47 protein-coding genes and 6 pseudogenes (1 of these 53 running past the window's edge) are annotated in these 57,493 nt (G+C 70.6%); 19 read left to right on the top strand and 34 right to left on the bottom strand.

The genetic code is table 11. From position 1 onward, the window contains the following. Positions 1-646, bottom strand: the 5' portion of a protein-coding gene (locus AB0J21_RS15185) for a DUF5753 domain-containing protein (RefSeq protein ID WP_363146725.1). It extends 5 nt beyond the left edge of the window; the window shows 646 of its 651 coding nt (coding positions 1-646); its start codon is at positions 644-646; the stop codon falls past the left edge of the window. A 15-nt stretch (positions 647-661) separates the two neighbouring features. After that, positions 662-757: pseudogene (locus AB0J21_RS15180) on the bottom strand (helix-turn-helix transcriptional regulator); the annotation flags it as partial. Between the two features lie 747 nt (positions 758-1,504). On the opposite strand from AB0J21_RS15180, the gene AB0J21_RS15175 reads away from it, so the two are divergent. The 3 genes and pseudogenes from AB0J21_RS15175 to dmpG form a co-directional block, all read left to right on the top strand. Continuing rightward, positions 1,505-3,628, top strand: coding sequence for a hypothetical protein (locus AB0J21_RS15175; protein ID WP_363146388.1), 2,124 nt, complete (start codon positions 1,505-1,507; stop codon positions 3,626-3,628). Positions 3,629-3,883: 255 nt separating this feature from the next. Next, positions 3,884-4,192, top strand: coding sequence for a DUF262 domain-containing protein (locus AB0J21_RS15170; RefSeq protein ID WP_363146387.1), 309 nt, complete (start codon positions 3,884-3,886; stop codon positions 4,190-4,192). Between the two features lie 179 nt (positions 4,193-4,371). Beyond that, a pseudogene (dmpG, locus tag AB0J21_RS15165) lies at positions 4,372-5,060 on the top strand (4-hydroxy-2-oxovalerate aldolase); the annotation flags it as partial. Positions 5,061-5,293: 233 nt separating this feature from the next. Here dmpG and AB0J21_RS15160 read toward each other — a convergent pair. Next, positions 5,294-5,419 (bottom strand): annotated as a pseudogene (locus AB0J21_RS15160) (toxin); the annotation flags it as partial. A 50-nt stretch (positions 5,420-5,469) separates the two neighbouring features. Here AB0J21_RS15160 and AB0J21_RS15155 point away from each other — a divergent pair. Next, a pseudogene (locus AB0J21_RS15155) lies at positions 5,470-5,613 on the top strand (IS256 family transposase); the annotation flags it as partial. 114 nt (positions 5,614-5,727) lie between these two features. Here the strand turns inward: AB0J21_RS15155 and ectB are convergent. From ectB to ectA, 6 genes are all read right to left on the bottom strand, one after another. Then, positions 5,728-6,996 (bottom strand): diaminobutyrate--2-oxoglutarate transaminase, encoded by a 1,269-nt coding sequence (gene ectB / locus AB0J21_RS15150; RefSeq protein ID WP_363146385.1) that lies wholly within the window; start codon positions 6,994-6,996, stop codon positions 5,728-5,730. A 612-nt stretch (positions 6,997-7,608) separates the two neighbouring features. Continuing rightward, positions 7,609-8,649 carry a ketoacyl-ACP synthase III family protein gene (locus AB0J21_RS15145; RefSeq protein WP_363146383.1) on the bottom strand — a complete coding sequence of 347 codons (1,041 nt, stop codon included), beginning with the start codon at positions 8,647-8,649 and terminating at the stop codon, positions 7,609-7,611. After that, entirely contained in the window at positions 8,646-9,938 is a 1,293-nt protein-coding gene (locus AB0J21_RS15140) for a PLP-dependent transferase (protein ID WP_363146724.1), read from the bottom strand. The genes AB0J21_RS15145 and AB0J21_RS15140 overlap by 4 nt, the downstream gene beginning before the upstream one ends. A gap of 2 nt (positions 9,939-9,940) precedes the next feature. Continuing rightward, the gene (locus AB0J21_RS15135) at positions 9,941-11,293 is read right to left on the bottom strand and encodes a SidA/IucD/PvdA family monooxygenase (RefSeq protein ID WP_363146382.1); all 1,353 of its coding nucleotides are present in this window, start codon (positions 11,291-11,293) and stop codon (positions 9,941-9,943) included. A gap of 201 nt (positions 11,294-11,494) precedes the next feature. Then, on the bottom strand, positions 11,495-12,760 hold the full coding sequence (locus AB0J21_RS15130; protein ID WP_363146381.1) for an MFS transporter: 1,266 nt from the start codon (positions 12,758-12,760) through the stop codon (positions 11,495-11,497). Between the two features lie 237 nt (positions 12,761-12,997). Beyond that, positions 12,998-13,477: a diaminobutyrate acetyltransferase gene (ectA, locus tag AB0J21_RS15125; protein WP_363146723.1), complete on the bottom strand. Its 480-nt coding sequence runs from the start codon at positions 13,475-13,477 to the stop codon at positions 12,998-13,000. Between the two features lie 1,076 nt (positions 13,478-14,553). Between ectA and AB0J21_RS15120 the strand changes: the two genes are divergently transcribed. Both AB0J21_RS15120 and AB0J21_RS15115 read left to right on the top strand, forming a co-directional pair. Beyond that, positions 14,554-15,882 carry an IS1380 family transposase gene (locus AB0J21_RS15120; RefSeq protein ID WP_363146722.1) on the top strand — a complete coding sequence of 443 codons (1,329 nt, stop codon included), beginning with the start codon at positions 14,554-14,556 and terminating at the stop codon, positions 15,880-15,882. Between the two features lie 151 nt (positions 15,883-16,033). After that, a pseudogene (locus AB0J21_RS15115) lies at positions 16,034-16,132 on the top strand (RNA-directed DNA polymerase); the annotation flags it as partial. Here the strand turns inward: AB0J21_RS15115 and AB0J21_RS15110 are convergent. Beyond that, positions 16,091-16,534 (bottom strand): hypothetical protein, encoded by a 444-nt coding sequence (locus AB0J21_RS15110; RefSeq protein ID WP_363146742.1) that lies wholly within the window; start codon positions 16,532-16,534, stop codon positions 16,091-16,093. The pseudogene AB0J21_RS15115 and the gene AB0J21_RS15110 overlap by 42 nt on opposite strands. Before the next feature lie 796 nt (positions 16,535-17,330). Continuing rightward, a complete protein-coding gene (locus tag AB0J21_RS15105; RefSeq protein WP_363146380.1) occupies positions 17,331-18,134 on the bottom strand; it encodes a helix-turn-helix transcriptional regulator in 804 nt (267 codons plus the stop codon). A 120-nt stretch (positions 18,135-18,254) separates the two neighbouring features. Here AB0J21_RS15105 and AB0J21_RS15100 point away from each other — a divergent pair, with 120 nt between their 5' ends. The 5 genes and pseudogenes from AB0J21_RS15100 to AB0J21_RS15080 all read left to right on the top strand — a co-directional run bounded on the left by AB0J21_RS15100 (position 18,255) and on the right by AB0J21_RS15080 (position 23,674). Further along, positions 18,255-18,677 (top strand): hypothetical protein, encoded by a 423-nt coding sequence (locus AB0J21_RS15100; protein ID WP_363146379.1) that lies wholly within the window; start codon positions 18,255-18,257, stop codon positions 18,675-18,677. Continuing rightward, positions 18,674-19,714: an NAD(P)-dependent alcohol dehydrogenase gene (locus AB0J21_RS15095; RefSeq protein WP_363146378.1), complete on the top strand. Its 1,041-nt coding sequence runs from the start codon at positions 18,674-18,676 to the stop codon at positions 19,712-19,714. The genes AB0J21_RS15100 and AB0J21_RS15095 overlap by 4 nt, the downstream gene beginning before the upstream one ends. A 791-nt stretch (positions 19,715-20,505) precedes the next feature. Then, a pseudogene (locus AB0J21_RS15090) lies at positions 20,506-20,873 on the top strand (VOC family protein). A 218-nt stretch (positions 20,874-21,091) separates the two neighbouring features. After that, positions 21,092-21,757 (top strand): anthrone oxygenase family protein, encoded by a 666-nt coding sequence (locus tag AB0J21_RS15085; protein WP_363146377.1) that lies wholly within the window; start codon positions 21,092-21,094, stop codon positions 21,755-21,757. 825 nt (positions 21,758-22,582) lie between these two features. Beyond that, positions 22,583-23,674 carry a hypothetical protein gene (locus AB0J21_RS15080; RefSeq protein ID WP_363146376.1) on the top strand — a complete coding sequence of 364 codons (1,092 nt, stop codon included), beginning with the start codon at positions 22,583-22,585 and terminating at the stop codon, positions 23,672-23,674. Positions 23,675-23,982: 308 nt separating this feature from the next. Here the strand turns inward: AB0J21_RS15080 and AB0J21_RS15075 are convergent, their stop codons facing one another. The 4 genes from AB0J21_RS15075 to AB0J21_RS15060 form a co-directional block, all read right to left on the bottom strand. Further along, complete coding sequence (locus tag AB0J21_RS15075) at positions 23,983-24,375, bottom strand: type II toxin-antitoxin system death-on-curing family toxin (RefSeq protein ID WP_363146375.1); 393 nt, start codon at positions 24,373-24,375, stop codon at positions 23,983-23,985. Further along, positions 24,372-24,566, bottom strand: a complete 195-nt coding sequence (locus AB0J21_RS15070) for a ribbon-helix-helix protein, CopG family (protein WP_275491664.1) — start codon at positions 24,564-24,566, stop codon at positions 24,372-24,374. The genes AB0J21_RS15075 and AB0J21_RS15070 overlap by 4 nt, the downstream gene beginning before the upstream one ends. A 391-nt stretch (positions 24,567-24,957) precedes the next feature. Further along, positions 24,958-26,301 carry a class I SAM-dependent RNA methyltransferase gene (locus AB0J21_RS15065; RefSeq protein ID WP_363146374.1) on the bottom strand — a complete coding sequence of 448 codons (1,344 nt, stop codon included), beginning with the start codon at positions 26,299-26,301 and terminating at the stop codon, positions 24,958-24,960. 188 nt (positions 26,302-26,489) lie between these two features. Then, positions 26,490-28,565, bottom strand: coding sequence for an APC family permease (locus AB0J21_RS15060; protein WP_363146373.1), 2,076 nt, complete (start codon positions 28,563-28,565; stop codon positions 26,490-26,492). Positions 28,566-28,790: 225 nt separating this feature from the next. Here AB0J21_RS15060 and AB0J21_RS15055 point away from each other — a divergent pair, with 225 nt between their 5' ends. Then, positions 28,791-29,459 (top strand): TrkA family potassium uptake protein, encoded by a 669-nt coding sequence (locus AB0J21_RS15055; protein ID WP_363146372.1) that lies wholly within the window; start codon positions 28,791-28,793, stop codon positions 29,457-29,459. Then, the gene (locus AB0J21_RS15050) at positions 29,459-30,154 is read left to right on the top strand and encodes a TrkA family potassium uptake protein (RefSeq protein WP_363146371.1); all 696 of its coding nucleotides are present in this window, start codon (positions 29,459-29,461) and stop codon (positions 30,152-30,154) included. Before AB0J21_RS15055 ends, AB0J21_RS15050 begins: the two co-directional genes overlap by 1 nt. 104 nt (positions 30,155-30,258) lie before the next feature. On the opposite strand, the gene AB0J21_RS15045 is transcribed toward AB0J21_RS15050, so the two are convergent. The 7 genes from AB0J21_RS15045 to dut all read right to left on the bottom strand — a co-directional run bounded on the left by AB0J21_RS15045 (position 30,259) and on the right by dut (position 36,648). Further along, positions 30,259-31,068: a DUF3159 domain-containing protein gene (locus AB0J21_RS15045; protein ID WP_363146370.1), complete on the bottom strand. Its 810-nt coding sequence runs from the start codon at positions 31,066-31,068 to the stop codon at positions 30,259-30,261. Between the two features lie 4 nt (positions 31,069-31,072). Next, positions 31,073-31,474 carry an OB-fold nucleic acid binding domain-containing protein gene (locus AB0J21_RS15040; RefSeq protein WP_363146369.1) on the bottom strand — a complete coding sequence of 134 codons (402 nt, stop codon included), beginning with the start codon at positions 31,472-31,474 and terminating at the stop codon, positions 31,073-31,075. A gap of 121 nt (positions 31,475-31,595) precedes the next feature. Beyond that, positions 31,596-32,279, bottom strand: a complete 684-nt coding sequence (locus AB0J21_RS15035; RefSeq protein WP_363146368.1) for a response regulator — start codon at positions 32,277-32,279, stop codon at positions 31,596-31,598. After that, complete coding sequence (locus AB0J21_RS15030) at positions 32,276-34,864, bottom strand: sensor histidine kinase KdpD (RefSeq protein WP_363146367.1); 2,589 nt, start codon at positions 34,862-34,864, stop codon at positions 32,276-32,278. Before AB0J21_RS15030 ends, AB0J21_RS15035 begins: the two co-directional genes overlap by 4 nt. Before the next feature lie 184 nt (positions 34,865-35,048). Next, positions 35,049-35,318, bottom strand: coding sequence for an SDR family oxidoreductase (locus AB0J21_RS15025; RefSeq protein ID WP_363146366.1), 270 nt, complete (start codon positions 35,316-35,318; stop codon positions 35,049-35,051). A 48-nt stretch (positions 35,319-35,366) separates the two neighbouring features. Then, positions 35,367-36,131 (bottom strand): DUF3710 domain-containing protein, encoded by a 765-nt coding sequence (locus AB0J21_RS15020; RefSeq protein ID WP_363146365.1) that lies wholly within the window; start codon positions 36,129-36,131, stop codon positions 35,367-35,369. A gap of 1 nt (position 36,132) precedes the next feature. Then, positions 36,133-36,648 (bottom strand): dUTP diphosphatase, encoded by a 516-nt coding sequence (gene dut, locus AB0J21_RS15015; RefSeq protein ID WP_363146364.1) that lies wholly within the window; start codon positions 36,646-36,648, stop codon positions 36,133-36,135. A gap of 108 nt (positions 36,649-36,756) precedes the next feature. Between dut and AB0J21_RS15010 the strand changes: the two genes are divergently transcribed. Then, positions 36,757-37,215, top strand: a complete 459-nt coding sequence (locus AB0J21_RS15010; protein ID WP_363146363.1) for a DUF3093 domain-containing protein — start codon at positions 36,757-36,759, stop codon at positions 37,213-37,215. A 20-nt stretch (positions 37,216-37,235) separates the two neighbouring features. Here AB0J21_RS15010 and AB0J21_RS15005 read toward each other — a convergent pair whose 3' ends face one another. The 4 genes from AB0J21_RS15005 to AB0J21_RS14990 all read right to left on the bottom strand — a co-directional run bounded on the left by AB0J21_RS15005 (position 37,236) and on the right by AB0J21_RS14990 (position 40,784). Next, positions 37,236-38,153 (bottom strand): hypothetical protein, encoded by a 918-nt coding sequence (locus AB0J21_RS15005; protein ID WP_363146362.1) that lies wholly within the window; start codon positions 38,151-38,153, stop codon positions 37,236-37,238. Between the two features lie 12 nt (positions 38,154-38,165). Beyond that, positions 38,166-38,462, bottom strand: a complete 297-nt coding sequence (locus AB0J21_RS15000; RefSeq protein WP_077970787.1) for a DUF4193 domain-containing protein — start codon at positions 38,460-38,462, stop codon at positions 38,166-38,168. A 394-nt stretch (positions 38,463-38,856) separates the two neighbouring features. After that, a complete protein-coding gene (locus tag AB0J21_RS14995) occupies positions 38,857-40,128 on the bottom strand; it encodes a HAMP domain-containing sensor histidine kinase (RefSeq protein ID WP_363146361.1) in 1,272 nt (423 codons plus the stop codon). A 2-nt stretch (positions 40,129-40,130) separates the two neighbouring features. Further along, entirely contained in the window at positions 40,131-40,784 is a 654-nt protein-coding gene (locus AB0J21_RS14990; protein ID WP_363146360.1) for a response regulator transcription factor, read from the bottom strand. 411 nt (positions 40,785-41,195) lie between these two features. Here AB0J21_RS14990 and AB0J21_RS14985 point away from each other — a divergent pair, with 411 nt between their 5' ends. After that, positions 41,196-41,393 carry a hypothetical protein gene (locus AB0J21_RS14985; RefSeq protein WP_363146359.1) on the top strand — a complete coding sequence of 66 codons (198 nt, stop codon included), beginning with the start codon at positions 41,196-41,198 and terminating at the stop codon, positions 41,391-41,393. A gap of 146 nt (positions 41,394-41,539) precedes the next feature. Here the strand turns inward: AB0J21_RS14985 and AB0J21_RS14980 are convergent, their stop codons facing one another. Further along, the gene (locus AB0J21_RS14980; RefSeq protein ID WP_363146358.1) at positions 41,540-42,340 is read right to left on the bottom strand and encodes an inositol monophosphatase family protein; all 801 of its coding nucleotides are present in this window, start codon (positions 42,338-42,340) and stop codon (positions 41,540-41,542) included. Between the two features lie 68 nt (positions 42,341-42,408). Next, entirely contained in the window at positions 42,409-43,521 is a 1,113-nt protein-coding gene (locus tag AB0J21_RS14975) for a ferrochelatase (RefSeq protein ID WP_363146357.1), read from the bottom strand. Positions 43,522-43,841: 320 nt separating this feature from the next. Here AB0J21_RS14975 and AB0J21_RS14970 point away from each other — a divergent pair, with 320 nt between their 5' ends. Both AB0J21_RS14970 and AB0J21_RS14965 read left to right on the top strand, forming a co-directional pair. Further along, complete coding sequence (locus AB0J21_RS14970) at positions 43,842-45,140, top strand: MFS transporter (RefSeq protein ID WP_363146355.1); 1,299 nt, start codon at positions 43,842-43,844, stop codon at positions 45,138-45,140. Next, entirely contained in the window at positions 45,043-46,419 is a 1,377-nt protein-coding gene (locus AB0J21_RS14965) for a D-arabinono-1,4-lactone oxidase (protein ID WP_363146354.1), read from the top strand. Before AB0J21_RS14970 ends, AB0J21_RS14965 begins: the two co-directional genes overlap by 98 nt. A 101-nt stretch (positions 46,420-46,520) precedes the next feature. Here AB0J21_RS14965 and AB0J21_RS14960 read toward each other — a convergent pair whose 3' ends face one another. After that, positions 46,521-47,873 carry a hypothetical protein gene (locus AB0J21_RS14960; RefSeq protein WP_363146353.1) on the bottom strand — a complete coding sequence of 451 codons (1,353 nt, stop codon included), beginning with the start codon at positions 47,871-47,873 and terminating at the stop codon, positions 46,521-46,523. A 480-nt stretch (positions 47,874-48,353) separates the two neighbouring features. Here AB0J21_RS14960 and sepH point away from each other — a divergent pair, with 480 nt between their 5' ends. Continuing rightward, positions 48,354-49,421: a septation protein SepH gene (gene sepH, locus AB0J21_RS14955; RefSeq protein WP_363146352.1), complete on the top strand. Its 1,068-nt coding sequence runs from the start codon at positions 48,354-48,356 to the stop codon at positions 49,419-49,421. Positions 49,422-49,794: 373 nt separating this feature from the next. Here the strand turns inward: sepH and AB0J21_RS14950 are convergent, their stop codons facing one another. Then, entirely contained in the window at positions 49,795-50,622 is an 828-nt protein-coding gene (locus AB0J21_RS14950; protein WP_363146351.1) for a sulfurtransferase, read from the bottom strand. Positions 50,623-51,001: 379 nt separating this feature from the next. Here AB0J21_RS14950 and AB0J21_RS14945 point away from each other — a divergent pair, with 379 nt between their 5' ends. Beyond that, positions 51,002-51,721, top strand: a complete 720-nt coding sequence (locus AB0J21_RS14945) for a VOC family protein (protein ID WP_363146721.1) — start codon at positions 51,002-51,004, stop codon at positions 51,719-51,721. A 47-nt stretch (positions 51,722-51,768) separates the two neighbouring features. On the opposite strand, the gene AB0J21_RS14940 is transcribed toward AB0J21_RS14945, so the two are convergent. The 4 genes from AB0J21_RS14940 to AB0J21_RS14925 form a co-directional block, all read right to left on the bottom strand. Continuing rightward, positions 51,769-52,419 (bottom strand): thymidine kinase, encoded by a 651-nt coding sequence (locus AB0J21_RS14940; protein WP_363146350.1) that lies wholly within the window; start codon positions 52,417-52,419, stop codon positions 51,769-51,771. A gap of 112 nt (positions 52,420-52,531) precedes the next feature. Further along, a complete protein-coding gene (locus AB0J21_RS14935) occupies positions 52,532-53,725 on the bottom strand; it encodes a nucleotide pyrophosphatase/phosphodiesterase family protein (RefSeq protein WP_363146349.1) in 1,194 nt (397 codons plus the stop codon). Then, positions 53,725-54,351 (bottom strand): DUF5998 family protein, encoded by a 627-nt coding sequence (locus AB0J21_RS14930; RefSeq protein WP_363146348.1) that lies wholly within the window; start codon positions 54,349-54,351, stop codon positions 53,725-53,727. Before AB0J21_RS14930 ends, AB0J21_RS14935 begins: the two co-directional genes overlap by 1 nt. 71 nt (positions 54,352-54,422) lie before the next feature. After that, on the bottom strand, positions 54,423-57,323 hold the full coding sequence (locus tag AB0J21_RS14925) for a GNAT family N-acetyltransferase (RefSeq protein ID WP_363146347.1): 2,901 nt from the start codon (positions 57,321-57,323) through the stop codon (positions 54,423-54,425). Between the last annotated feature and the right edge of the window lie 170 nt (positions 57,324-57,493).

Raw genomic sequence — 57,493 nt, 5'->3', positions numbered from 1 at the left:
CATCTCCCAGCAGCTTTTCGATGAGGGCCAGCGTCCCGCGCGGAGTGAGCGCCTGAGCCCTGAGGATGCCGTACTGCTCCTCAAGCTCTCGGACCGACTTCCGCTCTGTGTACAGACGACTGTCCTTATATCCCTCCACGTAGGCGACCCTCCGCCCGTCTCGCGTTTCGATCAAGGTGAAAGGGCCTTCGAGTCCAGCGTGCTCCTCCACCTCGGTCGGCATCACCTGGATTTCGACATTGCGTCGCTGTCCGCAGAGGAGGAGCTGCTCCAACTGGCCGCGCATAACAAGCCGCCCTCCGAACAGGCGGCGCCGCAGCGACTCCTCAATGACGAAGCTGATAGTGGGCAGCGGTGTTCGCGCGAAGATCGCCTGCCGGGCCAGGCGAGCCGTCACCCGCTGATCGGCAAAACCCTGAGACAGCGAAGGTCGCCACATGGCACAGACCGCCCGTGCGTAGTCCTCGGTCTGCAACAGCCCCGGAATGGCCTTCGGCGCATACACATGCAGCTCCACGGCCTCCTTCTCCAGCTTCGCCGCGCCCCGGAAGAACGCCGGGCACTGCGCCCGCGCGACCTCCTCCTTCATCTCCTTCAGGATGCCGCGCGCCCCGAGCAACTCATCCGCCTGGTCGATGAACTTCACCGGCGGGATCCGCCGCCCCTGTTCGAACGCCGCGATGGTCGACGCCGAGTACCCCGTCCTCGCCCCGAACTCCGGCCGTTCAAGCCCCGCCCACTCCCGGAACCGCTTCAACTACCGCCCGAACACCTGAAGGATGCCCGCCGCCCCCCGCTCGGCCCCGTACCCGGCTCCCACTTCCCGATCGTCCATGATCCGCGCCTCCCCAGCCCAACGCCCCGGCCGTCCCGCCGGTCACGCCCGCATCGCCGACATCCTCCGCACCGACGCATACAGCCCGCATCCGTCCGCGCGTCACTCCTGGTCAACGGTACTCACGCAACGCCACCGTTGTCGGCATGAAATCCACAACTCACCTCACCCAGTCCACACCCGAACTCCACGCCTCTGAACAGGAGTTCGACATGCGTTTCGCATCCACTCCACGCGGCGCACGGCTCGCCCGGCGTCTCGTCTCGCATCGGATTCACGAGCGGGGTCACCCGTACACACGACCGTCAACGACACCGTCACCCTCATCGCAGCCGAACTCTCCGCGAACGCCGTGGGTCACGGCCACGTGCCCGGCCGGGACTTCCATCTCCGCCTCACCGCCGATGCGGACGCGGTGCCTACGCGGGCTCCACGACCATCCGTATCGAGGTCACCGACACCCGCACCGAGCGGGTTCCCGTCCTCGCCTCCCCCGCGCCGGACGCCGAAGCCGGCCGGGGCCTGTTCCTCGTGGCGGCCTTCGCCACCCGCTGGGGCACCACACCCCGCGTAGCCGCCCCCGGCAAGACCGCCTGGGCGCAACTCAGTGTCAGCGGACGAGTGCAGAATGTTAGCGAAGCCACCAACTGACCGAGAGGTTCTTCTGCCTTGGCCAAGAGCAAGCAGCGCAATACCGCCCGCTGGCGCGTCGGGTACCTCTTCGTGCACGGCATCGGCGACCAGAAGCCGGGCACGACCCTGGAGTGGGGCAGGACCACCTTCAACGCCCTCCGTGACGTGTACGGCGGGCAGGTCCTCTCATGGAAGGACCAGCCCCTGACGGCCTCGCCCGAGGACGCCGCGACTAGGCACGCCGAAGTCGTCGTCTCTCTCCGCGGAGGCGCGAGCCGTCGTCGCGCGCTGTTCGCCGAGGCGCTCTGGGCCAACACGCTCACCTCACTGGGCAGGCCCTCCGTCCGGCGGACGCTGACGTTCCTCATCGCGAGCCTTCCCCTCCTCTTCTGGGTGGTCGGTCCGGACCGACGCGACCTGCAGGTCCTCACCTCCCCCGATCGCGGCCCCCAGGCCCGTCAGGAAGCTGGGCTCGCCCAAATGAGGCTGGTGTGGCGACTTCTCACCTTGGCGGTGATCGCGACCGCACTCCTCTACGGAGTCCTGTTGGCGGCTCACAGCCTGCTGGCGTCGGCGCTCCTGCTCGGCCTGCTGGCCTGGTGTGCGCGTTCCCGCCGCAACCTCCTGTGGCACGTCCGGGTCGCCGCCGTCGACGACGAGCAAACGCGGCAGCTCCTCGCGCACCTCCACCGCAAGGTGGCCTGGATGGAACGCCACTGCGACGAGGTGGTGGTCGTCGCACACTCGCAAGGCGGCTATCTCATGCACCGTGTACTGTCCCCCACCGCCGACCGGCGCCACCCGAAGGTGCGGAGGTTCATCGGCGTCGGCTCCGGCCTCAAACCGATCAGCCTGCTCAAAACCTTCGACAACAGCGGCATCGGGCCCGGCCTGTGGGGCCTCGTAGCCATCGTCCCGGGGTGGCTGTGGGGGCTCGGCCCCTGGACGTGGCAGCTCTTCGGATGGCTGGGGCAGACCACCCTGCGGCTGCTGTATCTGGCCCTGCGGGTGACGGTGATGCCGTCAGCCGCCTTCGGCGATCCACACCTCGCGGAGCTTCAGCGCGACGCCGTTGCCGCAGAGCTGCACCGAGCCCTCACGGCCCTGCCCAACCTGCGTCTCGACCTCGCCCACGGGGCTGCTCTCGTCGTGTCCATCGCCACGGCCCTCCTGTTCGGGCGGCTGATCAATGCGGCCTTGCAAGCCCGACCTCCGTACCCCCTCGACCTCGACCACCACAGCCAGGACATCAAGTGGCGCGAGTACAGCAGCCCCCACGACATGGTCGGGCGGATGCTGGGCCCTGCCCTCCCCGACGGCGTGGAGCAGCCGTGGATCGCCCCGCTGGGCCAGCCCCTCGGCGACCACACCTTGTACTTCCACCGCACGGGCGTCCTGCCCCGCCGCTTGGCAGCCGACCTCCTCGGTGATCTCGGCCTGAAGGGGGAGGCAGCCGAATGGAGGCGGGCTGTCACCCAGCTCGACAAGGTACGGCGCCAGCAGGGAACACGTCGGCGCACCCTGCACGGGCTGCTGATCGGCACCGTCACCACGTTGCTCGCAGCACCCCGGCTCTTCGACAGACCGTCCGTACTGCTCGCCTACCTGCGCGCCTGGTTGCCGCTCGCGGCCCTGCTGCTGGTGCTCACCGTCCTCTTCAGCCTGCTGGCCCACCGGGCGGCGGGCAGGACGGCCCGCCGCTTCGCCGCTTCCCTGTCAGGAGACGCAGCCTCGATGCACACTCGGTGGCGCGTACGGATCGTGCCGCCCGGTACCCGCCTCCTGCCGACAATCGCCACCTCGACCGGGGGACTGATCGCCACGTACGGCACGGTCCGGTTCTTCCTGGCCGCCCGCGAGTACGGGGACAACCACGTCTGGCAGGGCTACCCGCTGCTCTTCCCCATGGGCGTCGGACTGCTGCTCGTCGCCTGCGCCTCGGCGGCCGGATATCCCGTGCGAGCGCGCTGGTACGGGGGAATCGCCGCCCTGGGATGCATGGCCCTTTCCTCACCTCCGGCGCCCGCCGCCATGGGCTCACCCTGGGAGCTGCGCCCTGAGGGAACACTGCTCGGCACCCTGGGCGTGTGCCTGGTCGTGGGACTGGCCGGCTCCCTCCAGGCCCGGTTGAGAGCAATCGATCTGACCGCACAGCTGTGAGGCGGAATCCATACGGGCCGGCAGGAAGCCACTCCTCCGAGAGAACTGACACAAAGACGTGCCACCGGAGGACAGCGGGGGCTTCCTGGTGGAGATCGGGGCCGGCGGTCGTAGCACCGATGTCGAGCTGAAGCAGCCCGACGAGGAGCCGGAGATCGCGGATGAGCGGATCACAGCACCGTACGACCCGTCAAGATAGAGATCCAGACCTTCAACCCGACGATTAACCTGCTGATCTCCCTGCTGGTCAACGGGATGATCGACCTCGCCCCGGACTTCCAACGCAAGGCGGGCATCTGGTCGGACGAGCAGCAGAGCCGTCTGATCGAGTCCCTGCTCCAGCACATCCCCATCCCCTCCCTCTACCCGTCCGAACCCACCGACAGCTCATGGGCCCAGGAGAGTTCCTGGGCCATCGTCGACGGCGTCCAGCGCCTCACCGCCCTCGCACGGTTCACCACCCCCGAGGCGCTGGCGGAGGCGGGAAGAATTCCGGGCCGCTCAGGCTGCGCGGCCCGGAGTACCTCAAGGACGACTTCGAGGGCAAGGGCTACGCGGATCTGAAGCCCACGGGAACGCGCCGTCCACCTGGCACGACCTGCCCGATCAGCCAGGCGACGGCCCCATCAGAAAGAACCTCGCTTCCGCGTCAGAACGTCGCCCGCAGAACACATCACCCTCACGGGCGAAAACGCAGGTCAGGCACCCTTCGCGACCGGCTCCAGAATCGCGACGCACTCCACATGATGGGTCATCGCTACACCGTCGGCCAGGCCCGCGCCATCGCCCTCGACGCCGCCGGGGTCGCCGCCATCGAGATCGCGCACGGCGACGGGCTCGCGGCTCCAGCGTCAACTACGGCGTCGGCGCGCACACCGACTGGGAGTGGATCGAGGCCGTCGTCGACGCCATGCACACCGCGATCCCCACCACGCTCCTCCTCCCCGGCATCGGCACCATTCAGGATCTCAGGCAGGCCCACGCGCTCGGCATCCGTTCGGTGCGCGTCGCCACGCACTGCACCGGGGCCGACATCGCCGCCCAGCACATCGCCGCCGCGCGCGAGCTGGGCAGGGACGTCGCCGGGTTCCTGATGATGTCCCACATGGCCGGCCCGACCGAACTGGCCTGTCAGGCCGCGCTGATGGAGGCATACGGCGCGCACTGCGTCTACGTCACCGACTCCGGCGGCCGCCTCACCATGGACGGTGTGCGCGACCGCTTCCGCGCCTACCGCGACGCTCTCGACCTCGGCACCGAACTGGGCATCCACGCCCACCACAACCTCGCCCTCGGCGTTGCCAACACGGTCGTCGCCGTGGAGGAGGGCGTCACCCGCGTCGACGCCTCGCTCGCCGGCCAGGGCGCGGGCGCGGGCGCGGGCGCGGGCAACTGTCCCCTCGGGGCGTTCGTCGCCGTCGCCGACGCGATGTGCGCGCCCGATGACCACTGTTCCCGGCCGTCCCTGGCGAAGTTCGCAGCAGTGCTCGGCTGCCCGACACGAGTGCTGTCCGACGGGTTACGTGGCGGCACCTGAGCAAGTGCCCCAGGAGCTCGCCAGAACCGTGGTGGACTGGGTCGGTCGCATCTGACCTCCGCGGAAGGCGACCCCGGGACAGGGACAGGGCAGGGCACGCGCCTGCCCTGCCCACACGTCGTCGAACGTCAGAAAACGGGGAACCAGGCCGAGGGCCCCTTGGCGATGACCGGTACATCCAGGGTGTCCTGCGCGACTTCCTCCACGAACGAGCCGGCAACGGATGCGGGCGGCAGAACGGCCGTGCCGGAGACCGGAGTTCGGCGCCTGCACAGCCGAAATGACCGTTGAGCGCGGTACCGAGGGGCGCCGCCTTGTGGTCCGCAACGGCTACCACCGGCCTGGCCTGGTCACTACCGCAGCCGGCGTGGTCGAGGTGCAGGCGGCGCGGGTGAACGACAAGCGCTTCGACGAGGCCACGGGCGAACGCAAGCAGACCTCATCTGCACCTGTAGCGCTGCGGATTGACGTAGGTGTGGACGAGGAGGTCTGCAGGAACTGCTCGATACCGGGAGTATCGGCAGGCCACCTGACCTCTACTGCCCGGTCCGGCACACCACGGCTATGCGGTCTCGTGGACAGCCCGCGCGAGCGTCCGCAGCCCCTCGTCGAGTTCCTCCGGCGTCGTCGTCAGCGCCGGCAGCAGCTTGACGACCTCGCTCTCCGCGCCGGAGGTCTCGATGATGAGACCGAGGTCGAAGCAGCGCCGAGCGATCCTGTTGGCGCGCGACTTGACGGTGAACTCCATGCCCCAGGCCATGCCCCGGCCGCGGTACGAGGCGCCGGCGTCCTGGTGCTCGGCGCAGAGGGTGCGAAGGGCGGCCTCGATCTGGTGGCCGCGCTCCTTGGTCTGCTTCTCCATCTGCCCGTCGGCCCAGTACGTGTTCAGGGTCGCGGTCGCGGTGACGAACGCGGGGTTGTTGCCGCGGAAGGTACCGTTGTGCTCCCCCGGCTCCCACACGTCCAACTCCGGCTTGAAGAGCGTCAGCGACATCGGCAGGCCGTATCCGCTGATGGACTTCGACAGCGTGACGATGTCCGGGACGATCCCGGCCTCCTCGAAGGAGAAGAAGCCGCCGGTACGGCCGCAGCCCATCTGGATGTCGTCGACGATCAACAGCATGTCGTGCCGCTTGCAGACATCCGCGAGCTTGCGCAGCCACTCGGCGCGGGCGACGTTGATGCCGCCCTCGCCCTGGATGGTCTCGACGATGACCGCCGCCGGGTGGTTCAGGCCGGATCCGGAGTCCTCCAGCGACCGCTCGAACCACAGGAAGTCCGGGACTCGGCCGTCGAAGTAGTTGTCGAACGGCATCGGCGTACCGTGCACCAGCGGGATGCCCGCTCCGGCCCGCTTGAAGGCGTTGCCCGTAACGGCGAGCGAGCCCAGCGACATGCCGTGGAAGGCGTTGGTGAAGGACACGACCGACTCCCGGCCCTTGACCTTACGGGCCAGCTTCAGCGCGGCCTCGACCGCGTTGGTGCCCGTCGGGCCCGGGAACATGACCTTGTACGGCAGGTCGCGCGGTCGCAGGATCACGCCCTGGAAGGTCTCCAGGAAGGTCCGCTTGGCGGTGGTACCCATGTCGAGGCCGTGGGTGATGCCGTCCCGCTCGATGTAGTCGATCAGCGCCCGTTTCAGCACCGGGTTGTTGTGCCCGTAGTTCAGCGAACCGGCGCCGGCGAAGAAGTCGAGGTAGCTACGGCCCTCCTCGTCGTACAGACGGCTGCCCTGCGCCCGGTCGAAGACCGTGGGCCAGCCTCGGCAGTAGCTGCGCACCTCCGACTCAAGGGTCTCGAAGACGCTCAGGGCCGGCTGGGTGGTGGTCACAGCGGAACAACTCCCTTTTCGGTGGAAGAAGTAATGGGTGTCGGTTGGACAGGTCGTCAAGTCGGAAGCTCCTACAGATCACGAAGCGGTCTGCGGGAGCGGTGCGGCGTCGTCGGTCACCGGAACAGGTGGCGGTGGACATCACGGGCGACGAACAGCGATGCGGACCGCCTGGGCGGGGGTGGCGGACCCACGGGGCGGGAGCCGGGCCAGGGCGTCGACCAGCTCACGCGTCGCCGGCCCGCGCAGGTTCTCCCATCCCCTGGGCGCCGCGGTGACGATGAGCGTGCGGACCTGGTGGATGGTCTGGATGGGGCATCCCACCGGCCCGGCCGGACAGGGCCGCGACCGTTGCCGCGGAGGCGACGATGTCGTCGGACGTGCCGTTGTTCCGCCTGGTCACACTGTCGTCTGCTCTCCGTGGAAGCCGGTCGGGCAGCCGGACAGACGGTGACGGGACCTCTGGCCGGACTCCGATGACGTCACCGAAGCCCGGCCGGTCACGCACCGGACGGCACCGCCCGGCAGGCCGACGATTCCACGCAGGGCAACCGAAGCGTCAGCCAGTCGGAAAGCCCGACCTCCGGGCGGTGCCATGGCCGATCCTCACTGTCAGTCGCTGCTGATCTCCACGAGCATGACGGCGGCGCTCAGGCCGTTGCCGGCCCCGATGAGCAGTACTCGATCGCCTGGTGCGAGGAGTTCGCGGTGGACAAGGTCGGCGAGTCCCAGAACCTGGTCGCTGACGCCGGTGTGGCCGATCGCGCGCCCGTAGTCCCAGGCGTTGGCCTGCGCGAGGTCGCCAAAGGAGTTCTCGTAGAAGCCGGCGCTGATCCCTGCCCCCACGTTCGGGTACACGACGTACCGGGCCGGGTGGTGATCGAGCGGATACCTGGCCAGTAGCTTCTCGCGGAGCCGACCCAGGGTGTCCGCGAACACCGAACGGATCTCGCTGTCGCCGAACCGCTCGAGGTAGGCGCGCTTGGCCGAACCGACGTCGTAGTCACGGCCGGGGTTGTCCGCATCCTCCGGCGCCGGCGACTCGTCTCGGTACATGCGCTCGAGTTCGCTGCCCTGCTCGACTTCGAGAAGCAGCACCTCGATCGGACCGGGCCTGCTGGAGAGCACGACCGCCGAAGCGGCATCGCCGTAGACGGTGCCGTGGTCGGATGACCAGCGGTCGAACAGCGAGCCCTCGAACCGATCGGCGCCGACGACGAGGGCCGAGGCGTCGGGGTGGTGCCGGACGTGGTCGGCGGCGAGGCGCATGCCGACGAACGCGCCATTGCATCCCTGGTTCAGCGAGAACGAGAGCGCGCGGGGGTCGAGTCCCAGCTGGTGGTGCGCGTAGCTCGCGATCGGCCACAGCGTCTTGTGGCCGGTACGGTGGATCGAGGTCCACGCCAGCCAGTCGACTTCGCTGCGGTCTACGCCCTCGAGTGCACGCCGGGCCGCCTCGACGCCCATGTCGGCCGGGAACAGCTCGTGCTCGACGGCGACGCTGCTGAACCCGTCCTTGACAGCCCGGTCGCGGCCGTAGGAGCCCGCCGCGACAGCCTTCTCGACGGCTTCCCGGGTCTGGGGAAGCCACGACCCGATCCCCCGGATGAACAGCCGGGTGTCCCCGGTGCGGTCGATCGTGCCGCCTGTCATGCGGTCTCCAGTGCCTGGCCGAGGTCTTCGAGGATGTCGTTGATGTGCTCGAGGCCGACCGTGACCCGGATCAGGTCGTCCGGAACCGTGGCCATGCTGGACGCGGAGGCGACAACCTGCCGGTGCGTCGCGATGGCCGGGATCGTGGCCGCACTCTTGGCCCGCCCGATGTCGTTGGCGCGCCAGATGAGCCGGAACCTGTCGAGGACCCGGACCGCCGCCTCGGCGCCGCCGACGGGGCGGAAGCCGAGTACGAAGCCGTACCGGCGGGCCGCCTCCCCGTCCTTCTCGCTGTCCACGAGGATCATGTCCTGGGCCAGTGCGTGGCTGGGGTGCGAGGCGAGCCCGGGGTAGAAGACCTCCTCAACGCGGTCCGAGGCCTGGAGGTACTCCGCGACGGTGAGGGCCGAACGCGACATCGCGTCCACCCGGTACCGCAGGTCGCGGATGTCGCTGAGAATGGTGAAGGCGTTGAACGGGCTGAGCACCCCTCCCATGTCCCGGATCGGCCCGCGCCGCAGGTAGGCCGCGAAGTCGTCAGTGACCGCCGGTTCCGCAACCGCCGAGGTGAGACCGCGACGGGCGATGACGGCGCCGGCCAGGCTTGCGCCGCTCGTGCCGGCGGCCTTGCCGAGCGACTGCACCACGATGTCCGCTCCCATGCCCAACGGCCGGAGAAGGGCCGGGGTGGCGAGAGTGGAGTCCACGATGAAGGGCGCACCGGCCTGGTGCGCCAGCCGTGAGACCGCCGGGATATCGATGAGGTCGAGCAGCGGGTTCGACGGCGACTCGGCGTATACGAAACGAGTTCGCTCGTCGATCTTCGAGGCCCACTCGTCGATCGCGGACGGGTCGCGGACCCACCGGACCTCGACGCCGCGCTCCCGCCCGTAACGCTGGGAGAAGACCATGAACGTCGCGCCGTAGCAGGCCGACGAGGCGACGATGTTCATCGGCCCCTCGTCATCCACGGCCAGGAACGGGGAGGTCGCGAGGGTTACGGCGGCCATTCCGGACGGCGTCGCGGCAGCACCGACCTCGGCGTCGACGCCGTAACCTTCGAGTGCCGCGACGACGGACTCAAGGTACTGCACGGTCGGATTTCCCAGACGCGTGTAGACCCAGGCATCAGACCCGCCGGAAAGGGCCGCGCCCATGTCGTCCGCCGTCGGGAAGTGCTGGGAGGAAGTCAGGTACAGCGGCGGGGTGATTGAACCCTGGTTGGCCGCCGCCTCCTCGCGGCCGTAACCGGCGCCCACCGCCAGCGTGTCAAAGCGTGGACCCTGCATTGTCACCGGCCCTCCGCTATCCCGGCGCCGACCGCGACCGGCGTCGCAGTCCGTGCATCGGCCTGTCGGAGCCGCCGAACGATATCTGCCGAGCGGATCGAGGTCAGGCTGAGAGATCCGCCGTCGCCGATGCCGTGCGTGCGCTCGCACAGGCCGTTGAGGACGACGACGCCGGAGGCGTCTGCGGGCTGGTTCGCAAAGTTGACGGCATACCCGCGGTCGACATCGACGTGGCCCTCGCCGGCGGACAGGTCGAGCCACGACGACAGGCCGTCGAGCAGGCTGATGCTCCGCAGGTCCTCAGGCCCCGGACCGATGTTGGAGAAGCCGGTGGCGAGGATGACCAGGTCGTAGCTCGCGGTGCGGGTCTCGCCGCTTGCGCGATCGGCGAGGCTGAGCTCGACACGGTCGTTGTCGGCGCGGGCGTCGACGATGTCGGTGAGCCGGCGCAGGCGGATCTGGTCGCGACCGTGGAGCCGGTCATAATACATCTGCCGGTACATCTCCTCGAGGACGTCCATGTCGCAGGCACCGTAGTTCGTCCGGGAGATGTCCCGGTCGATGCGCCGGCGAAGCTCCACCGGGGAGTCGTAGTACATGTCGGTGAATTCCGGGAAGAACGCCTCGCTCATGAACGGGCTCGTGTCCTTCAGCGGGAAAGCGTATCGCCGCATGATCGAGTCGATCGAGGCATGGGGGTACGTCTTGCTGAGATGGAGGATGATCTCGGCCGCGCTCTGGCTGCTCCCGATGACGGCGACCTCGCTCGACTGCTGTGCGCCGAGGAGCGGTTGGGTGCCGCTCTGGTAGCTGGACTGGTGAACGACGCGGTTGGTCTCAAGCTTGGCGAACTGCTCTGGCACCTTGGGGAGTCGCCCGGTTCCGATGACGACGTGGCGCGCGAGGAACTCCTCACCCGTGTTGGTCACGAGACGGTAGGCCCCCCCACCGGGGATCGCTTCATCGTACGTGAGGGCCTCGACCCGCCGGCCGTAGCGCACACGATCCTCGAAGAACCGGGTGACCCACTGGATGTACTTGGCGTAGTCCGGCCTCAGCGGCATCAACATGTCCATGTTGAGGTGCGAGAAGAGCAGATCGTTCTCGACTAGGTAGTTGAGGAATGTGTACCTGCTTCGAGGATTCCTCGGAGTGACGAGGTCGCGGTACGGGATGTTCTGGATGTTCGAGTAGGTGTCGAGGCTGATCTCGAAGAGCATCTCCTTCTGCCAGACCGGCGTCGCCGAGCCCTCGAGGAAAAGCCAGTCATCGTACGCTGCCGACTCTTCCAGCGCGATCGCCAGAGCGATGTTCGACGGGCCGAAGCCGATTCCGATGACGTCCATAACGTCCATGATTACTGACTCTTTTCTATTTCTTCACGCACAGCGCATTTCCATGCCGGGGCGTGTAGTTGGGGCTGATACCGACAGCATCGGCGGGTCATGTGTCCTGACGGGGTCCGGTCGAACGTGCTGGAAACATGCGGGCAGGACGCTTGCCGGGAGGCAAAGTTCCTGAATCCCGGGACCAGTGCGTCTGGGCCGTCGTCTTTGTCAACCGGCCGTCGCGGTATCCGGTTCGGCGGCTTCCGGAGCAAACGTGATGACGTTCGACTCGTCGGGCTCACGGAGAGATGCCACGAGGACGATCGAGGCCAGGCAGAAGATCGCGGCGATGTACATGAGCGGGGTGTAGCTGCCGAACCCATCGTGCAGTACCGCCCCGATCTGGCTGCTCAGTGCGGCGCCGACCTGGTGCACGGTCCACAGAACGCCGAGGAGCAGTCCCCGGACCCGGGCCGGGTAGAGCTTGATGATCCAGGTCGTCGTCGCGACAACCGTCATGAGGTAACTGGTCCCGAAGATGACCCCGAAGACCTGTACGACGACGGCGTTCGGGGCGATGGCCAACAGCGTGACCGACACTCCGCGGAGCAGATAGGCCAGAATGAGGATCATGCGGATGCGGCCCCGGTCACACACCATTCCGGTGACGAAAGCGCCGATCACTTCGGTGAGTCCCAATAGCACCATCGCGCTGGACACCGCCGGCGCTCCCACGTGGTGGTCATGGAGCATCGGAACCATATGGACGTCGACAAAGGCCATCGTGATCCCGCAGGCGAAGAACGCCGCCGCGAGGGCCGCGAAAGGGCCACGCCGCAGGACTGAGAGGCCGCGCGGGCCAGTGGCGGCGGGCGCCTGCGGCGCGGCCGATCCCGCCCACCGATGCCGGCGCAGTGTGAAGGACAGCGGCAGGAGAATGAGGCCCATGAAGACGCCCACGGCGAGCATCACAGACCGCCAGTCGGTGAGGTGCTGGAGCCAGACCCACAGCGGGACAAGGACGATGAAGCCGATGGCCGTGCCGTTCGTGAGGAGCGCGTAGAAGAACCCCTTGCGCTCAGGGGGGAACACGCGATCGACGAGCACACCGATCGGAATGTAAGACAGCGAAGCGTAGCTGAGTGCCCCGAGAATGCCGTACACCACAGTGAGCAGGACGAAATTCTGAACGAGGGAGACACACACGAACATCAAGGCCGAGGCGACGAGCCCCGAACGCAGGACAACCAGCGGTCCGTACCGGTCGGACAGGGCTCCGATGAATGGCGAGGCGACTGCCATGACGATGGCGAACAGCGTTGTCGCGACCGCGAACCTGTCCCGGGGTTCGCCGAACGAATGCGCCATCGGGACGAAGTACACCTGGACGGTACTTTTCAGGGACGACCCCATCAAGGAAATGAGAGCTGCGACGCCCGTGATCCATATGATCGGCGTCAGCCGCGCCATACCGACAGCCTTGATTTTGGACATGTTCTCGGGCTCTCCTTGCCGTACTTGCATGCCGACACCCTCGCCCTGCACCGTCTCTACGATTACCGCCGACGGGGTGCTGTGTGGGCCTCGGTCAGCTTTTCTCTTCTCGCCTGGGATGCTTCCCATCGCGTGGTCAGCTCTCTTGGGATCCCCGCCTGCCGCAGGTAGGAGCCGTGGCGCGGATCAGGGGTTTGCGGCGTCCGGGACAGGCGCCGGAAAGTCCCGATCGACTGGCTACAGCGAGATGCGGAGCAGGACCTCCGGTTCGTGGGGGTCCGGGAACTGATCCGGGACGAAGAGCGTCTGCTGCTGAGGCGGGCCGCAACACGCGGCAGCGAACGCCGAGAACAGCCTGGTAGACGGATCGTCATCCTGGGCGATGGTGGTCTCCATGTACCGCAACCCTGGTACGTTGCCGGCCAGCCACTCCAACATCGCCAGTTCAAGTCCCTGATCCCGAGCGACCCGGGCGACCGCGACCTGCCACACGAACAGCGTGTCGGCGGCCTCCGGCCGCCGGTATCCGGTCACGAACCCCAGCGGGGCGCCCCCGGCAGTCGGACGGGCGACCACGGAGGTCGCCGCGAAATCACGGCACCACATGAGGTAGCTGTTCGGGGAGTCCAAGTCGGCAAGGCCGACCTCACGAGCCAGGCCCCAGATGGCCGATCCGTCTCGGACGTCTGGATTCCTCAGGCACGCACTCGTGAACATAACCACTGCGTCACGGTGTGACACCGGAGCCTGAGCGGATATGAAGACGTCCCCAGTCACCAGCAACACCCGCCGTTGTCACGTGGAACGTGAAGCGTCGAGGCCATGCCCGGCGAGAATGGTGACATATCGAATGCAACTCCCCCTGCTGTGAACACACTGACGACGAAGAACTCGGCCGTCCTCAAACCGAGCCCTCTCCACTTCCCGCTAAGACGGGAACCCTTGACACGGAGCATCCCTTCGTGTCGTGCGCCGAAGCAGACGCTTGCAATGCTGTGTGTGTTGACGTGTCTTCACTCGCACCTCGTTACCCAATGGGCTAGGAAAACAAGATGCGAGATAGATGTATTTCGGTGCGCGTGGGCATACCTGATGCAGCGCCATGCGTTCCACGACGCTGACCGTCACGACCCGCTCACGAGAGACCGACGTCCCGTGTCCAGCAGTGCACCTACGCAGGCGAGGTTCAACCGACTCAGCCGTCCTGCCCATCCAACTCCCCCCAGTCGTTGGCTACAAGCGAAGAAGGCCACACACCTTCGGAAACATGTCGTGCACGTTTCTGAAGGCCGCTTTCCCCCGTGCCTGCTACTTCGTCACCCAGCAGCCGCCCCAGGCCCTGAAGGCAGTCGTCACAGCCGGTTTCGGCCCCGTTGGCGCTACGCGCAGTGCCGCGACACCCTTCACCCTGAAGCGACTGGTCCCGATCAGTTCCCCCTCGGTCACTGGGAAGTTCGAACACATTAGCAGGTGGCAGGGTCCCGGCACAGCCGAAATCCGCTGCACAGCAGGTCAGTTCGGGTATCGCCCCGCCTGACGCGTCGTCAGAAGTGGCCGGTTTCGCTCGCGACAGCGATGGGACCACTGCCACGAACAGCCCAGCTGCCGGGAGGCTGAGCCTTGATCCACCGGCCCAATGCCTGTGGGCAACTTCTCCGGGAACGAGGAAGTGCCCTGTGACCTGCGATGATGAGGTTTCTCTAGGACCACGTCAAGCACGTTCACGAGGGCACTTCCGAGATGCAGTCTTCCCATGCCGAGGACGGGTTTCCGCGCGGTTCGATGATCCGAATCTGATCGCGTACGGCGGGCTTGTTCCGCTGGTGCGCCTGGCCGAGCGGTGCGGGCTGCCCGGCCTGGTCGGCGAGCTGGTGCACCTTCCGGTGTCGGCCAACGGCACCGGCGCCTTCCCGGCATCGAAGGTGATGGCGCTGGTCGCGGGGATGGCGGCGGGCGCGGACAGCATCGAGGACATGGACCGGCTGCGGCACGGCGCCATGAACCCTCTGTTCCGCGAGGTGCGGGCGCCGTCCACACTGGGCAGCTTCCTGCGGTCCTTCACTCACGGGCACGTGAAACAACTCCACGCCGTCACACGCCGGTTGCTGCCCCGCCTGGCCGCCCACGCCCCGCTGCCGCCCGGTGCGGACACCGTCGCCCACCTCGATCTGGACGACACCATCAAGCCCGTCCACGGCTATGCCAAGCAAGGCGTCGGCTATGGATACAACAAGATCAAGGGCCTGAACGCGCTGACCGCGACACTCTCCACACCGCTGGCGGCCCCGATGACCGCCGCAACGAGGCTGCGCAAGGGAAGCGTGAACTCCGCCCGCGGAGCCGCCTCCTTCGCCACCGAAGCGATCACGACCGCCCGTGCCTCGGGCGCCACGGGGATACTGATCGTGCGGGCCGACTCCGCCTACTACGGTGCGGAACTCATCGCCGCCCGCAAGGCGGCCGACGCCCGCTTCTCGATCACCGTGCGCCACAACGCCTCCGTCAAGACGGCCATCGCCACCATCGCTGAGGACGCCTGGACGCCGATCAAGTACCCCAGGGCGATCTGGGACCACGATGAATCCCGCTGGATCCCGGACGCGGAGATCGCCTACACCGCGTTCACCTCGAAGCCGAAGAAACAGCAGGTCACCGCACGTCTGATCGTGCGCCGCGTGAAACGCCTCAACCCCGCCACGGTCCCCGAGGGCCAAGGCGAACTCTTCACTGCCTGGCGCTTCCACGCCGCGTTCACCGACAGCACCCAGCCCCTGGCCGACGCCGAGAAGGATCACCGCAGGCACGCGATCGTGGAACAGGTGACCGCAGAGTTGAAGAACGGCCCGTTCGCCCACTCGCCCTCGGGGAACTTTCAGGCCAATGCCGCCTGGCTCGCGCTGGCCGCCCTCACCTTCAACCTGGTACGCGCCTGCGGCATCCTCGCCGACACCTTCCACGCCCGCGCGACGTGCACGACCATCCGCGAACATCTGATCAACGTGCCTGCCCGCCTGGCTCGTTCGGCCCGCCGGCTCACCCTGCAGCTGCCGAAACGCTGGCCCTGGCAAGACGGCTTCGACACCCTCTTCCATGCCGTGCACATCCCACCCCCACCGGCCTGACCAAGACGTATCCGACCCGCCCGCGAGGGCCCGAGACCTGTGGACAAGTGGAAAAGCTGGACAGACCAGCGGCCACTCCGCGCCCGAAAACAGAAACACCGACCCGATCACGAGAATCAATCACTCACGAACCGAGCCGATAGATCAAGGCTCAGGGGAAACCGCAGACGGCATGTCGCTGGAAAAGATCGGACGCATCATCGATGCGCTACGCCACGAGCGATTCCGATTCCAGCCGGTCAAGCGAGTAGTTGGGCCGGTTCGCCTTCCCGGTGCGGCGAACGGTGGGGATGAGGGTGCCGTCGATCAAAACGACTTCGCCGCCCCTCTTGGTGATCTTCTTCAGGGCGCGGTCCAGGCGGGGTGCGCGGGCGGCGAGCAGTGCTGTCAGCTCGTCGCGCCAGCGCCGTATGGTCGTGTCCCCGACCTGGTTGCCGCCGGCCATGTCGGCGACGCGCTGGTCGTGGCGGAGCACGGCGAGGACGAGGACGACGATCCGCCCGGGCGGCAGGACGCGCCACCGGGAGCCGATCTTCTTGAGGTGGCGGCGCAGGAGATCGGCGCAGTATTCGGTGGTTTTCCGGGACACGGGAAGGCGGCACTGGTAGACGGGGAAGCCGGTGTCCCCGGCGGGCTCGGTGATCTTTTGCATGCACACGCTGAAGTCAACGGCCGCCGGGGCCAATCCGGTTACGGGTGTACTTCGCGATCTACGGCATAAGCTGAAAGCGCCCGTCGGACAGCTTGCGCAGCCAGCCCCGGCCGGACAGCTTGGTCAGCTTCCCACGCAGCGGCTCCAGTCGCCCCTTGACCTCGACTGCAAGGCCCCGGGGTGCGGCCGACGTCCTTGACGCGTACCGGGCCGCCCGCCTCCCGGACGATCTTCATGATCCGCTGGTCGTCCGGCGGCAGCACCTCCTCGCCGATGCCCGCCTCGCGGTGCGGGACCAGCAGCACGCCACGGCCGCCGACCTGCGCGGGCACTGCCTGTGTGGTGGCCTTCTCCGTCTCCAGCTGAGCATGCATACGCTCCCACACGCGCATCGCCGCAGCGAGGTCCTCGCGCTCGGCCCGGACTTTCTCAAGTCGTTCGAACAGGAGTTCTCTCCTCCCGGTCGAGTTCGGCCCGACGGGCGGCGACGCGTTCGGCGACTTCGCTGATCTCCGTCATCCCGCGAGCCTACGAACCCGCCCCGCCTCGTGACCTGGAAACGGACAGACCGCCCATGACCCTTGCCGGACGATCAAGACGGCAGACTCCCGCCCACCAACAGCCTCAGTCCCCTTCGCAACATCACGCCAGCCCTCGTGACCAGCGGAAATCAAGTTGGCGGGGACTCAATGGGGCAGGAACAGGGCTCGGGAAGTTGATGGGCTGCGGGGAAGGCGAGCATACCTGCACGGATCTTTCGTGGGCGTTGCCGCGTGGGGCAGTGGCGGGGGAACAATTACCGCTCAAGGAATTCGGCCAGCATGGCACTCGTCGCTTGGTCAGCCGGTAGAAACGCCTCAAGCCGTAGTTCGGCGATGGTGACATCGATGGCGGTGCCGAAATGGGTGAGCGTGGTGATGAGCGCAAGCTCCCTGTCGTCGGCTGGATCGTGTGTTCGCAGGCGCAGCGGTACGGCGAAGCCGAGGTGGTGCGGTGACACGCACGGACGTGGTGGTGCCAGGCCGATGAGTTCGTGGGCCAGGCGTTGGAGTTGGTCGTCCGGGTTGCGCACGCTCTCGGCCTGGATGCTGTCGATGATGTGCCACGCCCACTCGTCTAGGTTGACGATGCGCGATGCGAGGCCCTGCGGGTGCAGCAGCACCCGGGAAACGTTCACTGGTGGTACGAGCAGATGCGGAGCCACACCGGCGGTGAGTGCGTGGAAGGCGGTGTTGGCCGAGACGAGGTCACCGTGTCGGTCGACGACCACCGCCGGGTACGGCAGGTGGCCGTGCAGGATCCGTTCGAGGGCGGCGCGAATCGGTGCGAGTTGGGGGTCGTCCAGGCGGGTCTGCGGGTAGACCGGTGCGAATCCGGCCGCCAGGAGCAGTTCATTGCGCTCGCGGATCGGCACCTCCAGGGCTTCGCCCAGCCGGATGATCATTGATCGTCCGGGGACTGACCGTCCGCTCTCGATGAAGCTGAGGTGCCGCTGTGTGGTTCCCGCGCGCATGGCCAGTTCCAGCTGGCTGACGCGCCGCCGGGTGCGCCACTCGCGCAACGCTCCGGCGAGACCGCCCCTGTTCGATTCGCTGATCACCCCTCTTGTCTAACCCGTTCGGCTGCTGATCCGCGATTCCCTGCGGGGAATTGCCGTGCGCCGCCCGGCGCAGCAGAGTCGTCGCCGCACCACGACCACGCGCAACCGAGGGGATCCGCCATGGCTGACATTGACATCCACGACCTCACCGACCGCTACGTCGCGGTGTGGAACGAACCCGACGGGAAGCGCCGCCGCGCCGCGATCCGTGAACTGTGGTCCGCCGACGCCGTCCACGTGCTGCAGCCTCCCAACGAGATTCTGCAGACCGCTGAAGGACTGGGCTTCGACCATCTCCTTCTGGAGGCGCGCGGCCACCGTGCGCTGGAGTTCCGCGTGACGCGCGCCCACGAGGAGTTCGTCGCGCCGGGCACCTTCGTCTTCCGGTCGCGCAACAACACTGACCGGCTCCACGACGTCGTCAAGTTCAACTGGGAGATGGCACCCCGGGACGGTGGTGAGGTCGTCGGCGTCGGGCTGGAGATCCTCGTGCTCGGTCCGGACGGCCGCATCGTCAGCGACTACCAGTTCATCGAGGGATGAGCGCGTCGACGGCCGCGCGCCCGTCGATGGTGCGCAGCTACCACCTCACCACCGGCGGCGGTATCGATGGCCTGTCACTGCGTACGCACGCACCCCGCACCCCCGGGACAGGGGAGGTCGCGGTCGCGGTCCATGCCACCTCGCTCAGCTTCCGCGAACTTCTGGTGCTGCGGGGGCAGTACGTGCTGCCTGTCGAACCTGACGTCATACCGGTCTCGGACGGTGCCGGTGAGGTCGTCGCCGTCGGGCCGGACGTCCGGCAGGTGCGCCCAGGCGACCGCGTCACCGCCGCGCTGTTCCCGCGGTGGCTGGACGGCCCGCTGGAACCGTCGTACCTGCCGCAACTGGGTGGCTCGCTCGACGGAATGCTGACCGAACTGGCCATCCTCCCCGAGGCTGCCCTGGTGCCCGTCCCCGACCACCTCTCCTACGCCGAAGCGGCAACTCTTCCCTGCGCCGCCGTCACGGCATGGAACGCCCTGACCGGCGACGGCCGCGGAGTCCAGCGCGGACAGACCGTACTGGCCACCGGCTCCGGCGGCGTATCGCTGTTCACGGTGCAGTTCGGCAAACTCCTGGGCGCCAGAGTGATCGTCACGACAAGCCGCACGGACAAGGAACAGCGCCTGCGCGATCTGGGCGCCGACGAGGTGATCAACTACTGCGACATCCCGAACTGGCACATTGCCACCCGTGAACTCACCGCCGGGCGAGGTGTCGACCGCGTCGTCGACACCGCCGGAACGCTGGAGCAGTCGCTGAAAGCGGTCGCCGTCGACGGACACATCGCCCTCGTCGGGTCCCTCTCCGGCAACTGGCCACCGATCGACCCTCGTCTGCTGTTCGGCGCCGCAGCTACGGTCCGCGCACTGGCCGTCGGCAGCCGCGCGCAGTTCATCGCGATGAACAACGTCATCACCGCGCATCGGCTCCGACCAGTCCTCGACCGGACGTTCTCGTTCGAACAGACCGCGGCGGCGTACGAGTACTACGCAACGGCCGGCCCGTTCGGAAAGGTGATCATCAAGATCAGATAGTCGGCGAGCGCACAGGCCGGGGTGGGCGGGAGAAATGGGGAGAGTCCCGCGCACGCCACAGCTGCCCGCTCAGCCCCGCGTGACAGGGCTGGTGATCGAGGACCGCCTGCCGCACCGCGGCCTGCTCGGCCTCCCCGAGTACCTGATGCACCCCGATCGGCTAGGGCCTGTGTCCCAGATCCCTCCTGCCCGCCGACCGGCCGCTTCGCCCACCAGATGTCGACCGCCTTCAGCGACACGCCTAACACCGCAGCCACATCCTCGCGGTCCCGCCCCGCCACCAACGCGGCCACCGCCCGCTCAGTAGCACCGCTCCACGAGGCGGATCAAGTAGCGCAACGTTCTCCACACGGAAAGATGTCAACTTGGATGCAGACCGAAAAATAGCAGGTCATAGCCGCTTCTCGGGTCTCAAACGAGGGTCGGCGGGCGCCCCGAACGCCAAATGAGCCCCGCGGCTGTACGTCGGTTCGGCACGGGCAATCTGGCGTGGCATGGCTACCACCCCCAGTGCGGCAGCGCCTCCCTTTGGTACGGACCCTCACGCGGTGGAGCCGCGTCGGTGCGCCCACTGTGAATCGCCGCGCGTCAGTCGGCGAAGCTGCGCATCCCGCTCGGAATACCCGGCCCGGACTTTGCCCCGTTGTGTGGGCATGTGCAACCCGTGCTGCCAGGTTCAGGCAATTTGAGGCGCTTGCCCGCCGCTCGTGCTCGGCAGGGCTGAGACGCCGATGAGTTCCCCGTCCTCGAACGGTCTATCCGGGGACACGACCGTTCCCGACAGGAGTGCCATGTCCACCATTCAGCCAGTGATCCTGACTGCCCATCGCGATGTTCTGCTCGGCTTCTGTACACAATTGTTGGGCGCTGAGGAGATCTTCCGGGTGCCTGCGGAAGGACCGGCCTTCTACCTCGGCCTACGCATCGGCGACACCGACCTCGGATTGGTGGCCAAGGAGAACCCGGGGACCGGGACGGCACCGCGGATCCTGCTCAGCATCGGTGTCGACGACGTCGACGAGACGCTCACCCGGGTGGAAGCGCTCGGCGGAACGGTCCGCACCGGCCCCAACGACATGCCGTGGGACAGCGCGTCGCCCACATCCAGGACCCTGACGGCAACGCGGTGAACCTCACTCAGCCGATCCCTGCCCGGTGACGCTCTTCCGCAGTGCTTGGGGCGGTCGTTGACTACTTGGCGCCCGCGGACGAGGGGCTCGCCCGCACACCCCTTCACCGCATCCCCGACGATCGCAACGCCCACCCCGCAGGCGGCGTCCGGCGCACCGCCCTGGACCGCGCCCCGCGCGACTTGCGCTGACTACGCCCCGCCTACCGAGCCGCCACCACTCTCATCTGGGACGAAAGGCAACACGTATGAAGAACCTCCAGCAGATCACCTTGATACTGAGTGCCCTCGCGACCGGCTTGATGGCCGGCCTGTTCGCGGCCTTCGCCTACTCCGTCATGCCCGGCTTGGCACACTCTTCCGACCGCACCTTTGTCGAGGCGATGCAGAACATCAACAAGGCCATCCTCAACCCTGTCTTCATGTTCCCCTTCATGGCCGCGATCCCCCTGCTCGGCCTTGCAGTCGTCCTGGCCTGGCGCGGCCACGGACGGGCCGCGCTGCCATGGCTGATCGCCGCGCTGGTGCTCTACCTGCTCGCCTTCGTGGTCACTAGCGGCCTCAACGTTCCCCTCAACGACCACCTCGCCAAGGCCGGCAGCCCCGACCACATCAAGGACCCCGCAGCCGTACGCGAAGACTTCGAGAGTGCCTGGGCCGCCTGGAACATCGTCCGCGCCCTGCTCCACACCGCCGCCTTCGGCTGCCTGCTGTGGACGCTGATCGTCTTCGGCGCACATCGGACGCAGGAGGCCGCAGCTGCCGCCACCCTCACCCCACGACAGCTCGCCGCGGAGCAGCCCTACGGCGGCATCCAACCCGGCCCTGCACCGGTCACGGGTAGCCCCACGGCGCAAGTGGGGCCGACGCCGCAGGGACAACGGGCTCCTTGGCCCCGGGGCCCGCGCCGGTAGGCCGTCCACACGGCAGGGGACGACAGCAGCGTCGCGCATCGTGCCGCCTCGACTCGACCACCACCGCTGTCTTCAGCAGTGGCCCGCCCACCCGCGGCAGCGAGGGCGGCGCCACCGGGTGGCGTGGGCGGCCCGTCGCAGCGGCGGGCCGCCACTGGCGGAAGGGCCCCTCGGACTCGACTGGAAAGCCGGGAAGGAGATCTCCGGGGGGGCGTCCGCACGCCCAGACAGTGCAGCAACACCACCAGAGCAGCGGGTCCCGCACGAGCACGAGCACTCCACCAGACGCACGAGACCGACATGTGAAGGAGGGCACCGGGTGGCTGATGGCTGCGCCAGTGAACCAACGCCGCAGGGCGGATCGAGGGCCCGCATGTCTCGGCCCACCTCGTCCGCACCGAAATGCGCGCGCAGAGCGGTGGGCCGGGAGCCGCCGACATTGTCGCAAACGCTCGCAGCATGCACCGATGGGCGCGGGGGCGCGAGAGCTGTCGGCGCGGGTGAGAGCTGCTCCGAGCCGACCCCGAGGGAGCGGGGGCTTCCCCGCCGGGCGGCGGCTCGGCCTTCCGAGAGGTTCTTGCACCTCCTGGTTGTACGGATCACAACAGCAATACGCTGCAGTCAAGTTGACCTTGAGAGGGGAATGTTGTGCGACTGATGCACCGATATGTCATGTATATGGCTTGCGTGTCTGTGCTGGTGGGTTTGGCGGGATGTTCCGACGGCGGTTCCGGAGCCGACGACAGTGCCCCCAACACATCCTCTGCGGCAAAGCCTCGGGGTGACGCGAAAGGGTTCGATCCGCCGGTCAAGTTCGGCAAGGCGGTGAAGCTGCCGGTTGACGAGCACGTCAAGTCCTGGGGATTCGCACAGCTCGGGCCCCGGCTCTACGAGCGGACGGCCGCGGCGCTCAACGCCTACGACACCAGCTCAGGGCGCAAGCTGTGGTCGTCCCCTCTGGGCCGCAAGGACTGGTACACCGGCACGGCGGGAGGGGTGAGCGACAACCAGAGGATCTCCCCGGTCTTCGCGCAGCGCAACGGGCGCACGGATGTGCTCTTCGCCTACGCCGACTACACGAAAGGCTCGGGCACCGAGGCCGACCGGACCGACGTGTACCTGCGGGCCGTCGATGCGGACACCGGCAAGGTGTCGTGGACCACACGGTTGCCGGGACCCGCGGAGTCGACCGTCAGCGACCTGGAGCCGGCCGTCGTGGGCGCACAGGACGGAACCGCCGTCGTCAGGGTTCTCACCAGCACGGACGACTCCAGCGAGGACAGTGAAAGCGCCACCACTTACGCCGTCGACCTGAACAGGCGCCAGGTGACATGGCAGGAGGAGCACTTCGCGGCCGGGGCGCTGGACAGCGGCGTTGTCATCGGGACTCAGCTGGGCGAAGAGGCCCGGTTCCAGTCGCTGCACGGCTGGCACTCCGACCAGACAGACCTCGGCCTCGCCGGTCGGACACTCACGGACGGAACGCCGCGCTGGAAGCTGGAGGACCGGTCGTCGGTAGAGATCGAGCCGGTGGGCGGCGGCTTCTTCGCGACCGGATCGCTGCGCGACAGCCGCACCGGCAAAACGGTGCCCGGCGGCACGGACGGCACCCTCCTGCACTGTGTGTACGACCAGCGGTCCGTAGTCGTGTGCGACAGCGAGGAAGCCGTGCGAGGCATCGACGCCCGCACCCGCAAGGTGCTGTGGACCATCTCCGCAGACGACCCCTCGCGGAAGAAGCCGAACCTCAGCAACGCCTGGCACGGAGCCGTCTACGCCAGCACGGACACCACCAGCGTCGTCCTCGACGCCCGCACGGGCAAGGACCGCCGACCCTTCAGTGGCGCATCCCCCTACATGCTCAACCAGTACGCCGCGGTGAACGTCGACATGGTCGTGTATCCCACCACAGGATGACCATCTGAGCGCCCCCGGGAGTGTCTGATCAACGCGGATCTGCTGATCAAGGAAGAGACGCCAAGTGAGCGATACGACGATCGAGCACGAGTCCGTGGAGGAGCCGGTCAGCGGTGCGATGGACCTTGCCTGTCGCCCAAACGGGAAGGCGCGTGGGACGGCATCTTCGCGCCGAGCGGACCCGCTGCCCCATCTCGCGAAGCATAGGAATCCACCCGCTGAACGAACGGGTCAGGCCCCCGGCGGACTGCCAGAAGCCAGCACCGCTCCCAGAACCTCATTCCGTCCCGTACCCACGACGTCGAACGTCAGGAAACGGGGAACCAGGCCGACAGGCGCTTGGCAATAGCCGGTACCTCGATGTTGTCCTGCGCGACTTCCTCGACGAACGGGCCGGCCACGGAGACGGGTGGCGGGGCGGTGCTGGCGCTGACGCCGTTGAAGCGCAGGAAGACACGCATGGCAAGCCAGGCGGTGCGCTTGTTGCCGTCGATCAGCGCGTGATTGCGAGCGACGGAGTGCAGCAGTGCGGCCGCCTTCTCGTGCAGCGTGGAATACAGCTCGGCCCCGAACACGTTCGTCCGGGGCCGTTCGATCGCTGACACCAAAAGTCCCATGTCACGCACGCTGTGCTCGGTACTGTTGACCGTGCGAGCGATGGCCAGGATCTCGTCGATCTGGATGTAGCGCACTTGGGTCACTTCAGGTAGTCCAGGATCTCCGCGTCACTGTCCATAATCTCGGCCAGAACATCGTCGACCTTCAGCTCGGCCCGGTCCTGGGCGTCCCGGATGGCCTCGACAGCGAGTTCCTGCTTGCTTCGGCCCTCTCGACGAGCACGCTCGGTGAGCTTCGCATCGAGATCGTCGGGGAGTCGGAGTGTCATCGCCATACAGCGATGATACCGGCCTGGTATCTAAGTGGCGAGGCGATACCAGCCACTCGAGACCTCGAACCACAGCCCCACGTTCTGTGGCCCGGACGACCCGCGCTCTCTGCTCCAGGGAGCGTGCAGCGGGACGCCCGTACCGGAGTCCTTGACCCCGTGCCGATGGTCCGGTCCGCACAGCCCCAGCCGGAGAGGTCCGTGAGGCTGAGAATTCCGCTTCGAGCGTCGTCCGAGCGTCAAGAGTCTCCGGATGAGACCCTGAAGGCGTCGCCGGCTTAAGCGCGTCCCTCATGAATGCCCAGGTCAGGAAGCTTCCAAGGGTTGATCCGTCCGCTCGACCCGTTGCATGGAGCGAAACAGGTCGAGCAGTCCCATCGGACCACAAAACCGCAGGTCAGGCACCCTTTGTGGTCGGCTCCAGGATCGCCACGCACTCCACATGGTGCGTCATCGGGAACAAGTCGAAAGCCCGCAGGGTCCGCACCTTGTACCCCCCGTCCTTGAAGTAGGCGAGGTCGCGGGCGAGGGCGGCCGGGTCGCAGGCGATGTAGGCGATGCGGCGGGCGCCGAGGGTGGTGAGGTGGCGGACGGTCTGCTTGCCGGCGCCCGCGCGGGGCGGGTCGAGGACGACGAGGTCGGCCTCGGTGATTCCGGTGCGCGGGAGGACCTGGTCGACCTTGCCCTGTTCGATGCGGACGCGGTCGAAGTCGCGGAGGTTGTGGCGGGCGTCCTCGACGGCGCGCTTGGAGGTCTCGATGCCGAGGACCGCGCCCTTCTCGCCGACGCGGTCGGCCAGCGCTCCGGCGAACAGGCCGACGCCGCAGTACAGGTCGAGCGCCGTCTCGCCCTTGCGCGGCATGAGGCCCTGCATCGCGGCGAGCACCAGGGTGTCGGCGGCCTTCGGGTGGACCTGCCAGAAGCCGCCGTTGCCGACGCGCCAGGTGTGCTCGGCGGCGCGTTCGCGGACGAAGGCGCGGCCGTGGACGCGGTGGATGCCGCCGTCGTGCTCCTCGACCCGCAGGACCGAGACGGGGCGGTCGAGCTCGACCAGGGGCAGGCGGGCACCCGGCTTCGGGGCCAGGACGACCTGGCGGTCGCTGGAACCGGAGGCCGCGATGGCCTCGACCGACTCCATTCCGGACCAGTCGCGGCTCTCGATGCCGAGTTCGCTCACGCCCTCGGCGGCGATCATGCAGTGCTCGATGGGCTCGACCTCGTGCGAACGGTGTTTGCGCAGGCCCGCGTTGCCGTCGGCGTCGATCGCGTACTGGACGCGGGTACGCCAGGCGGGGACCTCACCGGCGGGGAGTTTGTCGCCCTCGGCCGGCATCACGGTGCCGTCCCAGCCGGCCTGCTCGGGGGTGAGGCCCGCGAGGCGCAGCAGCTGTTCCGCGATGACCTCGCCCTTGAGGCGGCGCTGCGCGCCCGGCTTCGCGTGCTGCCAGTCGCAGCCGCCGCAGCGGCCGGGGCCCGCGTAGGGGCAGGGGGCGGGGACGCGGTCCTTGGAGGGGTCGAGGATCTCGACGGCGTCGGCGCGCAGGAAGCGGGAGTCCTCTCCGCCCTCGGTGACGCGGGCCACGACGCGCTCCCCGGGCAGCGCGTGCCGGACGAACAGGACCCGGCCGCCCTCGGTGCGGGCGACGCAGTGGCCGCCGTGGGCGACGGGGCCGACCTCGACCTCGTACTCCTCCCCCACCAGTTCGTCCCCGGCCTGCGGTTTCCTCGGTTCTGCCTGCATGGGTGGGGTGACTCCAGAGTGCTTGGGGGTGCGTGCGCCGCGGCGGCGGGACAACAGCCGTCCAGTCTACGGCTCCGCGCGGACACCTCTTACCGTACGGACAGTCGCGGGCACGCCGCCCGGTCGCGGGCACCCCCCGCCGGACGGCAGCCGCGGACCGGCGGCCCGGACCCGCGGCCCGGGCCAGGTCAGCCCTCGCTCCGGCCGCCGCCCTTCCCGCTCGGCTCCTTCTCCTTCGGCCGGCGTTCCACCGGGCCGCGCCGTACCGCGCCGGGCGCCGTCCAGTTCTGGCGCCTGCGGACGCGGCGCTTGGCCACCTCGGAGGACTCCAGCTGGTAGGCGACGGAGGTCACCATGACGCCGGGGGTGAACAGCAGGCGGCCCTTGAGGCGCAGGGCGCTCTGGTTGTGCAGCAGGTGCTCGTACCAGTGGCCGACGACGTACTCGGGGATGATCACGCTCACGATGTCGCGCGGGTTCTCCTTGCGCAGCCGCTTCACGTACTCGACGACGGGGCGGGTGATCTCGCGGTACGGGGAGTCGAGGATCTTGAGCGGGACCTCGATGCCGCGCCGGTCCCATTCGGCGCGCAGCGCCTTCGTCTCCTCGGCGTCCACCATGATGCTGAGCGCTTCGAGGGAGTCGGAGCGCATGATCTTGGCGTAGCCGAGGGCGCGCATGGTGGGGCGGTGCAGGCGCGAGACGAGGACGATGGAGTGGACCCGGGAGGGGCGCACGATGTCCTCGCGGGTGGGTTCGTCGGCGAGGGCGATCTCCTCGGAGACCCGGTCGTAGTGCTTGCGGATCGCGGTCATCGTCCCGTAGAAGATGACCATGCCGAGGACGGCGACCCAGGCGCCGTGGGTGAACTTGGTGAGCAGGACGATGACGAGCACCATGCCGGTCAGGAAGGCGCCGAAGGCGTTGATCGCGCGGGAGCGGATCATGTGCCGGCGCTTGGCCTGGTCGCGTTCGGTGGTGAGGTGCCGGTTCCAGTGCCGGACCATGCCGATCTGGCTGAGCGTGAAGGACACGAAGACGCCGACGATGTAGAGCTGGATCAGGTGCGTGGAGTCCGCCCCGTAGATCGCGAGCAGCAGGACGGCGGCCCCGGCCAGCAGCACGATGCCGTTGGAGAAGGCGAGGCGGTCGCCGCGGGTGTGCAGCTGGCGGGGCAGGTAGCGGTCCTGGGCGAGGATCGCGCCGAGCAGCGGGAAGCCGTTGTACGCGGTGTTCGCGGCGAGGAAGAGGACGAGCGCGGTCGCGGCGGCGAGCACCACGAAGAAGAAGGTGCCGTCACCGAAGACCGCTGAGGCGACCTGGGTGATCACGGGGTTCTGCACGTAGCCGCCGCCGACCGGGGAGCCGTCGCGGAACAGGTCCTTCGCGGGGTTCTCCGCCATGTGCACGTGGGAGGCGGCGGCGAGGCCGATGATCCCGCAGAACATGGTGACGGCCAGGCCGCCCATGAGGGCGAGGGTCGTCGCGGCGTTCCTGCTCTTGGGCTTGCGGAAGGCGGGCACGCCGTTGCTGATGGCCTCGACCCCGGTGAGCGCCGCGCAGCCCGAGGAGAAGGCGCGCAGCAGCAGGAAGACGAGCGCGAAACCGGCGAGCCCCTTGTGCTCGGGCTTGATGGTGTAATCGGCGGTCGGTGAGGCGAGGGTCTCGTTCAGCAGGACGCCGCGCACGACCCCCCAGATGATCATGAGGAAGACGCCGCCGACGAAGATGTACGTGGGGATGGCGAAGAGCTTGCCGGACTCGCGCACCCCGCGCAGGTTCATCACGGTCAGCAGGGCGACGACCACGATCGCGCACAGCACCTTGTGCTGGACGACGAAGGGGATCGCGGAGCCGAGGTTCTCGACGCCCGAGGCGATGGACACGGCCACGGTCATGACGTAGTCGACGAGCAGGGCGCTCGCGACGGTCAGACCGGCTTTCGGGCCGAGGTTGGTGGTCGCGACCTCGTAGTCGCCGCCCCCGCTCGGGTAGGCGTGGACGTTCTGCCGGTAGGAGGCGACGACCGTGAACATCAGGACGACGACGGCTACCGCGATCCACGGGCTGAAGTGGTACGCCGACACACCGGCGATCGACAGGACAAGCAGCACCTCGCCCGGGGCGTAGGCCACGGAGGACAGCGGGTCGGAGGCGAAGACAGGGAGGGCGATGCGCTTGGGTAGGAGCGTTTCTCCCAGCTTGTCGCTGCGGAGCGCGCGCCCGATAAGAAGGCGTTTGGGCACGTCGGTCAGTTTGGACACGGAGAGGATCGTAAGGGGTGGATCGCGGGGGCGCCCACCCACCACCCCAGTCCTGGCGAACTCCTAACGCCACCGGCGGCGTGTCGCCGGGCGCCCGCACGGCGGCGGGCGCACGTGTGTAGCTTGGCCCCTTGTCTGAGATCCTGTGGGGACTCGGCGCCCGGGGGCGGGACTTCGCCCCCGTCACGCGTCGGGGGCACCGCGAAGCAAGCCGGAAGGACGGTCGTGCACATCGTCATTATGGGATGCGGGAGAGTGGGTTCCGCTCTCGCGCAGACCTTGGAGCAGCAGGGGCACACGGTCGCCGTGATCGACCGGGACCCCACGGCCTTCCGCCGTCTGGGCTCCGGCTTCGGCGGGCGCCGCGTCACCGGGATCGGCTTCGACCAGGACACCCTGCGCGAGGCGGGGATCGAGGAGGCCGGTGCCTTCGCCGCGGTGAGCAGTGGCGACAACTCGAACATCATCGCCGCCCGGGTCGCCCGGGAGATGTTCGGCATCGAGCACGTCGCCGCCCGTATCTACGATCCGCGCCGTGCCGAGGTGTACCAGCGCCTGGGCATCCCGACGGTGGCCACGGTCCGCTGGACGGCCGACCAGATGCTGCGGCGGCTGCTGCCCTCGGGGGCGGAGCCGCTGTGGCGCGATCCCACGGGAGCGGTGCAGCTCGCCGAGGTGTACGCGACCGAGGCGTGGGTCGGTCACAAGGTGAGCCGGCTGCAGGAGGAGACCGGGGTGCGCGTCGCGTTTCTCACACGTCTGGGTGAGGCGATGCTGCCCACCTCACAGACCGTCGTCCAGGACGGGGACCTCGTCCACGTCATGATGCGGACCGGGGACGTGCAGCGCGTCGAGGCGGCCTTCGCCGACGGTCCGCGGGAAGGCGGTCAGTGATGAGGATCGCTATCGCCGGGGCCGGCGCGGTGGGCCGTTCCATCGCGGGTGAGCTGCTGGAGAACGGGCACGAGGTCCTGCTGATCGACAAGACGCCGACGGCGATCTCGGTCGAGCGGGTGCCGCAGGCGGAGTGGCTGCTGGCCGACGCGTGCGAGATCACCTCGCTGGACGAGGCGGCGTTGCAGCGCTGCAACGTCGTGATCGCGGCGACCGGCGACGACAAGGTCAACCTCGTCGTCTCGCTGCTCGCCAAGACGGAGTACGCGGTGCCGCGGGTCGTCGCGCGGGTCAACAACCCGAAGAACGAGTGGCTGTTCAACGACTCCTGGGGGGTGGACGTCGCGGTGTCGACGCCGCGCCTGATGTCGGCGCTGGTCGAGGAGGCGGTGAGCGTCGGCGATCTCGTACGGCTGCTGCGCTTCAGCCACGGCGACGCGAACCTCGTGGAGCTGACCCTGCCGCCGGAGTCCGCGCTCGCGGGCACGCAGGTCGGGGACGTGCGCTGGCCCGAGGACACCTCGCTCGTCACGATCATCCGGGGCACCCGGGTGCTCGCGCCGACGGTCGAGGACTCCCTGGAGGCCGGTGACGAACTCCTCTTCGTCGCCGCGCAGGCCCGGGAGGAGCAGTTGGAGGACCTGCTGTCCGTGCGCCGGGACAGCGCCGGGGACCCGGCGGTGGGCGAGGACTGATCCGGCGGGCGGGTCCCGGGAAGTCCGGACACGAAAGAGTGGGTGGGCACCCCTGAGGGTGCCCACCCACTCTTTCGTGTGCGCGCGGGCTGCCGCGCTGTCTGTCAGTGACCCGGCGGGCGCTGCTCGCCGTCCGCGGCCGGGGCGCCGGCCGCGTCGGCGGCCTTGCGCTCCTCCTCGGCGCGTTCGCGCTCCTCCATCTCCGCGAACACGTCGATGGGCGCGGGCGCCTTGGCCAGGAAGATCCAGGTGAGCCAGACCGCGAGCAGGAACGGCGGGATCTTCAGCGAGACGAGGATCCAGCCGAGCGAGGTGGTGTCGGCCCACCAGTAGAGCGGGAAGAGGATCGCGCACTTGGCGAGCAGGATGAGGCCCCAGGCCCAGCTGGAGCGCGCGTACGCCTTCTTGCGGCCCGGATTGCGGGTGCGCCAGGAGAGGTTCTCCTTGAAGATCGGGCCGAGGATCACGCCGATCAGGGGCACGCCCGCGAGGGTGGTGACGAGGTACGCGAGGGCCAGGCCCAGTGTGTACAGCATCCCCGGCAGGTAGAAGTCCTTCGCGTTGCCGGTGAAGAGGGCGAACACGACGCCGAAGGCGACCCCGAAGACACCGCTGAAGGCGTGCTTGACGGTGCCGCGCTGCACGAGGCGGGCCACGCCCAGCACGAGCGACACGGCGAGCGCGGCGATCGCGGAGACGTGCAGGTTCTTGTTGACCGTGAAGACGGTGACGAAGAGCAGCCCCGGCAGCATCGTCTCGACCATGCCGCGCAGGCCGCCGAAGGCCTCGAAGAGGGCGGCCTCGGTCACCGCGCGGGAGGCCGCGTCCGTGGTCTGCGGCGCCTGGGCTTCTTCGCGGGCGGTGGGCGGCCCGTCCTTCTTCCGGTGGCTGGTCGGCTTGTCGAGGGACGTCACCGGGTTACTCCCGTCCGAGGGGCTTGAGTTCGTACTTCGGATTGAACAGCACCCGTCGGCCGTGGCTCATGCAGATACGGCCGGAGGCGATCAGCTTGCGCCCCGGTTCGATCCCGACGATGGAGCGCCTGCCGAGCCACACCACGTCGAGCGGGGCGGTCCCGTCGAAGAGTTCCGCCTCCAGGGCCGGGACGCCGGCCCGTGGCCGCAGGGTGACCGTGCGCAAGGTACCAGTTACCGTGACGAGCTGCCGGTCGCGGGCCGCGTCGATGCGGGTGCAGCCGGTGGTGGTCTCGGCGTCCTCCTGGAGCTCTTCGGACTCCAGGTCCTCCTGGGACGTGGAGAGACGGTCCAGCATCCGGCGGAACCGGCCGGCCGTCTTCTCGGGACGAGGAGTTGCGCTCATACGACGAAGCCTAACCGGGATGGGGAACGGGGCGTCCGGGGCCGTCGGCTCGCGGACCTGGCACGGGGCGCGGAGCCCTCGCGTACGCGGCACCCCGCTCGGGTACCCGGGAAGCCGCCGCTCACTTCTCGAAGCGGTAGCCCATGCCGGGTTCGGTGACGAAGTGGCGCGGGTGGGCGGGGTCGAGTTCCAGTTTGCGCCGCAGCTGGGCCATGTACACGCGCAGGTAGTTGGTCTCGGTGCCGTAGGAGGGCCCCCACACCTCCTGGAGCAGTTGTTTCTGGCCCACCAGGCGGCCCGCGTTGCGCACCAGGACCTCCAGGAGGTGCCATTCGGTGGGGGTGAGCCGTACGTCGTGGCCCTCGCGCTGCACCTTCTTCGCGGCGAGGTCGACGGTGAAGCCGGCGGTCTCCACGACGACGCCGCCCTCGTCGGCCGCGGTGGGCTCGGCACGGCGTACGGCGGCGCGCAGCCGGGCGAGCAGTTCGTCCATGCCGAAGGGCTTGGTGACGTAGTCGTCGGCGCCCGCGTCGAGCGCCTCGACCTTCTCGTCGGAGCTGTGCCGGGCGGACAGCACGAGGATGGGCACCCTGGTCCAGCCGCGCAGGCCCCTGATGACCTCGACGCCGTCCATGTCGGGCAGCCCGAGGTCGAGGACGACGACGTCGGGGTGGCGGGCGGCGGCGAGCTGGAGGGCGCTCGCTCCGTCGGGGGCGGCGTCCACCTCGTACTGGCGTGCCTTGAGGTTGATCACCAGGGCGCGCACGAGCTGCGGCTCGTCGTCCACCACCAGGACCCGGGTCATGGGCGGGCCGCCTTTCCTTCGTCGTGTCCTGCGGTCCGTACGGCTCGTACGGCGGGTGGTGCCGGGTTTGGCGGTGCGTCGCCCGGGGTGGCGACGGGCAGCGTCAGGACCATCGTGAGCCCGCCGCCGGGGGTGTCCTCGGCGCCGAGGGTGCCGCCCATGGCCTCCGTGAAGCCCCGGGCGACGGCGAGGCCGAGCCCCACGCCGGTGCCGCGCGGGGCGTCCCCGTAGCGCTGGAAGGGGGCGAAGATCCGGTCCTTGGCCTCGTCGGGAACTCCGGGACCGCGGTCGACGACCCGCAGTTCCACGCGGTCGCCGAGGGTGCTCGCCGTCACCAGTACGGGGGTACCGGGAGGGCTGTACTTGACGGCGTTCTCCACCACGTTGGCGACGGCCCTCTCCAGGAGCCCGGGGTCCACGGCCGTCATCGGCAGGGTCTCGGGGACGTCGAGGTCGACGTGGGCGTCCGGCGGGACGCCGCCGAGCGCCATCGGGACCACCTCGTCGAGGTCGATCTCGCGGATCAGCGGGGTCACGGTGCCGGTCTGGAGGCGGGACATGTCGAGGAGGTTGCCGACGAGGTGGTCGAGGCGGTCGGCGCCGTCCTCGATGCCTTCGAGGAACTCGGCGCGGTCCGCGGGCGACCACGCGACGTCCTCGGAGCGCAGCGAGGTGACCGCCGCCTTGATCGCGGCGAGCGGGGTGCGCAGGTCGTGGCTGACGGCGGCGAGCAGGGCGGTGCGTATCCGGTTGCCCTCGGCGAGGGCGCGGGCCTGCTCCGCCTCGTCCTGGAGACGCTGCCGGTCGAGGACGACGGCGGCCTGCGCGGCGAAGGCGGCGAGCACGCGGCGGTCGGCGGCGGGCAGGACGCGGCCGGACAGCGCGAGCGCCATGTGGTCACCGACCGGCATGTCCACGTCGGCCTCCTCGGGCCGCTGGGCGGGCTGCGGTCCGACGCTGCCCGCGGGGGCCCACGGTTCGAGGTCGCCGGCCCGCTCCAGGAGCGCCACCGAGTCCATGCCGAAGGTCTCGCGCACCCGCTCCAGCAGGGCGTCCAGGGTGGTCTCGCCGCGCAGGACGCTGCCCGCGAGGAAGGACAGGATCTCGGACTCGGCGCGCAGCCGGGCCGCCTGGTGCGTGCGGCGGGCGGCGAGGTCCACGACGGAGGCCACCGAGAGGGCGACCGAGAAGAACACGACGATCGCGACGATGTTGGAGGGGTCGCTGACGGTCAGGGTGCTGGTGGGCGGGGTGAAGTAGAAGTTCAGCAGGATCGATCCCGCGGCGGCCGAGGCGAGCGCGGGGAGCAGCCCGCCGAGCAGCGCGGCGCCCACGGTGAGGGACAGGAACAGCAGGACGTCGTTGGCGAGGCCCGGCCCGTGGTCGACCCGGGTGAGCACGGCGGCGAGCAGCGCGGGCCCGCCGACGCCGACGATCCAGCCGGCGATGATCCTGGAGCGGCCCAGCCGCGCGCCCCGGGCCACGGGCAGCCCGCGCCCCTTGGCGACGGCCTCGTGGGTGACGATGTGGACGTCGAGGTCGGGCGCCGACTCGCGGGCCACGGTCGCGCCGACACCGGGCCCGAAGACGTACTGCCAGGTCTTGCGGCGCGAGGAACCGAGGACGATCTGGGTGGCGTTGATCCCGCGTGCGAAGTCGAGCAGGGCGACGGGTATGTCGTCGCCTATGACGTGGTGGAAGGTGCCGCCGAGGTCCTCCACGAGGGTGCGCTGGAGCGCGAGCTCCTTGGGCGAGGCGGCGGTCAGCCCGTCGCTGCGGGCGATGTAGACGGCGAGGATCTCGCTGCCCGATCCCTTGGCCGCCATACGGGCGGCGCGGCGGATGAGGGTGCGCCCCTCGGGCCCGCCGGTGATGCCGACAACGATGCGTTCCCTGGCCTGCCAGGTGGAGCGGATGCCGTGCTCGCCGCGGTACTGCTGGAGGTACTCGTCGGCGCGGTCGGCGACCCACAGGAGGGCCAGTTCGCGCAGGGCGGTGAGGTTGCCGGGGCGGAAGTAGTTGGCGAGGGCCGCGTCGACCTTGTCGGGGGCGTAGACGTTTCCGTGCGCCATGCGGCGGCGCAGCGCCTGGGGCGACATGTCGACCAGTTCGATCTGGTCGGCGCGGCGCACCACCTCGTCCGGGACGGTCTCGCGCTGCCGTACGCCGGTGATGGACTCGACGACGTCGCCGAGCGACTCCAGGTGCTGGATGTTGACGGTCGAGACGACGTCGACGCCCGCGGCGAGCAGTTCCTCCACGTCCTGCCAGCGTTTGGCGTTGCGGGCGCCGGGGACGTTGGTGTGCGCGAGTTCGTCGACGAGGGCGACGGCGGGCCCGCGGGCGAGGACCGCGTCCACGTCCATCTCCTCGAAGCGGGCGCCGCGGTGCGCGTGGGTGGCGCGCGGTACCTGTTCGAGGCCGTGCAGCAGGTTCTCGGTGCGGGGCCGGCCGTGGTGCTCGACGAGGGCGACCACGAGGTCGGTGCCCCTCTCGACGCGGCGGTGGGCCTCGGCGAGCAGGGCGTAGGTCTTGCCCACGCCGGGGGCCGCCCCCAGGTAGATACGAAGCTTTCCGCGTCCCATGGCCTCATTGTCTTCCGCTCGGCCGCGCGGGGCCCACCGCGCTCACGCGGGCGCGGCCCGCCCGTCCGTTCCCGAACCTACCGCCGGGGATACGGACATTCCGGGCGGGTAACGGGGCCGGGGCGCTCCTTTACGGAACCCTGATGGGCACGGGTGCCGGGCGGAGGCGGCGCCCGGGCCAGGGTCAGCGGGCGGTGTAGGCGCCGTCCACCAGGTGATAGCTGCCGTGGATGAAGGAGGCGCGCTCGGAGAGCAGGAAGGCGATCAGCTCGGCGACCTCCTCGCCGGTGCCCAGGCGGCCGGCCGGGCGCGCTCCGGCACAAGACCGCCGTACCGGGGGGCCGCTCGCGGAAACGGCCGAGGGGCCGCACCCCGTACAACGGATGCGGCCCCTCGGCCGTACGGTGCGCGGGCCCCATCGGGCCTGCGCGCCTTCTGCGCTTGCTGCGGGCACTGTCGGTGTCAGGACCGCCGCGGCGGTCCTGACGCGATACTGCGACGCTCAGCGGATCTCGGAGATCTCCGGTCCGCGGGCGAGCTGCCCCAGGTCCCCGGAGAACCGGGAACCGGCCTGGCTCTCCTGCTGGACGCCCTCGGGCACCATCTGGGCGTCGTCGGGCAGCTTCAGGACGATCGGGTCACGCGGGGCCATCGGGCCCTCGCCGCGGACGACCACGGTGTCCCGCAGGATCTGCTCCAGCACACCGGCGGCCTGCGGCTGGACGGCGCCCTGGCCGGAGATCACCCCGCGCAGGAACCAGCGCGGTCCGTCCACGCCGACGAAGCGGACCACCTGGTGGCCGCTCTTGCCGTCGGGCAGCTGGATCGGGACCTGGGCGCGCAGCTCCCAGCCGAGCGGGCCCTCGACCTCGTCGATGATCCCGCCCTGACGGGTGATGCCGGTCGCGATCTCCTCGCGGACCTCACCCCAGATGCCCTCGCGCTTGGGCGCGGCGAAGGCCTGGAGCTGCACGGCACTGTCACCGAGGACGACGGTCGCCGCGACGATCGCGTCGCCCGCGACCTCGACCCGCAGCTCCATCCCCTCGACGCCGGGCACGAACACGCCACCGAGGTCGACCCGGCCGTCGCCGGGTTCGCGCAGCTCGGAGACGTCCCAGGGTCCGTCGGGCCGAGGGGCCGGCGGAAGGTTGCGGCGCTGCGGCTCGCCGTCGGCGCCCGTAGCGCCCCGGGCGTCGTCGCCGACCTGCTCGGTCTCGCTCGCCGCGTCGTCGGCGGCACTACTGTTCTTGCGACGTCCGAACACGTCACTGTCCTTCCCGGTCGGATACGACCGAAGCGTAGCTGTTCCCACCCTCGCGGCCGCCCACGGAAATGTGCCCGCCGGTGGACCCGAAGCCCCCCTCGGCCCGCTGCGAGCCGGGAAGTTCACCGACTTCCTCGAAGCTGACCCTCTCGACCCGCTGGACGACCAGTTGGGCAATCCGGTCGAAGCGCTCGAACCGCACGCGCTCGCGCGGATCGAGATTCACCACGATCACCTTGATCTCCCCACGGTACCCGGCATCAACCGTCCCGGGGGCATTCACGAGGGCCACACCGCAGCGGGCGGCGAGGCCGGAACGGGGGTGCACGAAGGCGGCGTAGCCCTCGGGCAGCGCGAGGGCCACCCCGGTCGGCAGCACGGCCCGCTCCCCGGGGGCGAGTTCGGCCGCCTCGGTGGTGACGAGGTCGGCCCCCGCGTCGCCGGGGTGCCCGTAGGCGGGGAGGGGCACGTCGGGGTCGACCCTCCGCAGCTGGACGGTCAGGGACTCTCGGTTCACTGTTCACTCCGGGTGACGCGAAAGGTACGGCCTGCTCGCGGCCGGTGTTCGGCGCCCGACCTTACCCGCGTCGCCGGAGGCCGAGGGGGCCGTGCCAAGCTTGGATTCATGCAGCCTTACGAAGAACGTCTGACCGCGCCCCGTTCCTGGTGGCTGGTGTGCTTCCTGATCGGCGTCGCGTGCGCGCTCATCGCGCTTCCGATCGGCGTTCTGCCGATGCTCGGCGCCCTGGTCGCGGGTGTCGCCGTCTCCGCGGTCGTGGCCAGCTCGTACGGGTCGGTGCGCATCCGGGTCGTGGGGGACGCCTTGATCGCCGACGAGGCGCGGCTGCCCGTCTCGGCGCTCGGCGAGGGCGAGATCCTCGACCGGGAGGAGGCCCAGGCGTGGCGCACCTGGAAGGCGGACACCCGGGCGTTCATGCTGCTGCGGGCCTACATCGGGACGGCCGTGCGCATCCCGGTCACCGACCCCGAGGACCCGACGCCGTACCTGTACCTCTCGACCCGTGAGCCGCAGCGGCTGCTGGACGCGGTGGCCGCGGCGCGCGCGGCGACGCCGGCCGCCTGAGGCGGGCGCCGTTCACCCTGTCAGGGCTCCGGCGAGGGATCGGCGGGGCCCGGCAGCCGCTCGGGGGACTTCGGCTGCTCCAGCGGGGGCAGCGCGGGCAGTTCCTCCCAGGCGATCGCGTGGCGGCGCAGGTCGGCCCGGATGCGTTCGGCGAGTTTGCGGGTGTCGCGCCGGTTGAGGTAGGCGCCGACGGCCGCGCCGATCATGAAGGGCATCAGGTTGGGCAGATTGCGCACCGTGCGCTTCATGACCTGTTGACGCAGTTCCTTCTTGACGTGCCCGCTGAGCCCCAGGTTGACGGAGGTGGGCTTGGCGAGGTCGATGCCCCGCTCCTGCGTCCAGGAGGTCAGGTAGGCGGTGCTGCGCTGTCTGAGCGCCCCCTCGGGGCGACGCCCGTACACCTCGTGCAGTTCGGCGACGAGCTTCAGCTCGACCGCCGCGACCGCGGTGATCTCGGCCGCCAGCTCCGCCGGCATCGCGGGCGGCACCGGCATCATCGCCGCGGCGCCCACACCGGCGCCGACCGCGGAGGCCGCGGCCGCGGCTCCCGCGACGAGTTTGTCCGCCAGTTGCTCGGGGCCGAGTCCGGGGAACTGCGCGCGCAGGGTCTGAAGATCACGTACGGGGATGCGTGGCGCGGTCTCGATGATGCGGTCGGCGACAAGGGCGAGCGCGGCGCGGGCGCCCTGTCCGCCTTTGAGTACTCCGTTGCGTATGCCGCCGCGCACGGAGGCGATCCGGCCGCCGGCCGTGCGCGGTGCTCCAGGGCCGTCAGCAGCGTCCTGCGGGCCCGCGGGGGCCGGGAGGCGTGGTTCGGCCCGCGGGCCTTCGAGCGAGGCCGCAGGGCCCCGCTCGTCCACGCGTTCACCCTGGCCGGGACCACTGTCGGCTGCCGACTTCCGGAAGCGGCGCTTCCGGGGCGGGGTCGAGCCTGTCACGGCCGCCCGCCCTCAGTCGCAGTCGCGGCAGATGGGCTGGCCGTTCTTCTCGCGGGCGAGCTGGCTCCTGTGGTGGACCAGGAAGCAGCTCATGCAGGTGAACTCGTCCTGCTGCTTGGGCAGGACACGGACGGCCAGTTCCTCGTTGGACAGGTCCGCGCCGGGCAGCTCCAGCCCCTCGGCGGCCTCGAACTCGTCGACGTCGACGGTCGAGGTGGACTTGTCGTTACGCCGGGCCTTGAGTTCTTCGAGGCTGTCCTCGTTGAGGTCGTCGTCCGTCTTGCGTGGAGTGTCGTAATCCGTAGCCATGTCGCTCTCCCCCTCTGGGTGTCTGTGCGGTGTCTCAGCGCTCGTAACGCGTGAGAGGCCGGACTTGTGCCCGACCTGAGGCGGAGATTTTGCCTCACATCAAGGTCTGTTACTCAATCGACACCTGTACCAGCCCCGTGAACAGGGGGTGGGCCGAGTGCCGGTGCGAACGGTAACCGGTGCGAATGTCGCACCGGACCACCGTCCCCCCGTGTACTTCCCGTGAGGCGCACCCCCGAAAACCCCCATTTTCCAGGCGTTTCACCGACCACATGGATCACCCAGAGTGAATGTCTGAATATCCGCTCCTGTGATCGATCACACAGGGGGAACGGGTCCGTAGGTCCAGAAAATTCCCCTTAAAGCGAACAAGGTGGTCGCTCACGGTGTGTCGTCACAGCGGCAGAGTGACACGCATCACGAGCCCTCCGCCCTCGCGGGGCTCGGCGTGGATACGTGCTCCGTGGGCCCGGACCACCGAGCGGACGATGGACAGCCCGAGCCCCGCGCCCTTGTCGCTGCCGGTGCGCTCGGTGCGCAGCCGGCGGAAGGGCTCGAAGAGGTTGTCGATCTCGTACGCGGGGACGACGGGGCCCGTGTTGGCCACGACCAGGACGGCCTGTCCGTGCTGGGCCTCGGTGTCGACCGAGACCCAGCCGCCCTCCCCGGCCGGCAGGTTGTAGCGCACGGCGTTCTGCACGAGGTTGAGCGCGACCCTCTCCAGCAGGACCCCGTTGCCCTCGACGACGCCCGGGGCCCGCTCCCCGCGCAGCTCCACACCGCGGTCGGCGGCCTCCGACCTGACCTGGTCGATGGCCCGGCCGGCGACCTCCGCGAGGTCCACCGGCCCGCGCTCGACGATCTGGTTGTCGCTGCGGGCGAGCAGCAGCAGCCCCTCGACGAGTTGTTCGCTGCGCTCGTTGGTGGCGAGCAGGGTCTTGCCGAGCTGCTGCAGTTCGGGGGGCGCTCCGGGGTCGGAGAGCTGGACCTCCAGGAGCGTGCGGTTGATCGCGAGCGGCGTGCGCAGTTCATGGGAGGCGTTGCCGACGAACCGCTGCTGCGCGGTGAAGGCCCGCTCCAGCCGCTCCAGCATCTCGTCGAAGGTGTCGGCGAGTTCCTTCAGTTCGTCGTCCGGGCCGTCCAGCTTGATCCGGCGCGAGAGATCGGAACCGGCCACCTGCCGGGCGGTCCTGGTGATCCTGCCGAGCGGGGAGAGCACCCGGCCGGCCATCGCGTACCCGAAGGCGAAGGCGATGACGCTCAGCCCGAGCAGCGCCATCAGGGAACGGCTCAACAGGTGGTCGAGGGCCTGCTGCCGCTGCTGTCCGACACAGTCGTTGAGGGCGTCGTTGAACACCGTGGAGTCGTGCAGGGTGCTGAGGTTCGGGCACACGTCGCTGGAGACCCGGACCTGTCCGGAGACGACCTGGAAGGGCAGTTTCTGGCCGACCCCGACCGCCTGCACCGCGAGCAGGTAGATGATCGAGAGCAGCAGGATGCCGGCGATCAGGAACATGCCGCCGTACAGCAGGGTGAGCCGTATCCGGATGGTCGGCCGCAGCCACGGGAAGGGCGGTTCGGCGCCGTGCGGGGCCCAGTGCGGTTTGGGCGGTACGGGCTTGGGGGCGGTGGGCCGGGCCGGGGGCGGGGAGGGGGACGCGGCCATGCTCAGATCCGGTAGCCGGAGCCGGGCACGGTGACGATGACGGCCGGCTCCCCCAGCTTGCGGCGCAGGGTCATGACGGTGACGCGCACCACGTTGGTGAAGGGGTCGGTGTTCTCGTCCCAGGCCTTCTCCAGGAGCTGCTCGGCGGAGACCACGGCGCCCTCGCTGCGCATGAGCACTTCGAGGACGGCGAACTCCTTGGGCGCGAGCTGGATCTCCCTGTTGTCCCGGAACACCTCGCGGCGGTTCGGGTCGAGCTTGATCCCGGCACGCTCCAGCACGGGGGGCAGCGGCACGCTGGTGCGCCGGCCCAGGGCCCTCACCCGGGCGATCAGCTCGGTGAAGGCGAAGGGCTTGGGCAGGTAGTCGTCCGCGCCGATCTCCAGGCCCTCGACCCGGTCGCTCACGTCGCCGGAGGCGGTGAGCATCAGGACGCGGGTGGGCATGCCCAGTTCGACGATCCGCCGGCACACGTCATCGCCGTGCACGAGGGGCAGGTCGCGGTCGAGGACCACGACGTCGTAGTCGTTGACCCCGATCCGTTCGAGGGCGGCGGCGCCGTCGTACACGACGTCGACCGCCATGGCCTCCCGGCGCAGTCCGGTGGCCACCGCATCGGCGAGCAGTTGCTCGTCCTCGACGACGAGTACGCGCACGTCGTCCGTCCTTTCTCGGGGCGCCCCTCGGCGGGGGCGCGGGCAGGTGGGCGCCCGGAACGGCCGGGGCCCAGGCACCCCTGGCGGGGGTGCGGGCACACGGGGGCGCGGTTCCGGGGTCTCCATCCTGCCCCTTTCGGCCATAAACCGGCTGTAAGACGTTCACCCGGGACCGCTGCGGGAGCCGCGAAAGCCGCCGGAACCGGGAATCGCCGATTCGGCGCGGTGGTTGAGGTTTCCACGGGATCGGGCCGGGGGAAGACCCCAGAACACCCGCGATCACGTTTGGCATGTGGTCCGCCGTCCAGGCGGACCGCCGGCCGCTTCCGCAGAGCGGCGCCGGCACGATCGCTCCCTCCCCAGGCACACCCCCGTGCCGCCGACCCACGACCCATGACGAGGGGGCGCACCATGGACGCATTCACCGCAGGACTGCTGCAACGCATAAAGAGCACCGAGTCCGACCTGACCAGGGCCCGCGAGAGCGGCGACGACTTTCTGGTCGACGTCGAGGAGTCCGAACTGGACGACCTGCGCCGCCTCGCGGCGGAGCACGGCGTCGAGGTGAGCGCCGCGGCCGGCGCCCGCCAGACCGTCCAGCACGCCTGAGCCGCAGGGCAGGGCGTCCCCGTACTTCCGGCCGCTCGACCGGCGCCGGACCACGCGGGAGCACATGAGCCGTACCGCACGGTGAAGGGCCCCGGCATCGCTGCTCGATGCCGGGGCCCTTCACCGTGTCCCACCGCGTGGGGCGGTCAGTCGTGCCAGGCGCCCAGTGCCTCCAGCCGCGCCTGGAGCGGCTCGAAGAGTCCGGGCGGAGCGGCGACGGTCAGCTCGGTGCTGACCGGCTCCCCGGGGCGGCCGCCGGTGGCGGCCCCCGCCTCGCGGGCGATGAGATCACCGGCCGCGTAGTCCCAGGGGTTGAGCCCGCGCTCGTAGTAGCCGTCCAGGCGCCCCGCCGCCACGTCGCACAGGTCGATCGCGGCGGAACCGGCCCGGCGGATGTCCCTGACCTCGGGGATCAGGGCCCGCACGACGTCCGCCTGGTGGGCGCGGCGTTCGGCGAGGTAGCCGAAGCCGGTGCCGAGCAGGGTCTTCTCGAAGGGCGGCGCGGGCCGCACACGCAGCGCGCGGTTTCCGACGTGGGCGCCGCCGCCCAGCGCCGCCCGGTACACCTCACCGCGCATCGGGGCGTCGACGACGCCGACCACGGTCTCCCCGTCCTTGCGGGCCGCGATGGACACGCACCAGCTCGGCAGGCCGTACAGGTAGTTGACGGTGCCGTCGAGCGGGTCGATGACCCACTGGATCCCGCTGGTGCCCTCGGTCGCGGAGCCCTCCTCACCGAGCAGCCCGTCCTCGGGCCGGTGCTCGGCCAGGAAGTCGGTGATCAGTTTCTCGGAGGCGAGGTCCATCTCGGTGACCACGTCGACCGAGCTGGACTTGGTGGCGGCCACCCCGAGGTCGGCGGGCCGCCCGTCGCGCAGGAGGGCGCCGGCCCGGGAGGCCGCCTCCAGGGCGAGGTCGAGCAGTTCTGCGGTCAGCTGGTCGGTCACGGTGCTCCTGGGGCTCACGGTCGGGGTGCGGGGGACAAAGAGGAAAAGGGGAGGAGGAGCGGGGCCGCTCAGGCGCCGGCCGCGGCCGGGCGGGGGGTGCGCGCCGGGCAGCAGCCGGCCGGGCACAGGTCGTGGCTGGGGCCGAGGGCGCCGAGGGCGCAGCGCGCGGGCTGCTGTCCGCGCTCGCTCGCGGCGCGTTCCAGCACCAGGTCGCGTACCGCCGCGGCGAACCGCGGGTCAGCGCCGACGGTCGCCGAACGCCGTACCGGCAGCCCGAGTTCGGCGGCCTTGTCGCGGGCCTCCGTGTCGAGGTCGTACAGGACCTCCATGTGGTCCGAGACGAAGCCGATGGGGGCCATGACGACGGCCGGGACGCCCTGTCCGTGCAGCTCCTCCAGGTGGTCGCAGATGTCGGGCTCCAGCCACGGGATGTGCGGGGCGCCGCTGCGCGACTGGTAGACGAGGCGGTAGGGGTGGTCGACACCGGTGCGCTCCAGGACGGCGGCGTGGATCAGCGCGGCCACCTCCAGGTGCTCGGCGACGTAGGCGCCGCCCTCGCCGTGCGCCTCGACGGGGCCCGAGGTGTCGGCGGCCGAGACCGGGATGGAGTGCGTGGTGAAGGCCAGGTGCGCGCCCTCGCGTACGTCCTCGGGCAGCTCGGCGAGCGAGCGCAGCACGCCGTCGGTCATCGGCTCGACGAAGCCGGGGTGGTTGAAGTAGTGGCGCAGCTTGTCGACCCGGGGCGGGGTGAGGCCCTCGGCCTCCAGCTGGGCGAGCGCGTCGGCGAGGTTCTCGCGGTACTGGCGGCAGCCGGAGTACGAGGCGTAGGCGCTGGTCGCGAGGACGGCGACGCGGCGGCGCCCGTCGCGGACCATGTCGCGCAGGGTGTCGACGAGGTAGGGCGCCCAGTTGCGGTTGCCCCAGTAGACGGGCAGGTCGAGGCCGTGCTCGGCGAAGTCCTCGCGCAGGGCGTCGAGCAGGGCGCGGTTCTGCTCGTTGATGGGGCTGACCCCGCCGAAGAGGAAGTAGTGCTTCCCGACTTCTTTGAGCCGTTCCCTGGGGATGCCCCGGCCGCGCGTGACGTTCTCCAGGAACGGGACGACGTCGTCCGGTCCTTCGGGGCCGCCGAAGGACAGCAGCAGCAGGGCGTCGTAGGGGGAGGGTTCGAGAGCTTCGGCCATGTTTCGATCCTGCCACCTGGCGCGGGAGGCCGGGAATCACCCCCGGGCTCGGCGGGCCCGCGCCCGGGGAGGGCCCGGCCAGGCTGTCGATCCGCCCTTCGGGACGGCGCGGCGCCCACCTGATTCCTTCCCGGAAGGGCGGCCCGGGTTCCTCCCGGCGGGGTGGCGCGGTCCCTCCGTACCGCCGCTGCGGAAACCCGTACGGCTGCGTAAGCTTTATCGGCTAGGTTCACTCATTACCCCCCTCTGTCCTCGCCCCTGTCCGCGCGGCGCCCTCCCCGGGCCGTCGTGTGTCCACGGCCGCACGCCCGGAGCCCTCCTTGCCCAGCCCCTACCGCGCCATCTTCGCCGCGCCAGGCAGCCGTTCCTTCTCGCTCGCGGGGCTGCTCGGGCGGCTGCCGCTCGCGATGATGGGCATCGGCATCGTCACGATGATCTCGCAGCTCACCGGCCGGTACGGGCTCGCGGGCGGGCTCTCGGCGACGGTCGCGCTGGCCTCGGCGGCGCTCGGTCCGCAGATTTCGCGGCTGGTGGACCGGCACGGGCAGCGCAGGGTACTGCGGCCGGCCACACTGATCGCGCTGGCGGCGACGGCGGGGCTGCTGCTGGCGACGGTGTGGGAGTGGCCGGACTGGACGCTGTTCGTCTTCGCCGCCGGGATCGGGAGCGTGCCGAGCATCGGCTCGATGATCCGCTCCCGCTGGGCGGCGCTGTACCGCAGCGAGCCCCGCATGCTGCACACCGCGTACTCCTTCGAGTCGGTGATCGACGAGGTGTGCTTCATCTTCGGGCCGATCGTCTCGATCGGTCTGTGCACGGTGTGGTTCCCCGAGGCCGGACCGCTGCTCGCGGGGATCTTCCTGGCCGTGGGCGTCTTCTGGCTGACCGCGCAGCGGGCGACGGAGCCGGCGGCCCACCCGGTGGAACAGCACGGCGGGGGCAGCGCGCTGCGCTCGGTGGGGCTCCAGGTCCTGGTGGGCACCTTCGTCTCGACGGGGGCGATCTTCGGTGCGGTCGACGTGGTCACGGTGGCCTTCGCCGAGGAGCAGGGCCACAAGAGCGCGGCGAGCCTGGTGCTGGCGGTCTACGCGCTGGGCTCCTGCCTGGCGGGGGTCGTGTTCGGGCTGTTCCACTTCGCGCGGCCGCCGGCCCGTCGCTGGGTGATCGGGGTGTGCGCGGTGGGCGTGAGTATGATCCCCCTCCAACTGGTCGGGAACCTTCCGTTTCTGGCCGTGGCGCTGTTCCTCGCGGGCCTCACGATCGCTCCCACGATGATCACGACGATGGCCCTCGTCGAGCAGCACGTACCCCGCGCGAAGCTGACCGAGGGCATGACCTGGGTGAGTACGGGTCTGGCCGTCGGCGTCGCGCTCGGTTCCTCCGTCGCGGGCTGGGTCATCGACGCCCGGGGGGCCGCCGCGGGCTACGCGGTCCCGGGAGTCGCCGGGGCGGTCGCGGTCGTGGTCGCGTTCCTGGGGTACCGCCGGCTGTCGAGGCCGGCACCACAGCGGGGAGGGGCCGATGGACAGGACGCAGGCAGGGCCGCGGAAGACGGCGTGGCCGGGGCGGCGGAGGGTACCGCCGAGGCCGGGCAGGAGCGGCAGCGGGACGTGGCGTAACTGGGGCGGGAACATCAGCGCCCGGCCGGCCCGTGAGGCGGCGCCCGCCTCGGTCGAGGAACTGGCGGCGGCGATACGCCGGGCAGCCGAGGACGGACTGACCGTCAAGGCGGCCGGTACCGGCCACTCCTTCACGGCGATATCCGCCACCGAGGGGGTGCTGATCCGCCCCGATCTGCTGACCGGGGTGCGGGAGATCGACCGCGAGGCGGGGACGGTCACCGTGGAGGCGGGCACCCCGCTCAAGCGGCTGAACCTCGCGCTGGCCCGGGAGGGGCTCTCCCTGACCAACATGGGCGACATCATGGAGCAGACCGTCGCGGGCGCGGTCAGCACCGGCACGCACGGCACCGGCCGGGACTCCGCCTCGATCGCCGCGCAGATCGTGGGGCTCGAACTGCTCACGGCGGACGGCACGCTGCTGCGCTGCTCGCGGCAGGAGAACGCGGAGGTCTTCGCGGCGGCGCGGATCGGTCTCGGCGCGCTCGGTGTGCTCACCGCGGTGACCTTCGCCGTCGAACCGGTCTTCCTGCTGACCGCCCGTGAGGAACCCATGGCGCTGGACCGGGTCCTCGGCGAGTTCGACGAGCTGGTCACCGAGAACGAGCACTTCGAGTTCTACTGGTTCCCGCACACCGGCCGCTGCAACACCAAGCGCAACAACCGCAGTCAGGGACCGGCCGCCCCGCTCGGGCGGCTGGGCGGCTGGTTCGAGGACGAGTTCCTCTCCAACGGCCTGTTCCAGGCGGTCAACTCGCTGGGCCGCGCGGTGCCCGCGACGATCCCGGCGGTGGCCCGGGTCTCCAGCAGGGCGCTCTCCGCCCGGACCTACACGGACATCCCGTACAAGGTCTTCACGAGCCCGCGCCGCGTGCGCTTCGTGGAGATGGAGTACGCGCTTGCGCTCGCGGAGATCCCGGCGGCCCTGCGGGAGCTGCGAGCCGTGGTCGAGCGTTCCGGGCTGCGCGTGAGTTTCCCGGTGGAGGTGCGTACGGCGCCCGCCGACGACATCCCGCTGTCCACGGCCTCCGGTCGCGCCGCCGGCTATGTGGCGGTCCACCTGTACCGGGGCACCCCGTACCGCGCGTACTTCACGGCGGCGGAGGCGGTCTTCACGGCGCACGGCGGGCGGCCGCACTGGGGCAAGGTGCACACGCGGGACGCCGCCTACCTCGCGGAGGTCTATCCGCGCTTCGCCGAGTTCACCGCGGTGCGCGACCAGCTCGACCCGGACCGGCTGTTCACCAACCCGTACCTGCGCCGGGTCCTCGGCTCCTGAGAACGCCCGGTTCGCAGCGGTGCGAGCGGACGACAGCGAAGAGGCCCGTCCCCGGCGTCGGTACGCCGGGGGCGGGCCTCTGTCCGTGCTTCCGGTCGAGGTCAGGGCGCCTGGGTGGCGTCCTGCTCGGGCTGCACCTCGCGTTCCGCGCCCTGGCCCGAGCCGTCCTGGCCGGTTCCGTTCCCCGCACCGTCCTGGCCGGTCTGCGGCGGGACGGACTGCGAAGGCGTCGGGGTCGGCGCGGCCGGGGAGCCGTCGCCGCTCTGGCCCTGTCCCCCGCTCCTGTCCGTCCCGGGAGAACTGGCGGCCCCGCCGCCCTTCTCGGTGCCCTGGCTCGTTCCCTTGTCCTTCACGCTCGTACCGGGCGAGGGGCTGGTGTGCTCACCGGGGGATTCCGTGGCGCTCCCCGAACCGGAGGGATCCGCCCCGGGCTGCTCACCCTGCGAGGGGGTGACGCTCGGTTCGGTGGCCGGGCCGTCGTGCCGGGAGGAGCCGCCGCCGTTCCCGCCGATATGGCTGATCGTGGGCCCGTGCCCGCCGCTGAGCGAGTGCCCCGCGAGCAGTTCGTAGCCCGTGATCCCTGCCATGGAGACGCCGAACACGGCAGCGGCGGTGAGCAGCGGCTTACGCCAGCCGCGCAGCCGGGTGCCGTGGGTCACGGCCGCGCCGAACTCCTCCGGGAACCCTTCGGTACCGGCGTCGGCGGGGCCCTGCGGAGTGGAGCCCGGCCCGGACGGGCCCGCGGAGCCGGCGGCGCGCAGCAGCCGGGTGGCCGCGTCGTCCGCGTCCGTCCGCCGCAGCAACCGGGTCGCCTGATCAGCGCCCTGCGCCTGCCCGAGCACTCGGGTCGCCCGGGCCTCGCCTCCGGGGTTCTCCGGCTGCCGCAGCAGTCGGGTCGAGTCCTCGCCCTGCCGCGCCCCGGGGAGCACACGGGTCGACTCTTCCTCGGGGCGCACGTGCGCCTGCGGCCGGGTCGGGTCCGCGCTCTCTGGCAGCGCGGGCATCATCCGCGTCTCGGGGCCGTCCTGCTGGAGGGTGCCGTCCGCCACCGCGAGGTCCTCGCGGTGTTCGGGGTGGGCGAGGAAGGTCGAGGCGACGGGCACCCCGTCGCCTGCCACGGGGATGGCGTGCGGCCGGGGCTTGACCTGGACGGCGGCCTCACGGATCTGTTCCCCGGTACGGCGGAACAGGTGCTGGAAGACGGTGCCGCCGGTGGTCGCCACGATGCTCATGACGCCCGCGCCGAGGATGGTCCCGTAGACGCCGAGCTGGGAGGCGGCGATGGCGGCGGCCACGGAGGCGACGGCCGAACCCGCGACCTGCGCCACGCTCAGCTCGATCCGCTTGGACGCGCCCCCGGCCTTTCCGTCCGTTTCGCCCGATATGTCAACTTCAGGGCTTTCGCCGCGCTTTACGTCTTCCTTGAGCATCTCCAGCCTTACATCGCCTTTCATCCACCTTGCCGCACGGACTGACTATCGGGCGAATCGAATGGTTCCGGTTCCGTAGATTTTGTGAAGCGCGCCACCCGGCACACCCGCCCCTTTGCCGCCTGCCCCCGAAGTGCCCCCGGAATGACTCCTTCCGTAGGACAACTCCCCCGCGTGGAGCAAAGTTCGGCGATACGACGTCCACCCCGGTGGCCCGAATGGAGTACTGTTGCGAGCCCTGGGTCCGGTCTCCTGTCAGGGTGTCCGAAGCCCGTCGCACCGGGGCAGCCGACTCCGGCGGGGCGGTCCTCGCGACATGTGGGCGGCCGGGTGGTCACTCAGCGTTGCAAATGAGTAACCGTGCCATAACGGAGCGTCAGGGTCCGACCCCGACACGCCGGGCAACTCGGCAAGGTTGTGGCAGGCTGCACCCGGGCAGGCCACACTCGACTAGCGGAAGCAGCGACGCACGTGACGTCGGCAGGCACCACCCGGGAGGTTCCCATGCCCGAACTGCGTGTCGTGGCCGTCAGCAACGACGGCACACGGCTGGTGCTGAAGGCTGCCGACAACACGGAGTACACCCTCGCCATCGACGAGCGGCTGCGTGCCGCCGTGCGCGGCGACCGGCCGCGCCTGGGCCAGATCGAGATCGAGGTCGAGAGCCACCTGCGGCCGCGGGACATCCAGGCGCGGATACGAGCCGGTGCCAGCGCGGAGGAAGTCGCCCAGCTGGCCGGGATCCCCGTGGACCGGGTACGCCGCTTCGAGGGCCCCGTCCTGGCCGAGCGCGCCTTCATGGCGGAGCGGGCCAGGAAGACCCCGGTACGCCGGCCCGGCGAGACGGCGGGTCCGCAGCTCGGCGAGGCCGTGCAGGAGCGCCTGTTGATGCGCGGGGCCGACAAGGAGACCGTGCAGTGGGACTCGTGGCGCCGGGACGACGGCACCTGGGAGGTCCTGCTCGTCTACCTGGTCGCGGGTGAACCGCACTCGGCGAGCTGGACCTACGACCCGCCGCGCCGGCTCGTCCAGGCGGTGGACGACGAGGCGCGTTCGCTGATCGGCGAGTCCGACGAACTGGCCGCGCCCGAACCGAGCTTCCCCTTCGTGCCGAGGATCGCGCGGCTGCCCAGGGACCGGCCGCTGGACCGTTTCGAGCGACCGGCCCCCGAGCGCCCCGCGGTGCCGCCGGCCCCCGCCGAGGACGAGGAGGAGCAGGCGCTCACGGCGTCCTCCTCGGACCAGGGCCGGGACTCGCTGACGAGTCTGCTGGAGGCGGTGCCGAGCTTCCGGGGCGACATGGTGGTCCCGGAGCGTCCCTCCGCGGACCGCCCCGCGCAGGACGAGCCGGACCAGGAACCCGAGGTCGAGGAGCCCCCGGCCCCGGCGGCCTCGGCCGGCTCGGCGTACGCGGACGTACTGATGCCGCGTGCGGTGACCAGCCATCGCGACCGGCTGATCGGCTCGACGGACCGTCAGGCGGAGGCCGACGGGGTACGTCCCGGCCGCCGCGCCGCCGTGCCCAGCTGGGACGAGATCGTCTTCGGAACGCGGCGCAAGAAGCAGGAGTAGCCCCCCCGGCATGAGGCCGGCACGAGACACGAGTGGGGCCGCCCGGCGGACGGGTGGCCCCACTCGTGTCACACACCGGGCCGGGCGGGGCCGGGGGCGTCCGGCGGATCGTGGCTGGGTCACGGCGCCTGGCACGGCACTCCCCCAGCCTCCGGCAGGAGGACGCCCACGCCGCGTAGCCGAAACGCCCCCACAGCCTCTTCTTCCCCAAGCTCTCCGCCCCGTTCGAACAGGCGGGGCCCCGTCCGAGACGCTCCGGCGCCTCGCGCCGCCGCGCCCTGCCCGGCCCCGATCTCCCTATAGGGCCTGTCTTCAAAATAGGGCCTGTCTTCAAACTGGCGCCGCGCGGCAGGCGGCAGTTTGAAGACAGGCCCTACGCGGCCCCGGTCGCCACGGGCCGCTTCGGGTCGGCGCTCCACTCCGACCAGGAGCCCGGGTAGAGCGCCGCCTCGAAGCCCGCGATGCGCAGGGCCAGGATCTCCTGAGCGGCGGACACCCCCGAGCCGCAGTACACGCCGACCGGGGTTCCCTCGCGGACGCCCAGCGCCCCGAAGCGCTCGGCGAGTTCGGCGGCGGGCCGGAAGCGGCCCGCGGCGTCCAGGTTCTCGCCGGTCGGTGCGGAGAGGGCGCCCGGGATGTGTCCGGCCACCGGGTCGATCGGCTCGACCTCCCCCCGGTACCGCTCCCCCGCCCGCGCGTCCAGCAGGACCCCGCTCCCGGCGAGGGCCGCCGCGGCGTCCGCGTCGAGGGTGGGCAGCGCTCCCGGGCGCGGGGTGAAGTCGCCCGGCTCGGGGGCCGGCGCGCCGGTCTCCAGGGGCCCGGCCCAGGCGGGCAGTCCCCCGTCGAGCACGCGCACGTCCGGGTGCCCGGACCAGGTCAGCAGCCACCAGGCGCGGGCGGCGGACCAGCCCTGGCCGCCGTCGTAGACCACGACCCCGCGGTCTTCGCGCACCCCGGCCGCGCGCACGGCCCGCGTGAACACGTCGAGCGGGGGCAGCGGGTGGCGGCCGCCGGAGCCGGGCGGGGCGGCCAGTTCGGCGTCCAGGTCGACGAACACCGCACCGGGCAGGTGGCCTTCGAGGTACTCGGGACGTTTGGCGGGGGCGCCGAGCTGGTAGCGGATGTCGAGCAGCACCGGGGGTTCGGGGGCGCCGAGGGCCTCGGCGAGTTCGTCTGCGGAGATGAGCGGCGTCGTGGTCATGGGGTCATCCTCGCGCACCGGACGCCCCCCGGTCGGCCCCGCCCGGCGCACGACCTTTGGGACCAAGGGTGCACAATCGGGTACGCAACGTGCGCGGCCCGGGCCTCCGGTGACGCCCGCGGGCCCCCGGGGAGGGGTGCGGCGGGGCCGGTCCGGCCGGGGTGGGCCGCGCGCGACCCGGAACACGGAAGGAGTCCGAGGGACAGTGGCGATGGCTGAGGGGCGGTGGATGGCCGACGGAGACGAGGCGGCCGGCGCGGACACGACCGGGGAGACCGGCGCGGGCGAAGAGGGCGCGTCCCGCGGGAACCGGTCCGGCGAGACCGCGGAAGGGGGAACTCCGCCGCGCGTGCCCGGGTCACCGTGCTGGGTGAGCCTGATGGTGCGCGACCCGGTGGCCGCGCACGGCTTCTACGGGGCGTTGTTCGGCTGGGAGTTCCGGAGCGGGCCGCAGCAGCTCGGCCCGTACGAGCGAGCGCTGCTGGACGGCCGGGAGGTCGCCGGGATCGGCCGGCTGCCCACGGGATCCGGGCTGCCCGTGGCCTGGACTCCGTACTTCGCGGCGGAGAACGTCGACCGGCTCGCGGAGACGGTACGCGCCTGCGGGGGCACCGTCGGGGTCGGCCCGCTGGACTCTCCGCACGCGGGCCGGATGGCGCTCGCCATCGATCCGACGGGCGCGGCTTTCGGGCTGTGGCAGGCGGCCGGGCACCAGGGGTTCGCCGTGACGGGGGTGGCGGGGGCCCAGTCCTGGATCGAGCTGGTCACGCGGGACACCGCCTCGGTGGGCCCGTTCTACCGGCGGGTCTTCGGCTTCACCGCCGAGCCGGTGGTCTCGGCCGATCTCGACCACGTGACGCTGTCCCTGGAGGGGCGGCCGGTCGCGGCCCTGCACGGGGCGGGCGGTGCGCTGTCGCACACGCAGGGGCCGCGGTGGCTGACGTACTTCGAGGTGGACGACGTCACGGAGTCGGCGGCGCGCGTCGCCCACCTGGGGGGCGAGGTGCTGCGCGCCCCGCGGGAGGGGTCGCTGGGTGCGGAGGCGACCGTGGCCGACCCGGAGGGTGCCGTCTTCGTCCTGGTGCGGACGCGTGGGTGAGGGCGCGGGCCGACGGGGCGCGCGGCCGGGCGGACGCCCGTCCTCGCTCAGTCGGCGGTGACCGGCAGGACGTCCGGGGACAGGGTGCCCGCTCCGGCCACGGCGCTGGTCAGCCTGCGCCGGTGGTGGCGGCGGCACAGCACCTCGTAACCGACGTCCTCGGAGCCCTCGTTGACGTCTCCGACGACGACCTGTTCCCCTTCGACCACCATGATCCCGCCGACCGTGCGGGCGTTGTGGGTGGCCTTGGCCCCGCACCAGCACAGCGCCTCGACCTGGAGCGCCTCGATGCGGTCGGCCAGTTCGATCAGCCGCTGCGATCCGGGGAAGAGCCTGGTGCGGAAGTCGGTCGTGATGCCGAAGGCGAAGACGTCGAGCCCGAGATCGTCCACGACGCGGGCGAGCTGGTCTATCTGCTCGGGGGCGAGGAACTGCGCCTCGTCGACGATGACGTAGTCGGCCCGGCCGCCGCGCGAGAGGTGATCGACGAGATAGCCGTAGAGGTCCATCCGCTCGTGCGCCTCGACGGCGTCGGTGACCAGGCCCAGGCGGGAGGAGAGCTTCCCCTCCCCCGCCCGGTCGTCACGGGTGAAGATCACGCCGCGCAGGCCCCGGGCCGACCGGTTGTGCCCGATCTGGAGCGCCAGGGTGCTCTTTCCGCAGTCCATGGTTCCGGAGAAGAACACAAGCTCAGGCATGGGGGCGGGAGCCTTTCGTACGGGGTCGGGGCGGTCGGCGGGCGCGGGCGTGCCGGGGCCCGGGGGCGGTCGTGGTGGGGACGCGGGGCGCGCGGGGAGCGTACGCCCTCGCTCAGGTGCGCACTTCGAGCAGGGGGACGAGTTGCTCCTCGGGGGTGAGCGAACCGTGCATCCCGATCAGCTCCGACTCGCGGGGCTCGCGGCGGGTGGCGACGACGGCGACCCGGTCGTGGGCGGCGGCGAGGACGTCGCCGATCCGGGGCAGCACCCGGGCGTCGAGTTCACCGGGCGGTCCGAACCAGCCGGCCTCGACGGCCTCCTCGCGGCTCGCGACCCAGAACTGCTCGCCGAGGACCTCGCGCCACACGGTCAGGACGTCGGCGGCGGCGCCGGGCACCGCGTAGACGTGCCGGGCTCGGCCCTCGCCGCCCAGCAGGGCCACCCCGGCGCCCAGTTCCCAGTCCTCGTCGAAGTCGATCCGGGAGGGTTCGTCCTGCGGGATGTCGACCATGCCGTGGTCGGCGGTGACGTAGAGGGCGCTGCGCGGGGGCAGTTGCTCGGCGAGGCGCTGGGCGAGGCGGTCGACGTGCATGAGCTGCCCGCGCCAGGCGTCGGAGTCCACGCCGTAGCGGTGGCCGCTCGCGTCGACCTCGCTGTAGTACGTGTAGACCAGGGAGCGGTCCCCGGCGGCGAGTTCGAGGGCCGCGCGGTCCATGCGGTCCTCTCCGGTGAGGCGGCCGTGGAAGGTGCCGCCGCTGAGCGCGACCTGGGTGAGCGGGGTCTCGCGGAAGTGCGGGGCGGAGACCTGTGCGGTGTGCACCCCGGCGGCGTCGGCGGCGCGGAAGACCGTCTCGTACGGCTGCCAGGCGCCCGGCGAGGTCCAGGGCTGCCAGCGGAGCTGGTTCATCAGGTCGCCGGTCGCGGGGTTGCGCACCGTGTAGCCGAGCAGCCCGTGCCGCCCGGGGACGGTGCCGGTGCCCACCGAGGCGAGGGAGGTCGCCGTGGTGGAGGGGAACCCGGAGGTGAGCGGCTGCCCGCTGCCGCCGCGCGAACCGGCGACCAGCGAGGTGAGGAAGGGGGCCTCGGCGGGGTGGGCGCGCAGCTGTTCCCAGCCGAGGCCGTCGATCAGGAAGACGCAGGCGCGGTCGGCGGGGGCCAGTTCGGTGAGCGCGGCCCGGTACCCGGGGACGTCCCAGCCCGCGGCGAGCGTGGGCAGGAGGTCGGCGAGGGAGCCGTGCCCGTACTGCGGCAGGGGGGCCGAGCCGAGCGGCAGGATCGCTGGTTCGTCCCAGGCGGGCTGCGCCATCAGCGGCCGGCTCCGGGGGTGTTCTGCGGGCCGGCCTCGGCGGCGGGGGCGGCCGCGGTCGCCTCGGAGAGCGCCTGGGCGAAGTCGAGGGTCTGGCGGACCGTCTCGGGGCCGTCGCCGGCCTCGCTGACCCGCAGGCTCAGGTCGTCGGCGGTCGAACTGCCGGTGTAGCCGTGGTCGGCCTCGCAGTTGGGGTCGCCGCAGGCCGCGGGTTCGAGGTCGAGGCGGGAGACGGCGCCCCAGCCGATGGTCAGCACGACCTCGCGCGGCAGGGTGCCGGGGGTGTACGACTCGGGGTTCGCGACGACACGGCTGAGGACGACCGAGGAGATCCGGTGGATCTTCACGGACTCGGTCGAGGTCGTGGCGTACGGGGTGGGCGAGGTGTCGTCCGCGGCCTGCTCGTCGGTGTGGCTGACGATGAACCGCTGGTCGGTGAGGACCAGGACGGTGACGTGGCGGCGCACCTCGTTGGCGTCGAAGGTGGTCTCCTGGTGGACCAGGTACGCGACGACGGGTTCGCCGCCGACCGCGGCCTCCACCGCCTCGGCCACGAGGGCCGGGTAGTAGCCGCTGCGCTCGATCGCCGCGCGCAGCCCCTGGGTCGTCGTACCGGTCTTTGCCATGCCGTCCATCCTACGGCCGCCCGCCCCCTGCCGAGGACGCCGTGCGCCGTCGGCGCCGGGCCGGGCGGCGATCAGTAGACGGGCAGCCGTCGCGGGCCGAGCGTGCCCTGGACGGGGGCGGGCGCGAGCCGCAGCGAGGCGCCGAGGACGCACACCGAGGACTGCGAGACCACGACGGGTTCGAGGGAGAGGGCGACCACCTCGGGGTGGTCGTCCACGAGCCGGGACACGCGTTGCAGGAGTTCCTGGAGGGCGGCGGTGTCGACGGGGGCGGCCCCGCGCCAGCCGAAGAGGAGGGGCGCGGTGCGGATCGAGCGCACGATCGAGGCGGCGTCCTTGTCGGTGACGGGGACGAGCCGGTGCGCGGTGTCGCCGAGCAGTTCCGAGGGGGCCCCGGCCAGGCCGAAGGACAGGACGGCTCCGGCCGCCGGGTCCAGGACGGCGCGCACCACGGTGTCCACGCCGCGCGGTGCCATCGACTGGACGACGGGGTGCAGTTCCGCGGGGGTGCCGAGGAGGGCGGTGAGTTCGGCGTAGGCGCGGCGCAGGTCGGCCTCGTCGGCGAGGTCGAGCCGGACCCCGCCGAGGTCGGGGCGGTGGCGCAGGTGGGGCGCGGTGATCTTGAGGGCGACCGGGTAGCCGAGCCGGGCGGCCGCCTCGACGGCGTGGTCGGCGTCGGGGGCGGGCAGGGCGGCCAGGGTCGGGATGCCGTAGTGGCGCAGCAGGTCCTCGGTGTCGGCGGGCCCGGGGCTCGTGCCGCGCGCCGTGTGCGGGAGGGCGTCGAGGAGCGCGGCGATGCGCCGGGCGGCGCCCTTCTCGTCGACGTCCTCGAACTCGGGGACCTTCCCGGGGTCGGCGGCGTCCTTGCGCCACTGGCCGTGCTGCACGGCGCGGGCCAGGGCCCGTACGGCCCGCTCGGGCGCGGGGTAGGCGGGGATGCGCGTCGCGGTGGGGACGGCGGTCTCCTCGTCCCCCGACGTGGGGGCGGAGACGGCCGGGACGGAGGGCCCGGTGTCCGTGTGCGGGGCGGCCGGGGCCCCGCAGGTGCGCGGGAGGTTCGCGCGCACGGCGCCGCCCGGGGTACGGGCCCCGGCGGCGGCCGGGAGGGTCGCGCTCGCGGCGGAGAGGGCGTCGGCGAGGCCGCCGAGTTCCACGTGGACGACAACGACCGGTTTGCGTACGGGGGCGTCCGCGACCGTCTCGCGCAGCGCGGTGCCCAGCTCCTCGCCCTCGGGCCACTCCATGGCGCCCTCGCCGCCGATCCACGGGATCGCGGTGACGACGACGGCGTCGCTCGCGTCGGAGGCGAGCGCGTCCTTGAGCGCGCGGCGGAAGTCGGCGGGGGTCGCGGCGGTCGTGAGGTCGAGGGGGGTGTGCGGTCGCAGTCCCTCGGACAGGCACGCGTCGTAGGTGAGCAGGCCGAGGGACTCGGAGTTGCCGAGGATCGCGACGCGCGGTCCGGCGGGCAGCGGCTGGTCGGCGAGCAGCACCCCGGCGTCGACGAGGTCGGTCACGGTGTCGACGCGGACCACCCCGGCCTGGCCGAGCAGCGCGGAGACGGTGGCGTGCGGCAGCCGGGTCCCGGTCACGGCGTGCAGCGGCGGGGTGGTGGCGCCGTGCCGGGCGCCCTGGACCACGACGAGGGGTTTGGCGGTCGCGGCGCGGCGCGCGAGGCGGGTGAACTTGCGGGGGTTGCCGATGGACTCCAGGTACATGAGGGCGACGTCGGTGTCCGGGTCGTCGTACCAGTACTGGAGGACGTCGTTGCCCGAGACGTCGGCGCGGTTGCCCGCCGAGACGAAGGTGGACAGTCCGGCGCCCCGGCCGTGCAGTTCGGAGAGCAGGGCGATGCCGATGGCGCCCGACTGGGTGAACAGGCCGATGCGGCCCGCGCGGGGCAGTTCGGGGGCGAGCGAGGCGTTGAGCCGGACCTCGGGGGCGGTGTTGACGAGGCCGAAGGCGTTGGGCCCGAACAGCCGCATCCCGTAGGTGCGGGCCTGCTGGACCAGCCGGCGCTGCCTGGCCCGGCCCGCCTCCGCGCTCTCGCCGTACCCGGCGCTGATGACGACGAGTCCGCGCACCCCGTGCTCCCCGCACTCGGCGACGGCCTCGGGCACCCGGTCGGCGGGGACGGCGAGGACGGCGAGGTCCACCGGCAGGCCGATCGCGGTGACGGTACGGAAGGCGGGCACCCCGTCCAGGGTGTCCTGGCCCTCGGGGAAGTTGCTGTTGACGGCGTACAGGCCGCCGGCGAAGCCGCCGCGCAGCAGGTTGCGCAGGACGCTGCGGCCGACACCGCCGTCCGTGCGGCCCGCGCCGATCACGGCGACGGAGGCGGGGGCGAGCAGCCGCTGCACCGAGCGGCCTTCGGCGCGCTGCTCCCGGGCGTACTGGACGGCGAGCGAGCGGTCGGTGGGTTCCAGGTCGAGGGTGAGATGGACGACCCCGTCCTCGAAGCTGCGCCGCTGCTGGTACCCGGCGTCGGTGAACACCTTGATCATCTTGGTGTTGGCGGGCATCACCTCGGCGCCGAACCGCCGGATGCCGCGCTCGCGCGCGACGGCCGCGATGTGTTCGAGCAGGGCGGAGGCCACGCCGCGGCCCTGGTGGCCGTCCTGGACGAGGAAGGCGACCTCGGCCTCGTCGGCCGGGGCGGAGGCGGGCATGCCCCGGGAGTCGATCCGGTCGAAGCGGACGGTGGCGATGAACTCCCCGCCCACGGTCGCCGCGAGTCCCACCCGGTCGACGTAGTCGTGGTGGGTGAAGCGGTGGACGTCCTTGTCGGACAGCTTCGGGTAGGGCGCGAAGAACCGGTAGTACTTCGACTCGTCGGAGACCTGCTCGTAGAAACTGACCAGCCGCTCGGCGTCGTCCGCGGTGATCGGCCTGATCCGGGCGGTGCCCCCGTCGCGCAGCACCACGTCGGCCTCCCAGTGCGCGGGGTAGCTGTGCCGGTCCTCCGGGGTCTCCATGGGGTCAGCGTACGACCGCCTGTGCGAGTAGCGGAGGCGCCGGGCGGGGAGCAGTGTGAGCGGGGAGTACCGGCGAGACCGTGTCCCCACGCAAGGCCCTGTGCCAGCATGGGGTGATTGGTCTAGACAACCCAGGGTCCCTGACGACCCGGATTCTGAAGGGCTGCAAC

The organism is Streptomyces sp. NPDC049954 (assembly GCF_040656295.1).
In the GTDB taxonomy this organism is placed as follows: domain Bacteria; phylum Actinomycetota; class Actinomycetes; order Streptomycetales; family Streptomycetaceae; genus Streptomyces.
This window is presented reverse-complemented; position numbering and strand designations above follow the sequence as displayed.

Coding starts and splice junctions, on each gene's coding strand:
- AB0J21_RS14945 (WP_363146721.1), top strand. CDS start 51,002: ATGGTGCGCGACCCGGTGGCCGCGCACGGCTTCTACGGGGCGTTGTTC.
- AB0J21_RS15070 (WP_275491664.1), bottom strand. CDS start 24,566: ATGGCGATGACACTCCGACTCCCCGACGATCTCGATGCGAAGCTCACC.
- AB0J21_RS14930 (WP_363146348.1), bottom strand. CDS start 54,351: ATGGCAAAGACCGGTACGACGACCCAGGGGCTGCGCGCGGCGATCGAG.
- AB0J21_RS14995 (WP_363146361.1), bottom strand. CDS start 40,128: ATGGCCGCGTCCCCCTCCCCGCCCCCGGCCCGGCCCACCGCCCCCAAG.
- AB0J21_RS15085 (WP_363146377.1), top strand. CDS start 21,092: ATGAAGAACCTCCAGCAGATCACCTTGATACTGAGTGCCCTCGCGACC.
- ectA (WP_363146723.1), bottom strand. CDS start 13,477: ATGTTCACGAGTGCGTGCCTGAGGAATCCAGACGTCCGAGACGGATCG.
- sepH (WP_363146352.1), top strand. CDS start 48,354: ATGCCCGAACTGCGTGTCGTGGCCGTCAGCAACGACGGCACACGGCTG.
- AB0J21_RS15030 (WP_363146367.1), bottom strand. CDS start 34,864: ATGGGACGCGGAAAGCTTCGTATCTACCTGGGGGCGGCCCCCGGCGTG.
- AB0J21_RS14975 (WP_363146357.1), bottom strand. CDS start 43,521: ATGGCCGAAGCTCTCGAACCCTCCCCCTACGACGCCCTGCTGCTGCTG.
- AB0J21_RS15130 (WP_363146381.1), bottom strand. CDS start 12,760: ATGTCCAAAATCAAGGCTGTCGGTATGGCGCGGCTGACGCCGATCATA.
- AB0J21_RS14960 (WP_363146353.1), bottom strand. CDS start 47,873: ATGAAAGGCGATGTAAGGCTGGAGATGCTCAAGGAAGACGTAAAGCGC.
- AB0J21_RS14985 (WP_363146359.1), top strand. CDS start 41,196: ATGGACGCATTCACCGCAGGACTGCTGCAACGCATAAAGAGCACCGAG.
- AB0J21_RS14935 (WP_363146349.1), bottom strand. CDS start 53,725: ATGGCGCAGCCCGCCTGGGACGAACCAGCGATCCTGCCGCTCGGCTCG.
- AB0J21_RS15110 (WP_363146742.1), bottom strand. CDS start 16,534: ATGCAAAAGATCACCGAGCCCGCCGGGGACACCGGCTTCCCCGTCTAC.
- AB0J21_RS15050 (WP_363146371.1), top strand. CDS start 29,459: ATGAGGATCGCTATCGCCGGGGCCGGCGCGGTGGGCCGTTCCATCGCG.
- AB0J21_RS14925 (WP_363146347.1), bottom strand. CDS start 57,323: ATGGAGACCCCGGAGGACCGGCACAGCTACCCCGCGCACTGGGAGGCC.
- AB0J21_RS15065 (WP_363146374.1), bottom strand. CDS start 26,301: ATGCAGGCAGAACCGAGGAAACCGCAGGCCGGGGACGAACTGGTGGGG.
- AB0J21_RS15145 (WP_363146383.1), bottom strand. CDS start 8,649: ATGACAGGCGGCACGATCGACCGCACCGGGGACACCCGGCTGTTCATC.
- AB0J21_RS14965 (WP_363146354.1), top strand. CDS start 45,043: ATGGACAGGACGCAGGCAGGGCCGCGGAAGACGGCGTGGCCGGGGCGG.
- AB0J21_RS15010 (WP_363146363.1), top strand. CDS start 36,757: ATGCAGCCTTACGAAGAACGTCTGACCGCGCCCCGTTCCTGGTGGCTG.
- AB0J21_RS15170 (WP_363146387.1), top strand. CDS start 3,884: ATGATCGACCTCGCCCCGGACTTCCAACGCAAGGCGGGCATCTGGTCG.
- AB0J21_RS15140 (WP_363146724.1), bottom strand. CDS start 9,938: ATGCAGGGTCCACGCTTTGACACGCTGGCGGTGGGCGCCGGTTACGGC.
- AB0J21_RS14950 (WP_363146351.1), bottom strand. CDS start 50,622: ATGACCACGACGCCGCTCATCTCCGCAGACGAACTCGCCGAGGCCCTC.
- AB0J21_RS15095 (WP_363146378.1), top strand. CDS start 18,674: ATGAGCGCGTCGACGGCCGCGCGCCCGTCGATGGTGCGCAGCTACCAC.
- AB0J21_RS15000 (WP_077970787.1), bottom strand. CDS start 38,462: ATGGCTACGGATTACGACACTCCACGCAAGACGGACGACGACCTCAAC.
- AB0J21_RS15135 (WP_363146382.1), bottom strand. CDS start 11,293: ATGGACGTTATGGACGTCATCGGAATCGGCTTCGGCCCGTCGAACATC.
- AB0J21_RS15035 (WP_363146368.1), bottom strand. CDS start 32,279: ATGACCCGGGTCCTGGTGGTGGACGACGAGCCGCAGCTCGTGCGCGCC.
- AB0J21_RS15040 (WP_363146369.1), bottom strand. CDS start 31,474: ATGAGCGCAACTCCTCGTCCCGAGAAGACGGCCGGCCGGTTCCGCCGG.
- AB0J21_RS15100 (WP_363146379.1), top strand. CDS start 18,255: ATGGCTGACATTGACATCCACGACCTCACCGACCGCTACGTCGCGGTG.
- AB0J21_RS14940 (WP_363146350.1), bottom strand. CDS start 52,419: ATGCCTGAGCTTGTGTTCTTCTCCGGAACCATGGACTGCGGAAAGAGC.